At 62.8% G+C, this 50,906-nt stretch carries 48 protein-coding genes; 25 read left to right on the forward strand and 23 right to left on the reverse strand.

The window, feature by feature from the left end; genetic code table 11:
• The first annotated feature begins 39 nt into the window (after positions 1 to 39).
• The 5 genes from QBJ89_RS10945 (at position 40) to arsH (ending at position 3,942) form a co-directional block, all read left to right on the forward strand.
• Positions 40 to 447, forward strand: coding sequence for a MerR family transcriptional regulator (locus QBJ89_RS10945; RefSeq protein ID WP_056454901.1), 408 nt, complete (start codon positions 40 to 42; stop codon positions 445 to 447).
• A gap of 696 nt (positions 448 to 1,143) precedes the next feature.
• Positions 1,144 to 1,476, forward strand: a complete 333-nt coding sequence (locus tag QBJ89_RS10950) for an ArsR/SmtB family transcription factor (RefSeq protein WP_093330653.1) — start codon at positions 1,144 to 1,146, stop codon at positions 1,474 to 1,476.
• An 11-nt stretch (positions 1,477 to 1,487) separates the two neighbouring features.
• Positions 1,488 to 1,916: an arsenate reductase (glutaredoxin) gene (gene arsC / locus QBJ89_RS10955; RefSeq protein WP_093330655.1), complete on the forward strand. Its 429-nt coding sequence runs from the start codon at positions 1,488 to 1,490 to the stop codon at positions 1,914 to 1,916.
• Positions 1,916 to 3,199, forward strand: a complete 1,284-nt coding sequence (locus QBJ89_RS10960; protein WP_093330658.1) for an arsenic transporter — start codon at positions 1,916 to 1,918, stop codon at positions 3,197 to 3,199. The genes arsC and QBJ89_RS10960 overlap by 1 nt, the downstream gene beginning before the upstream one ends.
• Entirely contained in the window at positions 3,199 to 3,942 is a 744-nt protein-coding gene (gene arsH, locus QBJ89_RS10965) for an arsenical resistance protein ArsH (protein WP_093330660.1), read from the forward strand. The genes QBJ89_RS10960 and arsH overlap by 1 nt, the downstream gene beginning before the upstream one ends.
• 340 nt (positions 3,943 to 4,282) lie before the next feature.
• Here the strand turns inward: arsH and QBJ89_RS10970 are convergent, their stop codons facing one another.
• From QBJ89_RS10970 to QBJ89_RS11005, 8 genes are all read right to left on the reverse strand, one after another.
• A complete protein-coding gene (locus tag QBJ89_RS10970; RefSeq protein WP_056454970.1) occupies positions 4,283 to 4,861 on the reverse strand; it encodes a recombinase family protein in 579 nt (192 codons plus the stop codon).
• Positions 4,862 to 5,169: 308 nt separating this feature from the next.
• The gene (locus tag QBJ89_RS10975; RefSeq protein WP_277980536.1) at positions 5,170 to 6,120 is read right to left on the reverse strand and encodes a quinone oxidoreductase family protein; all 951 of its coding nucleotides are present in this window, start codon (positions 6,118 to 6,120) and stop codon (positions 5,170 to 5,172) included.
• Between the two features lie 88 nt (positions 6,121 to 6,208).
• Positions 6,209 to 6,961, reverse strand: a complete 753-nt coding sequence (locus QBJ89_RS10980; protein ID WP_277980537.1) for an SDR family NAD(P)-dependent oxidoreductase — start codon at positions 6,959 to 6,961, stop codon at positions 6,209 to 6,211.
• Positions 6,962 to 7,025: 64 nt separating this feature from the next.
• On the reverse strand, positions 7,026 to 7,907 hold the full coding sequence (locus QBJ89_RS10985) for an aldo/keto reductase (RefSeq protein WP_277980538.1): 882 nt from the start codon (positions 7,905 to 7,907) through the stop codon (positions 7,026 to 7,028).
• Between the two features lie 192 nt (positions 7,908 to 8,099).
• Positions 8,100 to 8,867, reverse strand: a complete 768-nt coding sequence (locus tag QBJ89_RS10990; RefSeq protein WP_277980539.1) for an SDR family NAD(P)-dependent oxidoreductase — start codon at positions 8,865 to 8,867, stop codon at positions 8,100 to 8,102.
• Between the two features lie 219 nt (positions 8,868 to 9,086).
• On the reverse strand, positions 9,087 to 9,407 hold the full coding sequence (locus QBJ89_RS10995) for a carboxymuconolactone decarboxylase family protein (RefSeq protein ID WP_277980540.1): 321 nt from the start codon (positions 9,405 to 9,407) through the stop codon (positions 9,087 to 9,089).
• Positions 9,408 to 9,553: 146 nt separating this feature from the next.
• Complete coding sequence (locus QBJ89_RS20215) at positions 9,554 to 10,054, reverse strand: (R)-mandelonitrile lyase (RefSeq protein ID WP_431522531.1); 501 nt, start codon at positions 10,052 to 10,054, stop codon at positions 9,554 to 9,556.
• A 40-nt stretch (positions 10,055 to 10,094) separates the two neighbouring features.
• Complete coding sequence (locus QBJ89_RS11005; RefSeq protein ID WP_277980542.1) at positions 10,095 to 10,664, reverse strand: isochorismatase family protein; 570 nt, start codon at positions 10,662 to 10,664, stop codon at positions 10,095 to 10,097.
• A gap of 275 nt (positions 10,665 to 10,939) precedes the next feature.
• Between QBJ89_RS11005 and QBJ89_RS11010 the strand changes: the two genes are divergently transcribed.
• Positions 10,940 to 12,028 (forward strand): aldo/keto reductase, encoded by a 1,089-nt coding sequence (locus QBJ89_RS11010; protein ID WP_277980543.1) that lies wholly within the window; start codon positions 10,940 to 10,942, stop codon positions 12,026 to 12,028.
• 35 nt (positions 12,029 to 12,063) lie between these two features.
• Here the strand turns inward: QBJ89_RS11010 and QBJ89_RS11015 are convergent, their stop codons facing one another.
• The 6 genes from QBJ89_RS11015 to QBJ89_RS11040 form a co-directional block, all read right to left on the reverse strand.
• Positions 12,064 to 13,185 carry an FAD-dependent monooxygenase gene (locus tag QBJ89_RS11015; RefSeq protein WP_277980544.1) on the reverse strand — a complete coding sequence of 374 codons (1,122 nt, stop codon included), beginning with the start codon at positions 13,183 to 13,185 and terminating at the stop codon, positions 12,064 to 12,066.
• 85 nt (positions 13,186 to 13,270) lie between these two features.
• On the reverse strand, positions 13,271 to 14,254 hold the full coding sequence (locus tag QBJ89_RS11020; RefSeq protein ID WP_277980545.1) for an aldo/keto reductase: 984 nt from the start codon (positions 14,252 to 14,254) through the stop codon (positions 13,271 to 13,273).
• Positions 14,255 to 14,298: 44 nt separating this feature from the next.
• The gene (locus QBJ89_RS11025) at positions 14,299 to 15,261 is read right to left on the reverse strand and encodes an SDR family NAD(P)-dependent oxidoreductase (RefSeq protein WP_277980546.1); all 963 of its coding nucleotides are present in this window, start codon (positions 15,259 to 15,261) and stop codon (positions 14,299 to 14,301) included.
• A gap of 46 nt (positions 15,262 to 15,307) precedes the next feature.
• Positions 15,308 to 16,900, reverse strand: coding sequence for a carboxylesterase/lipase family protein (locus QBJ89_RS11030; RefSeq protein WP_277980547.1), 1,593 nt, complete (start codon positions 16,898 to 16,900; stop codon positions 15,308 to 15,310).
• 130 nt (positions 16,901 to 17,030) lie between these two features.
• Positions 17,031 to 18,203 carry a multidrug effflux MFS transporter gene (locus tag QBJ89_RS11035; RefSeq protein WP_277980548.1) on the reverse strand — a complete coding sequence of 391 codons (1,173 nt, stop codon included), beginning with the start codon at positions 18,201 to 18,203 and terminating at the stop codon, positions 17,031 to 17,033.
• Positions 18,204 to 18,490: 287 nt separating this feature from the next.
• Positions 18,491 to 19,387: a LysR family transcriptional regulator gene (locus tag QBJ89_RS11040; RefSeq protein WP_277980549.1), complete on the reverse strand. Its 897-nt coding sequence runs from the start codon at positions 19,385 to 19,387 to the stop codon at positions 18,491 to 18,493.
• A gap of 106 nt (positions 19,388 to 19,493) precedes the next feature.
• Between QBJ89_RS11040 and QBJ89_RS11045 the strand changes: the two genes are divergently transcribed.
• The 3 genes from QBJ89_RS11045 (at position 19,494) to QBJ89_RS11055 (ending at position 21,998) form a co-directional block, all read left to right on the forward strand.
• Positions 19,494 to 20,054: a flavodoxin family protein gene (locus tag QBJ89_RS11045; protein WP_277980550.1), complete on the forward strand. Its 561-nt coding sequence runs from the start codon at positions 19,494 to 19,496 to the stop codon at positions 20,052 to 20,054.
• A 110-nt stretch (positions 20,055 to 20,164) separates the two neighbouring features.
• On the forward strand, positions 20,165 to 20,917 hold the full coding sequence (locus QBJ89_RS11050) for a carboxymuconolactone decarboxylase family protein (RefSeq protein ID WP_277980551.1): 753 nt from the start codon (positions 20,165 to 20,167) through the stop codon (positions 20,915 to 20,917).
• A 181-nt stretch (positions 20,918 to 21,098) separates the two neighbouring features.
• Positions 21,099 to 21,998, forward strand: a complete 900-nt coding sequence (locus QBJ89_RS11055; RefSeq protein ID WP_277980581.1) for a LysR family transcriptional regulator — start codon at positions 21,099 to 21,101, stop codon at positions 21,996 to 21,998.
• Positions 21,999 to 22,019: 21 nt separating this feature from the next.
• Here the strand turns inward: QBJ89_RS11055 and QBJ89_RS11060 are convergent, their stop codons facing one another.
• Positions 22,020 to 22,367 carry a cyclophilin-like fold protein gene (locus QBJ89_RS11060; RefSeq protein ID WP_277980552.1) on the reverse strand — a complete coding sequence of 116 codons (348 nt, stop codon included), beginning with the start codon at positions 22,365 to 22,367 and terminating at the stop codon, positions 22,020 to 22,022.
• A 167-nt stretch (positions 22,368 to 22,534) separates the two neighbouring features.
• The gene (locus QBJ89_RS11065; protein WP_277980553.1) at positions 22,535 to 23,293 is read right to left on the reverse strand and encodes an SDR family NAD(P)-dependent oxidoreductase; all 759 of its coding nucleotides are present in this window, start codon (positions 23,291 to 23,293) and stop codon (positions 22,535 to 22,537) included.
• 178 nt (positions 23,294 to 23,471) lie between these two features.
• Between QBJ89_RS11065 and QBJ89_RS11070 the strand changes: the two genes are divergently transcribed.
• The 12 genes from QBJ89_RS11070 (at position 23,472) to QBJ89_RS11125 (ending at position 36,970) form a co-directional block, all read left to right on the forward strand.
• Positions 23,472 to 24,173, forward strand: coding sequence for a RibD family protein (locus tag QBJ89_RS11070; protein ID WP_277980554.1), 702 nt, complete (start codon positions 23,472 to 23,474; stop codon positions 24,171 to 24,173).
• A 200-nt stretch (positions 24,174 to 24,373) separates the two neighbouring features.
• On the forward strand, positions 24,374 to 25,585 hold the full coding sequence (locus QBJ89_RS11075) for an MFS transporter (protein WP_277980555.1): 1,212 nt from the start codon (positions 24,374 to 24,376) through the stop codon (positions 25,583 to 25,585).
• Positions 25,586 to 25,589: 4 nt separating this feature from the next.
• Entirely contained in the window at positions 25,590 to 26,609 is a 1,020-nt protein-coding gene (locus QBJ89_RS11080; protein WP_277980556.1) for an XdhC family protein, read from the forward strand.
• A gap of 87 nt (positions 26,610 to 26,696) precedes the next feature.
• Entirely contained in the window at positions 26,697 to 27,335 is a 639-nt protein-coding gene (gene paoA / locus QBJ89_RS11085) for an aldehyde dehydrogenase iron-sulfur subunit PaoA (RefSeq protein WP_277980557.1), read from the forward strand.
• Positions 27,332 to 28,282 carry an FAD binding domain-containing protein gene (locus QBJ89_RS11090; protein WP_277980558.1) on the forward strand — a complete coding sequence of 317 codons (951 nt, stop codon included), beginning with the start codon at positions 27,332 to 27,334 and terminating at the stop codon, positions 28,280 to 28,282. The genes paoA and QBJ89_RS11090 overlap by 4 nt, the downstream gene beginning before the upstream one ends.
• Positions 28,283 to 28,286: 4 nt before the next feature.
• Positions 28,287 to 30,494, forward strand: a complete 2,208-nt coding sequence (gene paoC, locus QBJ89_RS11095; protein ID WP_277980559.1) for an aldehyde oxidoreductase molybdenum-binding subunit PaoC — start codon at positions 28,287 to 28,289, stop codon at positions 30,492 to 30,494.
• A 34-nt stretch (positions 30,495 to 30,528) separates the two neighbouring features.
• Positions 30,529 to 31,137: a cysteine hydrolase family protein gene (locus QBJ89_RS11100; protein ID WP_277980560.1), complete on the forward strand. Its 609-nt coding sequence runs from the start codon at positions 30,529 to 30,531 to the stop codon at positions 31,135 to 31,137.
• A gap of 107 nt (positions 31,138 to 31,244) precedes the next feature.
• A complete protein-coding gene (locus QBJ89_RS11105) occupies positions 31,245 to 31,655 on the forward strand; it encodes a (R)-mandelonitrile lyase (protein WP_277980561.1) in 411 nt (136 codons plus the stop codon).
• Positions 31,656 to 31,743: 88 nt separating this feature from the next.
• A complete protein-coding gene (gene paoC, locus QBJ89_RS11110) occupies positions 31,744 to 33,954 on the forward strand; it encodes an aldehyde oxidoreductase molybdenum-binding subunit PaoC (protein ID WP_277980562.1) in 2,211 nt (736 codons plus the stop codon).
• Positions 33,954 to 34,922 (forward strand): SMP-30/gluconolactonase/LRE family protein, encoded by a 969-nt coding sequence (locus QBJ89_RS11115; RefSeq protein ID WP_277980563.1) that lies wholly within the window; start codon positions 33,954 to 33,956, stop codon positions 34,920 to 34,922. The genes paoC (QBJ89_RS11110) and QBJ89_RS11115 overlap by 1 nt, the downstream gene beginning before the upstream one ends.
• Before the next feature lie 11 nt (positions 34,923 to 34,933).
• A complete protein-coding gene (locus QBJ89_RS11120; RefSeq protein WP_277980564.1) occupies positions 34,934 to 35,968 on the forward strand; it encodes a zinc-dependent alcohol dehydrogenase family protein in 1,035 nt (344 codons plus the stop codon).
• Positions 35,969 to 36,061: 93 nt separating this feature from the next.
• Positions 36,062 to 36,970: a LysR family transcriptional regulator gene (locus QBJ89_RS11125; RefSeq protein ID WP_277980565.1), complete on the forward strand. Its 909-nt coding sequence runs from the start codon at positions 36,062 to 36,064 to the stop codon at positions 36,968 to 36,970.
• Here QBJ89_RS11125 and QBJ89_RS20115 read toward each other — a convergent pair.
• The 6 genes from QBJ89_RS20115 to QBJ89_RS11150 all read right to left on the reverse strand — a co-directional run bounded on the left by QBJ89_RS20115 (position 36,939) and on the right by QBJ89_RS11150 (position 45,408).
• Positions 36,939 to 37,121, reverse strand: a complete 183-nt coding sequence (locus QBJ89_RS20115) for an SDR family NAD(P)-dependent oxidoreductase (protein ID WP_347342829.1) — start codon at positions 37,119 to 37,121, stop codon at positions 36,939 to 36,941. The genes QBJ89_RS11125 and QBJ89_RS20115 overlap by 32 nt on opposite strands.
• Entirely contained in the window at positions 37,118 to 37,573 is a 456-nt protein-coding gene (locus tag QBJ89_RS11130) for an ester cyclase (RefSeq protein ID WP_277980566.1), read from the reverse strand. The genes QBJ89_RS20115 and QBJ89_RS11130 overlap by 4 nt, the downstream gene beginning before the upstream one ends.
• Before the next feature lie 92 nt (positions 37,574 to 37,665).
• On the reverse strand, positions 37,666 to 37,827 hold the full coding sequence (locus QBJ89_RS11135) for a hypothetical protein (RefSeq protein WP_277980567.1): 162 nt from the start codon (positions 37,825 to 37,827) through the stop codon (positions 37,666 to 37,668).
• A gap of 835 nt (positions 37,828 to 38,662) precedes the next feature.
• Entirely contained in the window at positions 38,663 to 40,786 is a 2,124-nt protein-coding gene (locus tag QBJ89_RS11140) for an SEC-C domain-containing protein (protein WP_277980568.1), read from the reverse strand.
• Between the two features lie 85 nt (positions 40,787 to 40,871).
• Positions 40,872 to 41,255, reverse strand: a complete 384-nt coding sequence (locus QBJ89_RS11145; protein ID WP_277980569.1) for a hypothetical protein — start codon at positions 41,253 to 41,255, stop codon at positions 40,872 to 40,874.
• Between the two features lie 190 nt (positions 41,256 to 41,445).
• Positions 41,446 to 45,408: an NACHT domain-containing protein gene (locus QBJ89_RS11150; RefSeq protein WP_277980570.1), complete on the reverse strand. Its 3,963-nt coding sequence runs from the start codon at positions 45,406 to 45,408 to the stop codon at positions 41,446 to 41,448.
• Positions 45,409 to 46,281: 873 nt separating this feature from the next.
• On the opposite strand from QBJ89_RS11150, the gene QBJ89_RS11155 reads away from it, so the two are divergent.
• The 4 genes from QBJ89_RS11155 (at position 46,282) to QBJ89_RS11170 (ending at position 49,989) form a co-directional block, all read left to right on the forward strand.
• Positions 46,282 to 47,328: a hypothetical protein gene (locus tag QBJ89_RS11155; RefSeq protein ID WP_277980571.1), complete on the forward strand. Its 1,047-nt coding sequence runs from the start codon at positions 46,282 to 46,284 to the stop codon at positions 47,326 to 47,328.
• Entirely contained in the window at positions 47,325 to 47,765 is a 441-nt protein-coding gene (locus tag QBJ89_RS11160; protein WP_277980572.1) for a hypothetical protein, read from the forward strand. Before QBJ89_RS11155 ends, QBJ89_RS11160 begins: the two co-directional genes overlap by 4 nt.
• Positions 47,766 to 48,018: 253 nt before the next feature.
• Complete coding sequence (locus tag QBJ89_RS11165) at positions 48,019 to 48,492, forward strand: hypothetical protein (protein WP_277980573.1); 474 nt, start codon at positions 48,019 to 48,021, stop codon at positions 48,490 to 48,492.
• A 234-nt stretch (positions 48,493 to 48,726) separates the two neighbouring features.
• Positions 48,727 to 49,989: a DUF3800 domain-containing protein gene (locus tag QBJ89_RS11170; RefSeq protein WP_277980574.1), complete on the forward strand. Its 1,263-nt coding sequence runs from the start codon at positions 48,727 to 48,729 to the stop codon at positions 49,987 to 49,989.
• A 620-nt stretch (positions 49,990 to 50,609) separates the two neighbouring features.
• Here the strand turns inward: QBJ89_RS11170 and QBJ89_RS11175 are convergent.
• On the reverse strand, positions 50,610 to 50,906 hold a 297-nt coding region (locus tag QBJ89_RS11175), incomplete at its 5' end, for a hypothetical protein (RefSeq protein WP_277980575.1).

The raw sequence follows: 50,906 nt of genomic DNA on the forward strand, positions 1-50,906 counted from the left end.
AACCTATATAGGGTCCGTACTATAGTACGGAGTCAAGGCATGGCGGCACTGACGATTGCGGGCCTCGCGCGTGAAGGGGACGTCGGTGTCGAGACCGTGCGCTACTATCAGCGCCGAGGTTTGCTCGATACGCCGGACCGACCCGGAGGCTCCGGCGCGAGCGGTGGTATTCGGCGCTACGGTGTCGATGACGTGCGCCGCCTCCGGTTTATCCGCTCGGCGCAGGCAGCCGGATTCACGTTGGAGCAGATCGGCGAACTGCTAGCGCTCGACGCAACCGACGATCGCGCCCGCGCACGCGAGCTTGCCAATGAGCGGATTGCGGCGCTGGACACCAAGATTCAGGAGCTTGAGCGGGTGCGCGCCTCCCTTCGCCATCTCGCGAGAGAGTGCGGAAGCGGCTCGGCCGGGCCGTGTCCGATCCTTCAAGCGTTCGATCACGCTTGAGCGTCAGGCGCGCGCCATGTGGAGCAATGAAAACCCTGTGGACCGCGCTCATTGAACCGGCCGTTCTCTGGACGGCAGCTAGCCACCCACGAGCAGTCGGTCGGCCACCAGCGACGACCTGCCGGTCGGCTCCCGACCTAAAGTCGGTCGTAGCCGAGGCACGTTGCCGATCTCCGGAGCGGGCATTCTGAACCACGGTTCTGACACACGCAAACCCTTGAGAGGCCGTGGTAGGTTCCACAGCGTCACAACCGACCGAGACTGTTGAAAAACTCGGCGAGCAGGCAGTGCGGCCACCTCACGTGTAATATGATTGCTTGCAGTTGGTCTCTTTTACACAAGATGTTGTGACAGTCGGGGCTATACGAAAATAATATTCCTCGAACCAGCGCCCCTTCCAAGCCAAAGCGACTTTTTCAACAGCCTCAACCGGTTTTGGAACCATGTCCTAATCGTCAGTTGGCGGGGTGGGGCGTACTGGTCTTGAAAGGCCACGAAGGCGACGCTGGCGATTTTGGCGCGACGCTTCCTTGACGGCTTGGGGGTCATCCAAATCAATCATGCTGCTGGTCCTCGGGAAAGGCCGGCGCGCGAGTTGCGCCTAATATCCTGTTCCGAGCCGGAAGGCGTTGCGGGTCTAGTTTCGCTGAAATGGTCGGGTTGGCTGCCGCTTCATATATCTGCTAAGCTGGATATATGGAAAACGGTTCGGCTATCTCCACATTGGGCGCGCTTGCGCAAAGCACGCGGCTCGATGTGTTCCGCCTGCTGGTGCGCCATGAACCGGACGGCCTCGCTGCCGGCGATGTCGCCCGCCAGCTCGACGTGCCGCAGAACACCATGTCAGCGCACTTGGGCATTCTCGCCCGCGCCGGCCTAGTCCGTTCCGAACGGCATAGCCGTTCGATTATCTACCGCGCCGATCTGGACGGGCTGCGCGGGCTGATGCTGTTCCTCGTTAAGGATTGCTGCGCCGGTTCGCCTGAACTGTGCGCGCCGCTCCTGGCCGAACTCACCCCCTGCTGCTGAAAGGACGCCCCGTGGCCGTCGATATCGTAATCTATCACAACCCCGAGTGTGGCACGTCCCGCAACACGCTGGCGATGATCCGCAATGCTGGCATCGAGCCGCACGTTGTCGAATATCTGAAGACGCCGCCCTCGCGCGCGTTGCTGGTCGAGCTGATCGATCGCGCCGGGATCACGCCCCGCGATCTGCTGCGCGAGAAGGGGACGCCCTACGAGGAGCTGGGCCTTGGTGACGATGCGCTGTCAGACGACGCGCTGGTGGACGCGATGATGGCGCATCCGGTCCTCATCAACCGGCCTCTGGTCGTCTCGCCGCTCGGCGTGAAGCTGTGCCGTCCGTCCGAAGCAGTCCTCGATCTGTTGCCAGAGCCGCAGCAAGGTGCGTTCGCCAAGGAAGACGGTGAAAAGGTCGTGGACGCGTCGGGTCAGCGCCTCGCCTGATGCTGCTCGCGCTCGCTATCTTCGTTGCCACGATCGCGCTCGTCATATGGCAACCCAAGGGCTTGGGCATTGGCTGGAGCGCGCTGGGCGGGGCGGCTGTAGCGCTACTCGTCGGGGTCGTTTCGCTCTCCGACGTGCCGGTAGTGTGGGGCATCGTCTGGAACGCGACCGCGACGTTCGTCGCGATCATCATCGTTAGCCTGTTGCTCGATGAAGCCGGGTTCTTCGAATGGGCAGCGCTCCACGTCGCACGCTGGGGTCGGGGGCATGGTCGCCAGCTGTTCGTGCTGATCGTCCTGCTCGGCGCGGCGGTGTCGGCGCTGTTCGCCAATGATGGCGCGGCCCTGATCCTGACGCCGATCGTCATCGCGATGCTGCGGGCGCTGGGATACAAGGACAAGGCCACACTGGCGTTCGTCATGGCGGCGGGGTTCATTGCCGATACCGCCAGCCTGCCGCTGGTCGTCTCCAACCTCGTCAACATCGTGTCGGCCGACTTCTTCCGGATCGGCTTTGCCGATTATGCCTCGGTGATGGTGCCGGTCGATCTGGCGTCGATCGCCGCGACGCTGGTCGTGCTGCTGCTGTTCTTCCGGCGCGACATACCGGCGAGCTATGACGTGGCGCAGCTCCGCGCACCCGCTGATGCGATCCGCGATCCTGCCACGTTTAAGGCGGGCTGGGTCGTCCTCGCCTTGCTGCTCGCCGGCTTCTTCCTGCTCGAACCTATCGGCGTGCCGGTCAGCGCCGTCGCTGCTGCCGGTGCCGTTCTCCTGCTCGTCATCGCCGCGCGCGGCCATGTCATCCAGACGCGCAAGGTGCTGGTCGGCGCGCCGTGGCAAGTCGTGATCTTCTCGCTCGGCATGTACCTGGTCGTCTACGGCCTGCGGAATGCTGGCCTGACCGATCATCTTGCCGGTCTGCTCGATCGCACCGCGCAAGGCGGCGTATGGGGGGCGGCATTCGGCACCGGGATTATCGCCGCGCTGCTGTCGTCGGTGATGAACAATATGCCAACCGTCCTGGTGGGGGCGCTGTCGATCGACGCGACGCACGCCACGGGCGCGATCAAGGAAGCGATGATCTACGCCAACGTCATCGGTTGCGACCTTGGGCCGAAGATCACGCCGATCGGCTCGCTCGCGACGCTGCTGTGGCTGCACGTCCTCGGGCAGAAAGGCATCCGGATCGGCTGGGGCTATTACTTCAAGGTCGGCGCAACGCTCACCATCCCGGTGCTGCTGGTGACGCTCGCCGCACTCGCGATAAGGCTTAGTCTGTAATGCCGTTGCGCACGCTCTCGGATCCCGATCATCTGCCTGCCCTTGATCGGCGCTATGCACTCGATCGTCCCGCCCTTGGGTTGGGGGCCGGTAATCCTCCCCCGCGCATCCTGCTGCTCTATGGCTCCTTGCGGGAACGGTCCTATTCGCGCCTGTGCGTTGAGGAAGCGGCCCGCCTGCTGCAATTTTTCGGCTGCGAAACGCGTATTTTTGACCCCGCCACGCTGCCGTTGCCCGATCAGGTGACGGGGGACGATCACCCGGCCGTCCGCGAATTGCGGGAACTGTCGATGTGGTCGGAGGGGCATGTGTGGTGCAGCCCAGAGCGGCACGGCCAGATTACCGGCATCATGAAGCTACAAGTCGATCACCTGCCGCTCTCGATAGGTGGAATGCGACCGACACAGGGCCGCACGCTTGCGGTCATGCAGGTGTCGGCCGGTTCGCAGTCGTTCAACAGCGTCAACACGCTGCGCGTCCTCGGCCGCTGGATGCGAATGGTGACGATCCCGAACCAGTCGAGCGTCGCCAAGGCCTTTCAGGAGTTCGATGAAGCGGGGCGCATGAAGCCATCCAGCTATTACGATCGGATCGTTGATGTGATGGAGGAGCTGGTGCGGTTCACGGTGCTGCTTCGGCCGCACGCGGCCCAGCTCGTTGATCGCTACTCGGAACGAAAGGAAGCCGGGGTGCCGATCGACCCCACAACCGACCTGTCGAGCATCGCCACGGCTCGGGTATAGTGGTCACAACCGAACGAGACTGTTGAAAAACTCGGCGAGCAGGCAGTGCGGCCACCTCACGTGTAATATGATTGCTTGCAGTTGGTCTCTTTTACACAAGATGTTGTGACAGTCGGGGCTATACGAAAATAATATTCCTCGAACCAGCGCCCCTTCCAAGCCAAAGCGACTTTTTCAACAGCCTCGAACGGTTGTGACACCACGTACCGACGGCTTTCGACCGTTTTAATCCTGAAAGCTGACTGACAGGAAAGTCCCAATTTAAGACGTTGCGGGTCACGTGAACGAAGGGTGAGTTCTAGAGCCACGACGGAGGCCGCTACCCTCTCTCGGAATCCCGTTACTGCCCTTCCGCGCTGATGCTTTCTTGCTCCGGCGCTGGAAGGTGGCGGTAGAGTGTTGGAACTGAGACCCCGATCGCGGGGGCGATCTCACGCATCGGCATCCCGGACGCCAAGAGTTTGCGAGCAGCCGCGAGCCGGTTGGGCGTCATCACCGTCTTCCGGCCGCCCACCCTCCCCTCCCGCCGCGCCACCGCGAGGGCGGCTGTCGTGCGTTCGCGGTTAAGGTCGCGCTCCATTTCAGCCATGGCAGCCATAATGTGGAAGACGAGCTTGCCGGCAGTGCCGGCCGTGTCGATGCCGTCGGTCAGCGATCGGAACCCGATGCCGCGCTTCGCCAGATCAGCGGCCAGGTCGACCAACCCCTTCATCGTTCGGCCCAAGCGGTCGAGCTTCCACACGACCAACACGTCGCCGGGTCGGGCATGGGAGAGCGCGTCTGCCAAGCCGACGCGGTTCGCCTTCGCACCGCTCGCCTTGTCGCTGAAGGTCCGTTCGCAACCTGCCTCGCGCAACGCATGGAGCTGCGGTGTCAGATCTTGTTCCGCTGTCGAGACCCGGGCGTAGCCGATCAGCATGAAGCGTTCTCAAAACTCATTTCTTGTGCCTAGCACGGGTCCCCGCAATCGAGAATGTGTTTTGATACGTCCGTGACCGCTGCTAGACGTTCTCATATGATGGCGCGTCAAAATCGATCGTTTGTGAGATCAACCGCCGGAGCAACACCGTCCGATCAGGGTGGTACCGATGCGACATGTTCAATGGTGCAGACGAGCGGCTGAAAACACCGCTGTCAGGCGGGGTATCACCTGCCTGCACAGGGTTGGCCGTTGAACGGTTATCGACCGATCGCTTTTGAGTGCGTGGAACCACAAACCTTAGGCGCCTAACAGAAGCTAAGCACGATCCGCCCGCGCACGCCGCCAGCGAGTTGCGCGCGCTGTGCATCCGCAACTTGCTCGACTGGGAAGGTGGCGGCTACCTTGGGCTTGATCCGCCCGGCTTCGACGGTTTCACGCAGCGTTTCCAGCCAGTCGGTGCGCTCCAGCACCTCGGGCACGAGCACCGGACGAATGTGGATGCGCTGCTCGTCCGGCCTGTCGTTCCACCCGCGCACCGGAATATAAACACCCCCGTCCTTGATCGCCGGGAAGGCCTGCTCTGCCAGTAGCGCGGTGTCGAGCAACGCATCGACGCCGTGTGGCACCGCCTCACGCACGCGATCGGCATAGCCGTCGCCGCGCAGCACCACGATGTCTGCGCCATAGCCGCGCACGGTATCGACATCCTCGGGTTTGGCGTCGGTCACCACGGTTAGGCCACGCTGCTTGGCAAGCACGATTGTCAGATAAGCAAGCCAGCCCGCTCCGCCCGTTACCGCTAAAACCTGCCCCGGAGACAGCGCGGCATGATCAAGGGCATAGAGTGCCGTAAGGCCGTTCATAGGCACCGTTGCGGCTTCGATTGGCGTCGTGCCTGCCGGCTGCGACACCACCGAAGCCTCGGGTACCACGATATACGACGCCTGTGCGCCGCCTTCGTCCCGTCCTGGCTTCACCGCCGCTATCACCTCATCGCCGACGTTAAGGCGCGTCACGCCCACACCAACCGCCTCCACGGTGCCGGCAGCGTCCATGCCCGGCGTCATTGGAAGTTTGAGGCTGCCTTGGCCGGGATCGCGCAGCAAGATGTCGGTCGGATTTACTGTAGCAGCGGCAACACGGATGCGGACCTCGCCAAGCCCCGGCGCGCGCACTGGACGGTCTCCAACGCTCATTACGTCATAGTCGCCGTTGCCGCTGTATAGCACGGCCTTCGCTGTGATCGTATCGGTCATATTCTCTTCTCCGGCGCGTAGCGCCTGACTCATGTAGGATTTACAAGGGCGATGGGTGAAAGCCTATGTCCAAGAAAGTTCCTCAGCCTCACACCAGCGTCCAACCGCCATCTACAACTACCTGAGCGCCATACATGTACGACGCCTCCTCCGAAGCCACGAACAGAACCACTCGCGCTACTTCCTCTGGCTCCGCGTACCGCCCCGCAGCCGTATCGCTTCCCAATTTTTCTGCAACACTCCGATCAGGATACTCGGCTCTCGCCATTGGGGTCATAGTCGTGCCCGGCAGGACCGCATTGCATCTGACTTTGGGCGCAAACTCGACAGCGAGTGCCCGTGTCAGGCCGATGACTGCGTGCTTCGATGTCGTGTAGGCTAAACCACCCGCCCCACCCACCAACCCAGCGGCTGAGGCGACATTAACGAGGGCGGGCTTCTTCGCGTCCTGCAATGCGGGCATCAGTGCCCGAGATAGGAGAAAGGGTGCTTTGACATTGACGCCCATCACACGGTCCCACAGCGCCGCGTCGGTGTCACGAAGGCCCGCGCTACTAAAGATCCCGGCATTGTTGACTAGGATGTCGACACCCCCGAGATCCTCTGCAATTTGAAGGCTGCCACGCTCGATCTCCGAGGCTTGTGCCAGATCGATAGTGAAAGGCTGCCCGTTCCCCCCCGCGTCCTTGATCGAACGCGTGAGATCGGCAAGTGCGGCCTCATCTCTATCAAGCAACGCCACGATCGCACCTTCGGCAGCGAAGCCGGTCGCGATCGCACGTCCCATTCCAGCAGCCGCTCCGGTTACTACAACCTTTTTGCCTGCAAAGCGCGTCGGCATGATGCTTTCCTCAAATACTTAGGAAGAAGGCGGCGGATTAGACTCCGCCGCGCCGGGGCGGCGTTCAGTCCTCGATGACGAGGTCGAATGACTGCTGGTTGACCGTGTCGGGGTCAGGGCCGCTACGTTCGTCCGTGTCGAGGGCGTCGATGGATGCGATATCATCGGCAGTGAGCGCGAAGTCGAAGATACTAATATTTTCTGCAATGCGTTCTGCTCGTACCGATTTCGGAACCGCTGAAGTGCCGCGTTCGACATGCCAGCGCAGAACGATCTGGGCACTTGTCTTACCGTACCTCTTTGCCAGCGCGGTGATCGTCGGGTCTTCGAGGACGTTCGGCCCTTTGGATGCATAGACGTTGATCCCGCCGATGGGGGACCAAGCCTGCGTGACGATACCGAACCGCTGATGGACGGCACGCAGGGCGTGCTGATTGAAGTATGGATGGAGCTCGATCTGGTTCACCGCAGGTACGACGGCCACATTGTCGATCAGTCGTTCGAGATCGGCCTCGCTGAAGTTGCATACTCCGATCGCACGAACGCGCCCGTCTGCTAGCAACCTTTCGGCCGCCTTGTAGGAGGCAATCGTTCGTTCGAAGTCGGCAGGCACCGGCCAGTGCAGGAGATACAGCCCAAGCTGATCGAGCCGAAGCTTCCCCAGGCTTCGATCAAAAGCGTGTAACGCTTCGTCGTAGCCATAGTCGCTCATCCAGAGCTTGGTGGTGACGAAAACGTCTTTGGCGTCAACGCCGCTCGTCCGAATGCCCTCGCCGACCTCAGCTTCGTTGAAATAGCCTGCCGCGGTGTCGATCAGGCGGTAGCCATCGCTTAGCGCAGTGCGAACGGCCGCAACGGCTTCTTGCTTGGCACTTTGGTACACGCCAAGGCCAAGCAATGGCATCTCTACGTCATTGTTCAGGGTGAGGGTCGGCTGGCTAATCATTTTTTCTCCATGAGGGGTGCGGCCGCAACGTTGTCGGAGGCGGCGCCGCTTGACGCGGATCGGGACGCAGGCTCACTGCCCCGCAAGTGGCTGGAGCTGTCGGCGTGGCGGGTTACGGCTATGGGGGATGCTTCATGTTCACCAGCAATCTTTCATCGCGCGGGAGCTGGTGGTCTGGGACGGCTGAGCGGGTCAGTTCGCGCTGAAGCCGCCATCGACGGCAAGGTAGGCACCATGGACGAAGCTTGCGCCCGGGCTCGCGAGCCAGAGCACAGCCGCCGCTACCTCTTCAGGCTTCCCGAGACGGCGTATCACCTGCAATCGGTTGATCTCATCCATGGCTTCCGGCTGCGTTTCCATCATTGCCTGAACCATCGGCGTATCGATCGTGCCGGGGCAGACGGCGTTGATCTGGATGCCGCGAGCTGCGTAGGTCAGCGCCGCGCTACGGGTCATACCGATGACGCCATGCTTGGTCCCATTGTAAGCCGCCAGGTCAGCCGTACCGACGAGCCCGCCCACTGACGCACAGTTGACGATCGCGCCGCTTCCCTGATCGCGCATGTGCTTCAGTTCATGCTTCATGCAGGTCCAGACACCACGAAGATTGATCGCGACGACGCGGTCGAAGTCAGCAGCGGGCTGATCCGCCAAGTCGGAGGCGGGAGCCTGGACACCGGCATTGTTGAAGCCGATGTCGAGCCGGCCATAGGTGGACACCGCCCGTTCTACCGCCGCAGCAACCTGATCCTCCTGCGAGACGTCGCAGGCGGCACCAATCGCTTGCCCGCCAGCGGCGCAGATTTCCGCGGCGGTTCGGCAAACCTCGTCCGCGTCCACGTCGGCCAGGATGACGGAAGCGCCGGACTTTGCAAAGGCACGAGCAGCAGCCAGTCCTATGCCTTTACCTGCGCCGGTCACGAAGGCTACTTTGCCGCTGAAATCGTAACTGGGGTTCATAACTGTTCTCCGTGGATCCGGGTCGAGCGCGAGGAGCGCTCGTGCGCGCACCGGATGCCGCTTCAGGAATGCTACGGCGGACGACGTTGGCGCCTGTCCGAGTTTGGTAGCAACGACGAAAGATGTCTTTCGAGCAGAGCTTGTTGCTAAAAAGGTGCCGTGCTGATTTACCAGCCATGACTTGCGCGCTGGTTACTTGAATCGATCGGCAATTGATCGTCACCGAGACTTAAGAACTTCTCGCAGACCCTGCAGGCCGGTCATCGCGGTGGGCCAACCTGCGTAGAAGGCGACGTGCGTGATAGCCGCGACGATTTCGTCCTTCGTCAGGCCGTTGTCGAGACCACGCTTGATATGGCCTTCCAATTCGTTGTGGCGGTAGAGCGCTACCAAGCTAGTGATCGTGACGAGGCTGCGATCGCGGGGCGAAAGCGCGGGGTCGCGCCATACGTCGCCGAACAGCACCTTGTCGGAAATTTCGGCCAACTTCGGGGCGATATCTCCGAAAGCCTCGCGTGCTTCGGTTGGCTCGTTGGCCATCGTGCTTCTCCAATGCTCGGTATTGTTCTGGTCCGATGTCGCAGGCGAGGCCGCCTGGGCGCCGGTTGCCGGCAGGGCGACGAGGCAAGCGGCGCCTGCCACGACCCGGCGTCGCGAAACCTTTGCGTCCTCGTTCGCATCACCGCTCACCGGCGTGTTTCCGGACCGTGATAGTCGGCAGCGCTGACCGGCCCCTGCCAATCAACCTCACGACCATTCACTTTTTCTGTGATCGAAAGGTGCGACATCGCGGTGTCCCCCGTTGCGCCATGCCAGTGCCGGACACCCGGCGCGACTGTTGCCGTATCGCCAGCGCAGATCCGCGCCGGCGACTGACCCTCTTGCTGGGTCCACCCACACCCTTCCGTCACATACAGCGTCTGTCCGGCCGGGTGCGTATGCCAGAAACTCCGCGCACCCGGACTAAAGGTGACCAGCCCCATGGACGTTCGTCCGGGCGCGACCGGCTTCGCCAGCAGTCGAACACTGACAGTGCCGGTGAAGGTCGTGGCCGGACCTGGTTTCGCAGGCGTCTCGCCCGCGCGAGTGACAGGCGTTTCAGCCCTTGGTCGGGCTTGTCCGAGCGCGCCGGAGGCGAGCGACAGGGTCGCTAACAACCCGATCATTGTCGTTGAGAATCTAATCATTTGCAGCTCCACGAGCAGACGGAAGGGTTCTAAAGTGACATCAGTCCTGCTGACTGAGCGACTGGATCAGCGTCAGCATCGATGCCCCTGGTTCGCTCCGGAAATCGGGCGCCAGCATCGACAGGATGGTCGCCGTAGACATCATCTCGCCGCCCTCCCGTCCGATGTGATCGAGGGCCGCCCGCTCGGCGCGATCCGAGGTGCTGCCGATCGCATCGATCGGCACGATTACGCGGTACTCCGCCTCGATTGCGTCGATAACCGAATGCAGCACCGCCGCCTCCGTCGCGATGCCGCAGACGATCATGATCGGTCGCTTGCACGCATCGACGCGCTGCCGAAGCGCATCGACCAAAAAGGGTGCCGCCACGTCGGCGACGAAGCTGTTCGTTTCATCTGCGAACGTTGCAATTGGATCGATCGGGGACGGGGCACCGTCGCCTCCGGGCACCAGTGCGTACGTCACGGGAATGGACAGCCGCGTCGCAGCCCGCATGAGCGCGTTGGCGGAACTCTCGATACGACCAGGTTCCTCCGTTACGCTCCCCTCAACCAGATGTGGCTGAAGGTGTGCAAAGAGAATTTGCACCTGACCTGGGCCCAGCCTCATATAACGTTCCTTCGATCAGTCCGGCCCGTTCAGCGCCAGTCGCTACATCGAAATACAACGCCTCACCTGCCGATCATCCTCATGCATGGACCTGCATGAGGCTATGTGCCGTGTGCATCGATGCTCTTGCTTGAGTATTGGCTGGCGCGTCCATCATGAGGGCAGTGCATGACCGCATGCCGATCTGTGCATGTGTCGTACCGGTCTTAGCAGCCGTTGTTTGGAAGAGACCGCCGGCCATGTCCGGCCTGTCATCTAGAACGAGGCAAACGACCATGAAATATACGAAGCTCGGTAACTCTGGCACGGTGGTGTCGCGGATGGCGCTTGGCACCATGTATTTCGGTGACGAGACACCGGAAGCTGAGTCGCTGGCTATCCTGGACGCGTTCGTCGAGGCCGGTGGTACACATTTCGACACGTCCGATGTCTATGCGGAAGGTCGCTCGGAGGAGATCATCGGCAAGTGGTTTGCTACCCGCCCGCAGGACATCACCGATCAGGTCGTGCTTGCGAGCAAGGGCCGCATGGGGGACCCGGGTCGAGGCAATGATCTAGGCCTGTCACGGCGCCACCTTCACCGCGCGCTCGAGGGCTCGCTTCGTCGTCTCGGGCGCGAGACGATCGATCTCTATCAGCTTCATGCGTCCGACCTGACGACGCCGATGGAGGAAACAGTTGCCTTCCTCGCCGACGCGGTGCGCGCCGGCAAGATCCATTACGTCGGCTTGTCGAACTTCTCGGGTTGGGAACTCCAGCGCTTCGTATCGACCGCTGAGGCGATGGGTGCACCCGTACCGGTGTCGCATCAGCCGCAGTACAGCCTGCTCTCGCGCTGGGTGGAATGGGAGGTGCTCCCGGCCGCCATCAACAACGGCCTGGCGATCCTGCCCTGGTCGCCGTTGGCATCGGGCTTTCTCACCGGCAAGTACAAGCGGGGTGAAAAGCCCGCGTCCGACACGCGTGCGGGATCGGAGAAGCCGCTCTACCAGTGGACGTCGTCCGACTACGCCAAGTCGGATCAGAATTGGGAGGTAATCGAGGCGGTGGTCCGTATCGCCCGCGGCCTTGGCGTTCCCCCTTCTCATGTTGCCCTTAGCTGGCTGGCCAATCGTCCCGGCGTCACTGCGCCGATCGTTGGCGCACGTACGCTCGCTCATCTGACCGACAACATCGGCTTCGTCGATCTCGAGCTCGACGCCGAGACGACGCGGATGCTGGATCAGCTCAGCGCTCCAATCGCGCCCGGCTATCCTTATGACGACTTCGGACAGGGACAACGGGCGCGGTGCGTGGAAGGCAGCGAGCTACAGCCCCAGCAGCCCTATGAAAACGGCTCCGAGCACCCGACCGGACGCAGCTGACACGCGCCGGCAAATCCCGATCAAGGGTCCCGGCGTCAGGCAACGCGCCGGGACCGTGCCGTACGCATGAAATCACGACTGAAGTTCCGTCCGGCAAGCACGATCTGTTTCGCTATCGTCAGCCTGGCCCTTTCATAGGAGGCGAGCGTCTCGGGCAGCGAGCTATTGCCCCGGTTCGACAGCGAGATGGCGTCGGCAAGCGCAAGGGCATCATCGAACGCCGATCGCAGCCCCATTGCGGTCATCGGCGTCGGAAGATGCGCGGCGTCTCCGACCAAGCAGAGCCTGCCACGGGCAAGTCGTTCGGGCACATATTCGGCCGTCGGAGTCGCGATGATGCTGTGCCGCGCCACGCAGTCGTGGATGGCCTCTCGCCACGGGTCTGGCCAAAGCCGCTCCGCTTTCGCTGCTAACTCCGCGTAGATGTCGTCGGGGATCTCGTCTGCCCTGAGCGTCCGCTGCACGACACGATCGACCACCGCACCGGTGGACCTCAGCAAGGTATCGCACCCGCCGTCGTACCACGCCCAACTAACGCGACGTCGTCCGGACTCGGTTGAGCCGTCTACCCCGGGCAGTGGCGCACCAAGGAAACAGTAGCCTTCAGCCTCATGGTAGGCGAAGCCGCTGGGATACGGCGGTGAGATCGCCGTCTCGTCGCTTATGCCGAGCCAGATCAGGTAGCCAGCGAAGCTCGCGTCTGGTCGATCCGGGGCAACAAAGCGACGCACCACGCTTCGATAGCCGTCGGCTCCGATCACCATGTCCGCGGCGAACACCTGTCCGTCGCAGGCTTCAGCCCATGCATGGTGCTGATTCTGGCCCAGCTCGCGAACCTGGGCATGATGGACGACCTCAATCGCGGGATCGCGGTCGACCGCGGCACGCAGGCAATCGTGTACCGCGACCCATGTCTGTATCCCGCCGCGCATCGCCGGCTGATCCGCTGTCGGCGGTTTCCCCGTCAGCCGCTCCAGCATGCCCTCAACAGCGGATAGGGAGGCTCCGGTGCGACCATTGTCGTCCGAGCGCTCGAGCATCGTGACGCTCATGCCAATACGCGACAGGCTGAGCGCCGTCATCAGACCGGAAAGCGAAGCGCCAACGATGATGGCTGTGCCGGCGAACGTTGCCGGGCGCGTTTGTGGGCTCGTCATGGTATTTCCCAAGCGGTGATCGATGCTGCCATGTGACCGCCCGCAGCTGGACGGCCCGCCACGTGCGGGTTTGCCCACCTTGGAGCTATCGGTCGATGAGCTTCATGGCTTGGTCGGAGTACCGCTCGCCGGTGATCGCGATGTGCTGCAAGGCATCGTTGATCGCCGCCAGATCCCGTGGCGTCAGCTCCACCGTGGAGCTACCGGCGTTCTCCTCGAGACGGGCTCGCTTGGTCGTACCCGGGATAGGCACGATCCAGGGTCGCTGCGCCAGCAACCAGGCGAGCGCGACCTGCGCGAGGGTGACGCTCTTACCCTGTGCAATCCATTCAATCGCCTCAACCAGGCGTTGATTTGCAGCTCTTGCCGCACTTTGGAAGCGCGGCAGGGTGTTGCGGATATCGCCATCGGCAAAGGTCGTGGATTGGTCGATTTTGCCCGTTAAGAAGCCCTTTCCGAGCGGACTGAACGGCACGAAGCCGATGCCAAGCTCGTCCAGCACCGGCAGGATGTCGGCCTCGGGATCGCGGGTGAACATCGAATATTCACTCTGCAATGCCGCGACGGGTAGAACCGCGTGCGCACGGCGAATGGTGCCGACACCTGCCTCGGAGAGGCCGAAGTGCTTCACCTTGCCCTCGGCAATGAGGTCCTTCACCGTGCCAGCGACTTCCTCGATCGGTACGTTCGGATCAACCCGGTGCTGATAAAAGAGATCGATCCTGTCGGTGCGCAGCCGCCTGAGCGACTGCTCGGCCACGAAGCGGATGCGTGCGGGGCTGCTATCCAGATCACCGGTACGGGCATTGCCGTCCTTCCACCCGAACTTGGTCGCGTAGACCACCTGGTCGCGAACCGGCGCCAGCGCCACGCCCACCAACTCCTCGTTTTCCGTGCCATAAGCCTCGGCGGTATCGAAGAAGGTGATGCCAAGGTCGTACGCCGCCTGAAGCAACGTCACCGCTTCGCTGCGATCGATCGAAGGCCCATAGCCGTATGACAGACCCATCGCACCGAAACCGAGTTCGGAGACTGCCGGGCCGTTTTTGCCAAGAATGCGCGTCTTCATGTCGCTAATCCCTTAGTCGATTCTCGCAGGGCGGACGCCGCCAGTCAGAACCGCTCGCCGACGAGTTCCTCGGCCTTTTCCCAAAGCGCCTGCGCACGTTTCGGGTCGACGGCGTAAGGGCGTACGCCACCAGCAATGCCCTCGCCGTCGCTGACCGGCGCCACATGGCAATCCTCGCAATACTGGCCTCCGATCATGTCAGCATCGGCAACGGCTGCCGCCCATAGCGTGGTCGCGGCGCCCTGCTCGACGGTCTTCCACTGAAAAGGCGGCAGGCCGGCCGCGGCGTTGGTGCGATTGATCGAGGCGACGAGTGCCTCATCCTCCTCTCGGCTATAGTGGCGCTGCAGCTCTGTCCTGATGCCGCCGGGATGAACAGCGGCCGCTCGTATGCCGCGATCTCGGTGGCGGCGGTCGAACTCGACAGCAATTAGCGCATCGCCAGTCTTGGAGCGGCCGTAAGCCGTCCAGCGTTCGTAGTCCGCACGCTCAAAGTTGGGATCCTCCAGATCCACATCAGCGATGCCGTGTGCCGCGGACGAAAGCATAACAAGGCGGCCGCCGGCCCGCATCAATGGCGCGAGGCGGTTGGCCAGAACGAAGTGGCCAAGGACGTTGGTGCCAAACTGCGTTTCAAAGCCATCCTTGGTCAGCCCATAGGGCGTAGCCATGACACCTGCATTGGCGATCACGAGGTCGAGCGATCTACCCGTCGCAATTAGTAGGTCTGCACAGGTGCGGACGCTAACCAAGTTGGCGAGATCGACTTCGACCAGCTCCAGCCGTCCACCGCCGCTCTCGGCGGCCTCCCGGACCGATGCCGTGGCGGCATCGGCTTTGGCCAGATTGCGGACGGCACCGATGACCTCCGCCCCGTGGGCCACGAGCGCGCGCGCGGTTTCGACGCCTAGGCCGGAAGATGCTCCTGTGACGAGCGCCAAAGTCCCAGTCAGATCGATGCCGCGCAGCACCTCGTCAGTCGTCGTATTAAAGCCAAAGTTCGTCATCGAATGTATCCAGGTGCCTGGGAGGGGATCGGAGAGAAGTGCGAACTCAGTAGAGGCCGGACTTGTCCCAAAAGTCGCAATGATGTGCGGTGGCAAATCGGCCCGACACCATCCGAGCGTTCGGCAGCAAGAAGGTCTGAAAGTTGTCCTTCTTCGCGTCATACCGCGGCCACGTGCTTTCGCGTGATGTGATCTGGCTGAGGTGAGCGAAGTAGCCGACCATCTCGTCTGAGAGCTTCGTTTGCAGCGGGTTGAGCGTAATGGTGACATCGGCACCACCGCGGAACCCGGGAAACAGATAGGCCAGTTCGTAGGTATGAGCGGCCAGCATTGGGAACGACATCGGGCCGACGTAAGACGGTGCCGTCCGATCGCCGAACTCGTAAGCGTAGACGGGGATCTTGTCGGAAAGCGACCGGTTCAGCGCCCGCGCGGTGCAGGCGAACATGCTGTCGGTGCTTGCTGCCGCGTAGGCCTCGCTCGGCGAGACATATTCCGTCAGTGGGTACTCACGCAGGACCTGCGGCAGCATCTTCGTGCCATACAGGCCGGTGAGTGCCGTCGCGTACCCCCCCTCGGTGAGCGGCTTCCCGGTCAACAGCTCGGGCAGTGCGATGAAGAAGCGACCTTCGTCGCGTGTGGTCCCGTTGACCAGCGTGACCTTGTTGACCCGACCGGTTCTGAACGCGTCGGCCGGGTGGATCGGCAAGGTCTGGCCGTCGATAACGAACTCGTTAAGCGTATACGGGCTCTGAGCATCGAGAATGCGCTTGGTGGGCAAGCTCCGCAGGCATGCGACATCGTCAGGTCCGCATCCGACTGCTTTCGCGAGCCCCGCACCAGCCTGTTCTGCTACGGGGAGCGGGCGCGGCGCGCCAAAGCCGGGATGGCGCGTCATTACGCCGGCGCCGCTCATCGCGATGGCGTGCTGAAACAGCCCGGCGGATGTGGGTGACGCAACGTGCGCCATCACGCTGTTCCCACCGGAAGACTCCCCGGCGATCGTGACGTTGGCGGGGTCTCCGCCGAAGGCGGCAATGTTCTGCTGCACCCAGCGAAGCGCGGCCTGCTGATCCATCAGCCCGTAATTGCCAAAAGCATGCCCCTCGCGATCGATCGCGGGGTGTGCAAAGAAGCCGAAGGCGCCCAGTCGGTAATTGATGGTGACGACGATTGCCTTCCCGTCGACGGCAAGCTTGGCCGGGTCGTAATCCGCTCCCTGGCCGACCCAAAGGGACCCGCCGTGGATCCACACGAACACCGGCAGTTTCTGCCCCGTGTTGGCGACCTCAGAGCCCCTGTAGACATTCAAGTACAGGCAGTCTTCGCTGCCGCCGGCGCGGGCGAATACGCCGAGGTCTGAATTCTGCGAGCAGCTGCTAGGAAGCGTGTTTGCCTTCCTCAGAACCGTCCACGGTTCGCTCGCCTCGGGCGGCTGCCAACGCAGCGGTCCCACAGGCGGCTTGGCGTAAGGAAGGCCAAGCCAGCTATCCAAGCCTTTTGCCGAGACGCCGACGATAGGACCTGACGCCGTTTGAACCGCCAGGGGATCGAGCGTTTGTGCTGAACCAGCGACGACAGGGTTGAGCACGGCTAGGAAGGCAGCCAGGGCTATGCGTGTTTTGAGGAGGCTTTTCATCGGAGTTCCTTGTTCGTCCTCCTCGAAATAGTCTGTTCGCGGCTAATCGATTAGCCATGGCGAACAGCATGTTATCATGTGCTCGGTGCATAGATCGTGGCGGCAAACGGCCATGCTACTAGACGAGCAGTCAGCCGCGGACCTTGCTCAGATTCCGCGCCCACATGGCACATACGAGCGAACCGGCCCCTGCAACCGCAACAACCGCCCCGAGCGGCCAGGCCGTCCCGTCAGCGAATGCGCCGACCAGTGCAGATCCGATCATGCCGCTGCCATATTGGATGGCGCCGACCAGCGCCGACGCGCTGCCGGCCATCTCTGAGAAGTCGGCCAGAGCGCCCGCAAAGGAGTTGGCGATGACCAAGCCGGTCATGGACACGAACACGAAGAGCGGCACAACGAGGCCTATCAGACCGCCCATGTCAGAAGAGGCTGTGACAGCGAGTGCGCAGCCCGCCAGGGCGGCGAGCCCGGCGCCAATGGAGAGCATCCGCGACGCGCCAAAGCGCGTCACCAGCCTCGCATTCACCAGGTTGCCGATCATGACGCCGACGATGCCAGCCCCAAACAGAAGGCCGTAAAGGCTTGCCGGGACATGGTGATAGCTGATGTAGGCAAAGGGAGAGCCGGCAACGTAAGCAAATGTGCCGGCGAAGAAGAAACCGCCAGCACAGCTAAAAGCCATGAACCGACTGTTGCGAAGCAGGACGCCGTAGCCTTTGAGCGACCGGCTAAACGACAACTCGCTTCGCCGATCCGCGCCGAGCGTTTCTGGCAGAGCGGTCAGTGCACACAGCGTCGCGACGCCCACGCCGACCAGTGTCCAGAAGATCGCTCGCCATCCTGCAATGGCAAGTATCTGTCCCCCGATGATCGGACCAATAAGCGGTGCGATGCCCATGGCGATCATCAAGGTCGATAGCATGCTGGCCGCTCGGTCGCCTTCATAGAGATCCCGCACCATCGCACGAGATAGAACAACCCCTGCACAGGCGCCGAACGCTTGTACGAGGCGCCAGCCGACGATTGCTGCTGGTCCGTCGGCGGTGGCACAACCAGCGGATCCTATCGCGAAGATTATGATCCCGATCGCCGTTGGTATGCGACGACCGAACCGGTCACTAATCGGTCCCCATGCTAGCTGGCCGAGACTAAATCCTACGAGATAGCCAGAAATCGTCCACTCGAGCACGCCCGAAGATGTCTGGAGGGCGGCAGCCATTGCTGGCATCGCCGGAAGATAGATGTCGGTCGATATCGACGCGAACGCCATCAAAAGGCTGAGAATGGCCAGGACCATCATCGGTTGACGGCCGTCCGCGTGCTGCATCGAAGGGTGCGGCACTCTAGCGCTATTCGAGCGCACTTCAACTAAGACCTGGGCTGTGTTTATCGGTTGAGATCTGCATGCCAAACGCTCCGCTTCGCCTGACGGATTCAGGCCTGCTACCTCCACGATGTGGCATCCCTGGTTTTGGGGATAAGGTACCGTGATCGGCATGAGATTATGCAAATCGTTCATAGATCGCGATTGGCTGCGTGTTGTGAGCAGGAGCCAAGCTAATACGCAGTGCACGATGGCAGCCTTCGTCAGCTGCCCATCAGGTTATTCGCAAGATGGTCCAGTGCTACACGCAGCCGCGGCGGCATGTGCAGCATCGTCGGCCAGACGGCATAGGTCTGCAAAGGGGGTGCGATCGCATCGGGAAGAAGCCTGACCAGCGACCCGTCAAGGATGTGATCTTCGACGAGCCAGTCTGGCATCAGTGCGACCCCGAGGCCGCGCAGAGCGGCGTCTACGATCGCATCCTGACTATCAAATTGGAGCCGCCATTTCAGAGTGGCGACCTGCGGCTGCCCACTGGCATCGTTGAATGCCCATGCATACAGCTGGTCACCGCGCCAGTACACAAGTGCATCGTGCTCGGCGAGATCATCGATCGTCTGGGGCGTTCCTCGTTGTTGAAGGTAAGCGGGAGAGGCGCAGGCAATCTTGGTCTGAGTTGCTATCCGGCGGGTACTGAGCCCAGCACCAGCACTTGTCCCACCGTTGCGGATGGCGATGTCGAAGCGACCACCCACAATATCGACAACTGTGTCGCTAAATCGAAGGTCAAGCTCGAGCGCTGGATACCGCTCCGCCAGGTCAAGGAGCAGCGGCGCGATCTTCTTTCGTCCGAAAATGATTGGAGCAGAGACCTTAAGGCGACCGACCACCTCGTGACGTCCGCTTTCGAGCATGACTTCAGCCGCGCGTAATTCGTTGATCGCACGCTGGCACCGTTCGTAATAGAGCTGACCCTCCTCGGTCAGGATGCTCGATCGGGTCGACCGCAGGAATAAGCGAACCCCGAGCCGGTCCTCCAGACGTGCGATCGCCTTTCCTACCGCGGAGCGGGTTAACGACAGCCGCTCCGCCGCTCGAGCGAAGCTGCCCGCCTCAACCGCCGCGACGAAAACCGGCACATCATCGAAGCTCTGACGCATCGTCCACTCTGTATCCTGGCAGGCTACACTGAATAGCCCAAATGTCGCCTCTGTAAAAGTAGGGGACCCACTATCTGGTGAGGCGTACTCTCACAAGGATAGCAAAATGAAGGTTGCCATCGTTTATGACAGCGGCTTTGGCCACACCGCCAAACTTGCTGCGCATGTCGCCAAGGGCGTGGAAGAGGTGGAGGGAGCGACGGCAACCCTCATGGCGGTGCGCGACGGCGCGGTTGATTGGAAGGCGCTCGAGGAAAGCGACGCCATCATCTTCGGATCACCCACCTACAATGGTCTTGTCAGTGCGCAGCTAAAAACCTTTATGGAGGAGTCGACCCGCACCGCCTGGATCCCGCAGAAGTGGCGCAACAAGATCGCGGCCGGCTTCACCAACTCGGGTTCTATGCATGGCGACAAGCTGAACTCGCTCGTTTCCATGGCGCTGTTCGCCGCTCAGCACGGCATGATCTGGGTTGGGCTCGATCTATTTCCAGGCAAGAGCGACGGCGATCTCAATCGGGTCGGCAGTTGGCTGGGTGCAATGGCCTTTTCCGACGACGCGCCCGCCGATGTTACCCCGCCTGACAGCGATCTGCGAACGGCTGCGTACCTCGGCAAGCGCGTTGCAGAGGTTGCGGCGAAATTTGCCGGGACCGCTACTAACTAGGCGTACGCCGTCCAAGGTGTGCGCGGGCGCTTGCAGCGTAAGTCGCTGCTCCGCCCGCTCATCACACCTTCGGAAGACCGCACGATCCGCGATAAGGACGGACAGAGGCGATGACGGAATCCAACGATGTGAACTCGGCGATGTTCGCCATGCTGGACGCTGTTGCTCCACCGCTCGCCCCCTACACCCGCGATCGGATAATTGACGAGCTTTGGCACCGCCCTGGTCTGTCGACACGAGATCGTGCGATCGTGACACTCGCGACCCTCATCGCTCGTAACGCGGCGCAAGCCTATCCGTACTATACCAACAAGGCTCTCGACAGCGGCGTGGCGCCCGTCGAAGTTTCGGAGCTTGTGGTGCATCTCGCTTTCTACGCGGGCTGGCCGTCCGCCGTCGGGGCGTTGGCAGTGATTAAGGACGTGTTTGCGTCACGAGGTATCGGCCGCGACGCTCTCGCACCGTGCGAGCTGGATCTGCTGCCTTCAACAGCCATCCCGGACGGCGTTGGCCAAGATGCGTACATTGGAAGCGAAGTGGCAAGCGTATCCCCCGCCCTTGCACATTTTAGCCGCGACCTCCTTGATCAGGAGATTTGGCGGCGGCCGGACCTTGCACCTCGAGATCGAAGCCTAGCCACCGTAACTGCGCTCGCAGCTCTGGGGCAAACCGAGCGTTTCCCCCTCTACGTTAGCCGCGCCATCGCGCTGGGCGTTACGACCGAGCAGCTCGGCGAAGCGCTGGCTCATACCGCATTCTACGGCGGATGGGGACTGGCCCATCAGGCGGCGCTTGCGTTGGGGAGGTCGCTGCAGCTTGAAACAGGGGCAACCCAGCAGCTGCGCGACCCAACGACGCTGTAACGAACGGCTGGCTTGGCATGGTCTGATCGCCCTCCACGCCTGAAAGGAGCCTGAGGACGAAGTACGGGTGCGCTCGATCTTTGCTCAGCGGCGCCTCTCTGTGCTAATGCACGGTAATCATAGATTGATGACGCTTTTGCGGCCGCAGTTCACAAGATTGATCAAAGGGGCAGCGCGGAACGTGCAACGGGACGACTTGAACGATCTCCACGCGTTTTCAGTTATCGCCGAGGAATGCAACTTCACGAAGGCGGCAGCGCGTTTGGGCATGTCGCAGTCGGCTTTGAGCCATGCGCTTCGCCGTCTCGAGACGAGGCTCGGCATCCGCTTGCTCATTCGAACGACCCGCAACGTCGCGCCCAGCGAAGCAGGGATGCGTCTTCTGGCGCGGCTTGCGCCGGCTCTGGAGAATATCGAGGAGGGGCTAAGGGCCGTCGGAAACCTCCGGGAGACACCATCGGGCACAATCCGGATCACGGCGTCGGAGCACGCTTGCGACACCGTGCTGTGGCCGGTCCTGAAAGATTGGCTTCCGCAGTACCCTGAGATCGAGGTCGAGCTTAGCATCGATCAGCGCATGACCGATATCGTCGACCACCGGTTCGATGCCGGCGTCAGGATCGGCGAAGCGGTGGCCAAGGATATGATCGCAGTGCGGATCGGTCCAGATCTGCGTCTAATAATCGTCGGGGCACCCTCTTACCTGGATCGACACGGGGTCCCAAAAACACCGCAGGACCTAATATCCCACCGGGGCGTCAATCTGCGACTCCTAAGCGCCAATACGATCTATTCGTGGGAGCTTGAGAAGGACGGGCATGAGGTCAGGATCAAACTCGAGGGTTCGCTGATTTTCGACAGCCCCCGGATGGTCTTACGCGGCGCTATGGACGGCTTCGGTCTGGCGTTCGTCAACGAGAACGAAGCCGTGCCCCATCTTGCAAGCGGCGCACTTCGCCAAGTCCTCTCCGACTGGACACCGCCGTTTGCCGGCTATTATCTTTATTACCCGAGCAGGCGGCAGCAGTCCGCCGCGTTCTCACTCCTTGTAGAGCGATTGCGAGCGAACGTGCGGGGCTGATGCGTCAACAAATGGCCTGCGCTACGGCAGTTCGTGTATCGTCACCTCTAGCGTTCCCGACCCGCTAAGTCCAGTTATCTCCCCCTCGATGCGCCCAAGACGCACCAAGCCCGGAGAATGATGGCCTTCTTTATAGAAGATCGCGAGATTGCCCCAGGGCGCGTAGAACGTGACGTCTCCCCTGACGGGCGTGATTGCCGCGGCCGCCCCGTCCGGCGTAAGCTTGCGCGGCAAGTCACCGACCTTCTCCGTGCTGGCATAATCCTTCAGCGTCAGCTTCAGAGGCAATTGGGCACGAAAGTCTCGCGCCGATGGGCTATTGGCCAAGCGAACCTGCCAGCGTTGTGCCCCGCTTACGATCTCAATCATCGGCGTGCTCTGCGTACTCGTAATCCCTGGAGTATGGGATGGGGCTGTCGCGGTGGGTTGCCGCGACGACCCTGCCTGCCCGCAACTCGCCAGCGCGACCGATGCCACCGCCAAGGCGGTCGGCATCAACTCAATGTTCCCGGTCGACACCGATCGCGCTCGCATGATCAGAGGGACCAACCGCCGTCGACGACGATCGCCGAGCCGGTGACGAACCCGCCCATATCCGATGACATCCAAAGGACCGCCTCGGCGATCTCCTCGGGCTTGCCGAGCCGGCCGACCGGCTCAAGATCGATCGCCTTCTGGATGTCGCCATCCGTGAAGCGGTCCATCATGGGCGTCTCGATATTGCCCGGCAGGACCGCATTCACCCGGATGTTCTGCTTGGCGTAATCGAGCGCGGCCGACTTGGTGAGGCCGATGATCGCGTGCTTTGACGCCGCGTAGGCGGCGCCACCAGGAACACCCTTGATCCCGGCGCCTGAGGACGTGTTGACCACCACGCCGCTGCCCTGCGCCACCATCTGCGCGAGCTCATGCTTCATGCAGACGAACGTGCCGCGCAGGTTGATGTCGAGGATGCGATCCCACTCCTCCAGCGGGATCTCCGCGACCGGGAACGCCTTGTTCTCGACACCCGCGTTATTGAAGGCCACATCGAGGCGGCCGAATGTGTCGACGACCTTCTTGACCGCCGCTTCGACGTCTTCCGGCTTCGAGATGTCGGCTGCGATCGTCAGCACCTCGCCGCTCCCGGCGTTGCGCACGGCAGCTTCGACCTCCTGGAGAGCATCGACGGTGCGATCGAGAATCGCGACCTTCGCACCTTCCGCCGCGAAAGCGACTGCCGCGGCGCGACCGATGCCGCTCGCGGCGCCGGTGACGAAAGCAACTTTATTAGTGAAGCGTGCAGCGTTCGGCATGAGTTGTCCTTTGGATGAATGGACCGGCGTCCGCCTGTTGCGGTGCCGAGAGGAGCAAAGAACGGCTGCCTCTCGCCATGCTTCCATGACTCGTTCTCAACGTAGCGTTGCGAATGCATCATGCCGCGAGAGCTCGGATGGTGAGTTATCTGGTCAAGCGAAGACGCGAGGATTATCAATGCGACCACGGATTACCTGCCACATGGCGAGCAGCCTTGATGGCCGTATCTTGCCCGAACGCTGGTCGCCTCGCGATGCCCATTCCCACGAAGCCTATGATCGGATTCACGACCGGCTTGGCGGCGGGTCATGGATCGTCGGGCGCGTCACGGCGCAGGAGTTTGCCACAGGCGAAGCCTATCCCCCACAAACGGACCTGAGTTTTCCGCGCGAGGCGTGGCTGCCTCAACCTGACGCATCCGCCTACGCCGTTGTCGCAGACGCCCACGGCAAGATCGCCTGGGGTCGCGCCGATATAGGCGGCGATCCGATAGTCGTTCTGCTGACGGAGCAGGTATCCGACGCTCACCTTGCGGGCCTGCGCGGCGATGGCGTCGGCTATCTTTTCGCCGGGGTCGACGAGTTGATGTTCGAGCAGGCGATCGCGACGCTCGGCGATCTGCTTGGTATCGACCACCTTCTCCTGGAGGGCGGCGGACATATCAATGGCGCGTTCCTACAAGCCGGGCTGATCGATGCGATCAGCCTGATGATCGTCCCGGCTGTAGACGGCAGCGCGGGTGCGCCGGCGGTCTTCGATGGTCCCGAGCGGCCTGGCTCAGACCTCCTTCCGCTCACCCGTCTGACGCTCGAAGAGCAGGTAATTCTTGACGGCGGTATCGTGTGGCTGCGCTACCGGGTCCATTACCCGGAAAGCTGACGTGACGCTGCTGTGTTGAGCAACGCTCACTGCTGCATGGACCTGCGACCGGATTGTTGCTGCAGCGGCCGGGGCATAGATCCACCGAGTACGCGGCCCGTCCTCCCCCGACACCGGGCCGCGCGCGCCCGAACCTCGCGCTTGTGTTCCCCCTCACATGCCAGGTTCGGGCGCCCCCGAGACAACAGGAAAAGACGATCATGGTGAGCCTCGCCGCCACGGCATCGACCGGTCTAGCCGGCCACGACGACAAACCGGCACGCTGGGGTGCTGTCTACGCGATGGCGCTATGCACGTTCGTGCTGATCGCATCCGAGTTCATGCCCGTCAGTCTGCTGAGCCCGATTGCCCAGACCCTGGCGCTGACCGAGGGGCAAGCCGGTCAGGCCATCGCCATCTCGGGTGTGTTCGCGGTCGTCACCAGCCTGTCGCTCACCACTGTCCTGGGCACGCTGGATCGACGTCTGGCCCTTCTCGGATTGACCGCGTTGCTGGTCGTCTCCGGCGCGATCGTGGCCTTCGCACCGAACTACGCCATCCTGATGGGCGGGCGGGCGCTACTTGGGGTCGCGATCGGCGGTTTCTGGTCGATGTCGACGTCGGTGGTCATGCGGCTGGTCCCGGAGCAGTCGGTTGCCAAGGCGCTTGCGATCGTGAACGGCGGCAATGCTCTCGCGACGGTGATCGCGGCGCCGCTAGGCAGTTTTATGGGGGGGCTGATCGGGTGGCGTGGCGCCTTCTTCTGCGTCGTGCCCGTCGCCGTTGCCGCGATCGTCTGGCAGGCAATAAGCCTGCCCGCCCTTGTGGTGACGACCAAGGGTAGCGCCCGCGGCATGTTCGCGCTTCTTAAGCGTCCTGCGGTCCTTCTCGGGCTTATTACCGTGGCCTTACTCTTCGTCGGCCAGTTCGCGCTCTTCACCTATCTTCGTCCCTTCCTCGAGCAGGTGACGCATGTCAGCGTCTCGATGCTTTCTGGGCTGCTGCTGGTAATCGGCGTCGCTGGCTTCATTGGCACCCTGGTGATCGGGCGTGTCATCGAAACGGGCCTCAACCGTACGCTGATCGCTATCCCTGCGATCATGGCGGCGGTCGCCGTCTCGTTGGCACTTTTCGGCGGTTCGACGGCTACGGTTGCCCTGCTACTCGGCATTTGGGGTTTCGTGGGTACTGCGGCACCGGTGGCTTGGTGGACCTGGCTTGCCCGCACCGTTCCGGGTGACGCGGAAGCTGGTGGCGGGCTGATGGTCGCTATCGTGCAGCTCGCGATCACGCTTGGAGCCACAGGGGGCGGCATCGTGTTCGATGCTGCGGGCCCCGCGCCTGAGTTCCTGGCGAGTGCCGGGCTCCTCGTACTTGCCACCCTGTCGGCCTTGGCGGTCGCGCGGCTCGACAAACGGATGGGGATCATCTGAGCCCATGAAGCAGGCACTGCCTATCCTTCGCTTTCTAGCGGATCGATCCGCTCGCGGCGAAGGCACCGTGCTGGTGACGCTGACCGACGTCACCGGTAGCGCCGCCCGGGCACCCGGTGAGCATATGGCAGTTGCGGAAGACGGCACTGCGGTCGGCTCCTTTTCAGGCGGGTGCGTCGAGGCAGCGGTTATCGCCGAGGCGCTGGATGTGCTTTCCGCTCGACAGGGACGGCTAGTGCGCTTCGGTGCCGGTTCGCGCTACATCGACATCCGGCTGCCCTGCGGGGGCGGCATCGACCTTCTGTTCACCCCCGTGCCCACCATCGACCAGCTAACAGCGGCTATCGCGATGCTGGAGACGCGCCGGCCGGTGACGCTTCGATTGACCGAGAGCGGCGCCTTCGTCGCTGCGCCGGCAGCTCGAATGGACGAGGCTGGATGGATCGGTGGTGAATTCCGTATCCGGCATGACCCGGACCTGCGTGTCGCCATCCTCGGGCACGGTGCCGAGCCGATGGCGCTTCACGACGCCGCGGCGGCCTATGGCGCACAAACCCTCATTCTGACCCCACAGAGCAGTCTCGTCGATGAAGCGAGCAGCCGTGGCATTGAAGCGCACCTTTTGCGCACTCTCGGCCGCTCCGAGCATCTGACGATCGATCGTTGGACGGCAGTCGTGACGCTGTTTCACGACCATGATTGGGAGACCGCACTGCTTCTTCAGGCGATCGACGGCGAACCCTTCTTTATCGGCGCCATGGGAAGCCGAAAGACCCATGAGGAGCGTCAACGGCGTTTGCTGGCGGCGGGCGGCGAGCGATCAGCTGTCGAGCATATCGTTGGCCCTGTAGGTCTTCTTGCAGCGTCACGTGACCCCCGCACACTTGCTCTCTCGGTCATGGCGCAAGTTGTCCAAGCCTATGAGCAGGCTGCTGCAACCCGGCAAGTCGGGTGGTCAGTGAGTGGAGTGCACCGTTTCATTGAGCGTCAGTCAGCGCGCGATTGCGAACCGCGCGCGTTATAACAGCTGCGCGGCGTTGCCGCTGGCCGAACGACGGCCGCTGGCTGAACAATAGTCCGGGGATGCTCCGGGCAGGAAGGACACATACCCATGCCGGAGACCTCCGAACTGGAGCTATCGCGCCGCGGCGTGCTGACCGCTGGCGCTGCCACCGCAGCGCTTGTCGCCGCTCCTGTATCCGCTGCGCCAATGGCCATCGCCCCCTCCCCGCCCACGCCCGCAATGCAGGTTCGTTTCAAGGTGAACGGCGAGCGGCGCGAGCTGTCGCTGGATCCGCGCACGACACTCTTGGATGCGCTGCGCGAGCATCTGCATCTCACCGGCACCAAGAAGGGGTGCGACCATGGCCAGTGCGGTGCCTGCACCGTCATGGTGGACGGTGTTCGCATCAATTCGTGCCTCAGCCTGGCGGTGATGCATGAGGGCGACGAGATCACGACGATCGAGGGCCTGGGCACGCCGGACAAGCTGCATCCGATGCAGGCGGCGTTCGTGAAGCATGACGGGTATCAGTGCGGCTACTGCACGCCCGGTCAGATCTGCTCCGCAGTCGCGGTGCTCGACGAGATCAAGCGCGGTGTCCCCAGCCACGTCCAGGGCGACCTGACCGCGAAGCCGACCGCGACGAACGTCGAAATGCGCGAGCGCATGAGCGGCAACATCTGCCGCTGCGGTGCCTATTCGAACATCGCTGAAGCCATGGCCGAAGTCGCGGGAGCAAAGGCATGAGAGCTTTCACCTACGAGCGCGCCAAGGATGCGAGCGCAGCGGCACGCGCCGTCACCGCGAATCCGGCCGCCAAGTTCATCGCGGGCGGCACGAACCTGCTCGATCTCATGAAGATCGAGGTGGAAACGCCAACGCATCTGGTCGACGTACAGGATCTCGGCTTCGACAAGATCGAGGCAACGCGGGAAGGCGGCCTGCGCATCGGTGCGCTGGTCACCAATACCAATCTGGCGGCCGAGGAGCGCGTCCGCCGCGATTATGGCGTGCTGACCCGTGCGATCGTCGCGGGCGCGTCAGGCCAGCTGCGCAACAAGGCGTCGACCGCGGGCAACCTGCTCCAGCGGACGCGCTGCCCGTATTTTTACGACACCAACATGGCGTGCAACAAGCGCAAGCCGGGGTCGGGTTGTGCCGCTATCGGCGGATATTCACGCCAGCTCGGCGTCATTGGCGTCAGCGACAGCTGCATCGCAACGTTCCCGGGCGACATGGCCGTCGCCATGCGTGTGCTGGACGCGGTCGTCGAGACCGTCGATGCAACCGGTCAGCGCCGTTCGATCCCGATTGCCGATTTCCATCGGCTGTGGGGTGACAAGCCTGAGCAGGACACCGTGCTGAAGCAGGGTGAGCTGATCACCGCGGTTACGTTGCCGAAGCCGCTGGGCGGCAAGCATTTCTACGAGAAGGTGCGCGATCGCGCCTCGTACGCCTATGCACTCGTATCCGTCGCCGCGGTGATCCAGCCCGACGGCACCGGACGCGTCGCCTTTGGTGGCGTCGCCCCCCGCCCCTGGCGTGTCGAAGCGGCCGATGCCCTACTACCGCGCGGCGCCGCTGCGGTGACGGCGCGCGCGTTCCAGGGCGCAACGCCGACAAAGGACAACGCATTCAAGCTGCCGCTCGCCACACGCGCGCTCGCCTCCGTCCTCGCCGAAGCGAAGGCATAATCCCATGAAGTTTGAAACGCCCGCTACAACCAACCCGGTCGATCGCATGAAGGTCGTCGGACAGGCCAGAAGCCGGATTGATGGCCCGCTCAAGACAACCGGCACGGCGCCGTATGCCTATGAGCATCATCGTGAGATCGAGAACGTTGCCTATGGCTATGTCGTGGGCGCCGCGATCGCCAAAGGGCGCATAAACGCCGTCGACACAGCAAGCGCCAAGGCAGCGCCCGGTGTCGTCGCGGTCGTGACTTCGGGCGACGTGGGCAAGCTCGGCAAGGGTAAGTACAACACCGTCAAGCTGCTGGCCGGCCCGGATGTCGACCATTACCATCAGGCGGTCGCCGTCGTCGTCGCAGAGACGTTCGAGCAGGCACGGGCCGCTGCCGCACTGGTGCGGGTCGACTATGTGCGGACCAACGGCCGGTTCGATCTCGATGCGGCCCTGAAGACAGCGCCCCTGACCGATGCGGACAAACCCGGCAAGGGTGAGGACCGCGTCGGCAAGTTCGAAACGGCTTTCGCATCGGCAGCGGTGAAGCTCGACGCCGAATATACGACGCCGGATCACAGCCATGCGATGATGGAACCGTTCGCATCGATCGCGGCATGGGATGGCGATGCGCTGACGGTTTGGACGTCGAACCAGATGATCGACTGGGGCCGCACCGATCTTGCCACGACGCTCAACATGCCCAAGGAGAAGGTCACCTTCCTGTCGCCGTACATCGGCGGTGGCTTTGGCGGGAAGCTCTTCCTGCGAAGCGATGCGGTGCTGGCAGCACTCGGTGCAAAGGCAGCCGGTCGTCCGGTCAAGGTCGCCATGAGCCGGCCTTTCATGGCGAACAACACGACGCACCGTCCTGCCACCCGTCAGCGTATCCGGATTGGTACGACCAAGGATGGCACGATTACCGCGATCGCCCACCAGAGCGGTTCGGGTGACCAACCCAATGGCAGCCCGGAGGCTGCCGTTCTTCAGACGAACCTGCTCTACGCCGGTGCCAATCGCCTGACGTCGATGCGGTTGGCAGTGCTCGATTTGCCGGAAGGCAATGCGATGCGAGCACCGGGCGAGGCCCCGGGCCTGATGGCGCTCGAGGTTGCGATGGACGAGATGGCGGAGAAGCTCGGCATGGATCCGATCGCCTTCCGCGTGAAGAACGACACGCAGGTCGATCCGAAGGACCCCAAGCGGCGCTTCTCGCAGCGACAGCTGGTTCGATGCCTGAGCGAGGGCGCGCAGCGTTTCGGCTGGTCGCAGCGCAACGCGACCCCGGCACAGGTGCGTGACGGACGTTGGCTCGTCGGGATGGGGGTCGCCTCGGCATTCCGCAACCACATGAACATGCCGTCGGGCGCGCGCGTGCGGCTGGGCACGGATGGCGTTGTGACGGTGGAGACCGACATGACCGACATCGGAACCGGCAGCTACACCATCATAGCGCAGACAGCCGCGGAAATGATGGGGGTGCCGGCCGATAGCGTGATCGTGAAGCTCGGCAACTCCACGTTCCCGGTGTCCGCCGGTTCGGGCGGCCAGTTCGGTGCCGCGAACTCCACCGCAGGCGTCTATGCCGCCTGCGTGAAGCTGCGCGACGCAGTGGCACAACGGCTTGGCTACAATTCGGCAGATGCCGTGTTCGACAGCGGCAGGGTCACCAGCGGCAACCGGTCGGCCGCATTGCGACAGGCGGCGTCTGCGGGCGAACTGGCCGCGGAAGACAAAGTGGAGTTCGGCGACCTCGACAAGACCTGGCAGCTGTCCACGTTCGGCGCCCATTTCGTGGAGGTCGGGGTCAACATGTACACCGGCGCTACGCGCCTGCGCCGCATGCTGGCGGTCTGTGCGGCCGGGCGCATCATCAATCCGACGACCGCGCGCAGCCAGGTGATTGGTGCGATGACGATGGGCGTCGGCAGTGCGTTGATGGAGGAACTGGCCGTCGACAAGCGCTTCGGCTTCTTCGTGAACCACGACCTCGCCAGCTACGAGGTGCCGGTCCACGCCGATATCCCGCACCAGGAAGTGATCTTCCTCGACGAAGCCGACGACAAGGCCAATCCGATGAAGGCCAAGGGTATCGGCGAACTCGGCCTGTGCGGCGTCGGCGCAGCAGTGGCGAACGCCGTCTACAACGCAACCGGCGTTCGTATCCGCGACTACCCCCTCACCCTCGACAAGCATCTAGACCGGCTGCCGGCGGTGGCGTGAGCCACGCCGCGCCCGGGGCGAATGGAGAATGACGATGACACCCGACACCACCGCCCTGTTGCTGATCGAGTACCAGAATGACTTCGTGAGCGAAGGCGGCGCCCAGCATGACGCGGTGAAGGCCGTGATGGCCGATACCGGCATGCTGGCGCACAGCCGCGCCGTCGTGGAACAGGCGCGCGCCCGCGGTGTGACAGTGATGCACGCGCCAATCAGCTTTGCCGCAGGCTACCCCGAAATGCCGGCGGATCCTTATGGGATTCTCGCCGGCATCAAGCAGGCGCAGGCCTTTCAGAAAGGGAGCTGGGGCGCAGCGATCGCCGATGCCATGGCGCCGGTCGATGGCGACATCGTGATCGAGGGCAAACGCGGTCTCGATTGCTTCGCCAGCACCAATATCGATTTTATCCTGCGTCAGCGCGGCATGACCGATCTCGCCATCGCAGGTTTCCTGACCAACTGCTGCGTCGAGTCGACCATGCGCTCCGCGTATGAGCGTGGGTTCGGCGTCGTGACGCTAACCGACTGCACCGCGACCCTCAGCGCTGCAGAGCAGCAAGCGGCGGTCACGCAGAACTTCCCGATGTTCTCCCGTCCGATGACCCACGACGCTTTCCTTGCCGCGCTGGAGGGCGGCGCATGACGTGCGACACGTCGACGGTTCAGCTCAGGCGGGGCTCGGCTGCCCGGCTGTAAATCCTCCTCGCTTGCGGCGACCATTCTGCGGCCAAGAACAACAAGGAACCTAGAATGACCGAGATCAATCGCAAGGCCGACCAGAAGACGGTCGATGGACCCGCCGAGAACTTCACGGGCAAAACCACGGTGACGATGCTCTTCCAGCGCGAAGAACCCTCGCGCGTCTCGGGTGCCCGCGTTCATTTCGAGCCAGGGGCCCGCACCGCATGGCACACGCATCCGCTCGGCCAGACGCTGATCGTCACCGAGGGCGTGGGCTGGACGCAGGTGGAGGGTGGCCCCGTTCTCGAGTTCCATGCCGGCGACGTCCTGCTCTGCCCTGCCAAGGAGAAGCACTGGCACGGCGCCACGCCGACCCAGGGGATGACCCACATCGCCGTTCAGGAAAGTGAAAATGGGTCGCCGGTGACGTGGATGGAGAAGGTCTCCGACGACGATTACCTGAAGGGTCCGGGTCGCTGATCGAGCGTGTTTACGTGCTTCGTGCCCCGCGGCGCGACGGCAACGATGCCCCGCTTGCTAGCCAGGCGGCTGCGCGGAGGGAGAAGCCATGAAATTCGAGACGCCTGCGGGCGAGACACCAATCGACCGGCTCGCAGTCGTCGGTCGCGCCCATCCCCGCGTCGAGGGGAAGCTCAAGACGACCGGTTTCGCGCGTTATGCTGCCGAGCATCACGACGTCGCGCCGGGTGCCGCCTACGGCTACATTCTTGGCGCTGCGATCGGCAAGGGTCGAATCGAGCGCATCGATACCGCCGCAGCTCGCGCCGCGCCGGGGGTACGCGCGATCGTCACGCATGAGAATGCCGGCCCGATCGGCAAGGGCGAGTTCTACGTCCAGCGCGTCCTCGCCGGTCCGATGGTCGATCATTATCATCAGGCGGTCGCCGTCGTCGTCGCCGATACCTTCGAACAGGCGCGCGCTGCCGCATCCCTGATCAACATCAGCTACGCTCGTGGGAATGGACGCTTCGATCTGGCCGCCGAAAAGCCGTCGACGCCAATCGCGCCGAAAGAGGCGTTCGGTGGCCCGACCGAGGTCTCGGTCGGGGCGTTCGCGACCGCATTCGCCCGCGCACCAGTCCAGGTGGATGGGACCTACACCGTTCCCGATCACGCACACGCGATGATGGAGCCGCATGCGACCATCGCGCGATGGGACGGCGACCAGCTGACCTGCTGGACGTCGATCCAGGCGATGAACTGGGGCTGCCGCGACCTCGGGCTTATCATCGGTACGCCCAAAGAGAATATCCGCCTGCATTCCGCGTTCATCGGCGGTGGTTTTGGCGGCAAGGGCACGACGCAGAGCGATCTGGCGCTTGCGGCCCTCGCCGCGCGGGTATCGGGCCGTCCGGTCAAGCTCGTGCTGCAGCGGGCCTTGATGTTCAACAACACCATCCACCGGCCCAAGACCATCCAGCGGGTGCGGCTCGGGGCCGCAAAAGACGGCCGGTTGCTTGCCGTGGGTCATGACAGCTGGTCGGGCAATCTGCCCGGCGGTCGAACCGAGCCATCGACCCTGCCGACCCGGCTGATGTACGCCGGTGAGAACCGGTTGCTGCGTCGCTATCTGGCGCAGCTTGATCTGGCGGAAGGCAACGCCATGCGCGCGCCGGGTGAGGCCCCGGGCATGATGGCGCTGGAAGTTGCCATGGACGAACTCGCCGAGAAGCTCGGCATGGACCCTGTGGCGCTCCGGATCGCCAACGACACGCAGGTGGATCCCGAGAAGCCCGAACGTCGCTTCTCCACGCGCCCGTTCGTGCAATGTCTGAGAGAGGGCGCAGACCGGTTCGGCTGGGATGCGCGCGCTGCAAAGCCTGCCAGTCGTCGTGAGGGAAAGTGGCTGATCGGCATGGGCATGGCGAGTGCGATCCGCGGTGCGCCGATCTCCAAGGCCAGTGCCCGCGTGCGCCTGGACAAGAACGGGCACGTCACTATCGAGACCGACATGACCGATATCGGCACCGGCAGCTACACGATCGTGGCCCAGACCGCGGCCGAGATGATGGGCGTGCCCCTGGAGCGCGTGACCGCAAAACTCGGCGATTCTTCTTTCCCCGAAACGCCAGGCTCAGGTGGCCAGGCTGGCGCGGCATCGGCAACCGCGGGTGTCTATGCGGCATGCGCGAAGCTACGTGATCTGATCACGCAGCGGATGGGCTTCAACACGACCGACGTGATTTTTGCGAACGGCATGGTGTCATCCGACGGACGGTCGGTGGCACTGGCTGATGTGACGAAGGACGGTGAACTCGTCGCGGAAGACTCCATGGAATATGGCGACCTGAAGGACCGTTTCGCGCAACAGACGGTCGGCGCGCACTTCGCCGAGGTTGCGGTGGACGCCTATACTGGCGCGGTTCGAGTCCGTCGGATGCTGGCTGTGTGCGCAGCCGGACGCGTCCTCAATCCAACTACCGCCCGCAGCCAGGTCATCGGCGGCATGACGATGGGCATCGGCGCCGCGCTGATGGAGGAAATGGCGGTCGACACCCGCTTTGGCTTCTTCGTCAATCACGACCTTGCCGGCTACGAAGTGCCTGTCCACGCCGACGTACCGCATCTCCAGGCCCATTTCATCGACGAGGTCGATCCGACGATGTCGCCGTTGAAAGCCAAGGGCGTCGGCGAGCTGGGTTTGACCGGCGTTGCGCCGGCGATTGCGAATGCGGTCTATAACGCGACCGGTGTGCGGGTGCGCTCCTACCCGCTGACGCTCGACAAGCACCTCGCCAACCTGCCGGCGATCGCCTGATGCTCGCGCTTCGCATCGTGTCACTCCTGTCGCTCACGCTCGCCTCCGCGAGCGTGGCCAGACAGGCTCCGCAAAAGCTTTCGTCCAGCGCTGTGCCGATCCCACCAGGCGAGCGCGACTTGCCCATGATCATGGCCGATCAACCGATCGTGGTTTCCGGAGCGACCAAGGATCTGGAAGGTCCGGTTTTCCTTCCGGACGGTACGCTGCTCTTCTCCGACACCCAGGGTGGCCGTGTGATGCGGCTCGATCGCTCGAGGCGGATCGCGTCCGTCGTCAAACTTCCCGGCTTGATGCCGGGTGGCATGGCGCTGGGACCTGACCGCCGCCTCTACATCGCGGCAGCAAACACGTCGGGCGGTGGCGCCGTCGTGTCGATGGCGCTCGATGGATCCGATCAGCAGGTCATCGTGCCCGAAGCGGAGGGATTTGCGCCCAATGACCTCGTATTCGATCACGGCGGCGGCTTCTATTTCACCGATGCGCGTGGCGGCATCGGGGCGCCGGAGGGAGGCGTCTGGTACGTCAAGGGCAACGCCAAGCCGGTGCCGGTCCTACAGCACGTCTCGGTGGCCAACGGCATAGCCCTGAGCCCGGACGACAAGACGTTATGGGTCGGCGGGTTCGCCCTTGGGCAGCTGCACCGCCTGAACCTGACAGATGCCACGACGATCGCGCCGTTTGGCGCGACTACTGCCTACCATTTCAACGGGTCTGCACCGGACTCGATGCGCTCTGATGCGACTGGGCGGGTGTATGTGTCGCTATATGGTCAGGGCCGCATCCTTGTCTTTACGCCGACAGGCCTGCCGCTAGCTCAGATCGTCCTACCCGGACGTGACGCTGGCCGAAACCTGAACCTCACGAGCTTGGCCCTGCGGTCTGGCTCTTCCGATCTTGCGATCGTCGCCAGCGATGGCCGCCCCGGTGGCAATGCGACGATCTTCCACGCACAAATGCCGAACTGAAGGACCCTATTATGCGCGCAACCATCCTTTACCCCAATCAGGATGTCCGCATCGAAAACGTGCCTGATGCGACCATCAGGCAGCCCACCGACGCGGTGATCCGTGTGACGAGTGCCTGCATCTGCGGGAGCGATCTATGGCCCTACAATGGCGGCCCGAATGACGGACGTCAGCCGATGGGTCACGAGGCGATCGGCGTCGTCGAGGCAATCGGCAGCGAGGTTCGTACGGTCAAGCCTGGCCAGCTCGTCGTCATGCCGTTTGCTTTCTCTGACGGTAGCTGCCTCTTCTGCGAAGAGGGTCTGCAAACAGCCTGCCTGCATGGCGGCTTCTTCGGCCAGAGCGACGATCCGGGCGGCGCGCAGGCTGAGGCGCTGCGCATCCCCCATGCAGATGGCACGCTCTATCCCCTTCCCGTTGGGGAAGACGATGCGCTTATGGCATCGCTCCTATCCCTCTCCGACGTCATGGGCACTGGCCATCACGCTGCGGTCGCAGCGAAAGTGCGTCGGGGCGGCAGCGTCGCCATCGTGGGTGACGGTGCCGTCGGCCTGTGCGGCGTGATCGCCGCCAAGCGGCTCGGCGCCGAGCAGATCATCATCATGGGTCGACACTCGGCGCGGCTCGACCTGGCCCGGAATTTCGGCGCGACCGATGTCGTATCCGAGCGCGGCGAAGAGGCCGTCGAGCGTGTGCGTCAGCTGACCCAAGGCCTCGGCGTCCAGTCCGTGCTGGAATGCGTCGGCACCGGTCAGTCGGCCGAAACCTCGATGGGGATCGTCCGCAAAGGCGGTGCGGTCGGCCGCGTCGGTGTGCCGCATTACGAGGTAATCCCAGGAGCGCAGCCGATGTTCTACGGCAATGTAACGGTGGCTGGCGGGCCCGCCCCCGTCCGCGCGTATATCGACGAGCTGCTGCCCGACGTCATGGAAGGCCGGATCCAACCTGGCCTGGTCTTCGACCGCACTGTTGATTTGGACGGCGTGAGCGATGGTTACCGGGCAATGAATAATCGCGGGGCCTTGAAGGTCATGATACGTCCCTAAAGCACTGTTCCGCGCGGTAGTCGTGGGTCTGCGCTTCAGAAATAATGTAGACTAGCATCTTGCGAACAATAACACTGGCGAGCAGGATTGATTATGCCGACCAATCGATCTGATTTTGCCGATCTGACCTACTTTCTAGCAATCGCCCGGCATCGCAACTTTCGCCTTGCCGGGCTTGAGCTCGGAGTCAGCGCATCGGGACTGAGCCACGCGCTCAAAGGTCTCGAGACCCGATTGGGCGTGCGACTGCTGAACCGCACCAATCGGAGTGTCACACTTACAGCGGCGGGAGAGGGATTGCGGGATTCCATAAGCGATCCCTTCAGCCATATCGCGGAAGCCCTTGAAGGACTGAACCGCTATCGCACGGCACCCACCGGCCGCATCAGGCTGAACGTCGTCGCGGAAGCCGCATCTTTGCTGTTAGCTCCGGTCGTGCCCGTCTTCATCGAACGATACCCGGATATTGAACTGCACATCGCCGCCCGCGATCAGATGATGGACATAACTGAGGGCGGTTTCGATGCAGGCATCCGTTATGGAGGCACCGTTCCCGAAGATATGATCACGCAGCGGCTCTCCGGCGATCTGCGCTGGATCGTTGCGGGCGCTCCATCCTACCTCGAGCGTTTGGGCACGCCTGAACGTCCCGAAGACCTCCAGCACCATCAATGCCTCGGCGTGAGGTTGGGCGACGATCGTATCTATCGGTGGGAGTTCGAAGGTCCTGAAGGCGAGTTCGCGGTCACCGTGCCGGACCGGATCGTTCTCGATGACGGCCGAGCCATGTTGTCGATGGCACGGTCAGGAGCAGGTTTAACTTACGGCCTAGAACCATCGTTCAAGCCTTTTGTCGAACGTAATGAGCTACGTTATGTGCTGGAGGACTGGGCGACCATCGGTCCAGGCTATCATATATATTACTCAAGCCGGCGTCAGATGCCGACCGGTCTCAAACTGCTGATTGATCTCATCCGCGAGCTACGTCCACTCGGCCTTTAGCGCTCTCGGCCAAGAGAGCCTGAGCCTCCTCCTCCGACGACGGATAACTTGCCACGACATCATGGCCACTCGCGGCGAGCCGCAGCACGGTCTCGCGGCCGATGCCGCCCGACCCGCCCGTCACGATCGCGATCTTGCCTGCGCCGCTCATTGCGCGTCTCCCGCAGGGGTGACGGGCCAGACGCCAATTTGGTTCAGGAAGCCGAACCAGTCCTCCATATGCCAGGTATAGGCAATGCGCGCGTCCACGAACGCATGGAACTCGTGCAGGCGGATCGCATATGGCTTGCCGGTCGCGGCGACGCCTAAAAAGTCCTGCGAATGCGTGCCGCGCATCTCGGCCCGGACTGCGGCCTTCTCGTCGCCGAACACGACCTCCTTGATCTCGATCGTCAGGTCGGGGAGCGCCTGGCGTACAGCTGCGATGAACCGCTTCATCGCTTCGCGGCCGGGCTCCTGGCCCTCGTTACGAGGATCTTCGTCCCAGTCGGCGGTGAGCGCATGGTTGAGCCGCGTCGTTTCGCCGGTCGAGAAAGCCCGGTAGCTGGTGTAGTGCTTCGAGGCGGGCTGCTTGCAACGCGTCCTTCGTATCAATCTTGGCATTCACGGAAGAATGATCCTTTGTGAAATGATGTGATGGTGCGAGCAGGCGTGGCGGACTCGCATGCTGGGCCCTGTGTTTCCGGCCGCCCGGGTCAGCCCTGCGGCGTGAAGATGATCTTGCCCTTGGCGTTGCCGCCCGCCTGACGGGCGAAGGCGTCCCCACCTTCTTCCAGGCCGACCATCCGATCGACACGCACCTTGATGCCGTGGTCGGCGCGCTCAGCGACGTGGCCGAGCTTGGCGGCGTCGGACACGTGGAACAGGTGTTGTCAAAGCAACCGCACCTGGCCCAACAGCGGCGAGTTTCCACCCAGTTCGCTTGCTCGATAGCAGACGAACGAAGGCGATCTCGAAACCAACTCGAGAGAGTTCGCGGCACTGACAGCCTTAGGATAGTAGCTGAAGCACCCAGCGATGCGCAAGCCTTCGGGCGCTCGGAGAGCAAGTGCGCTTGGTTTGACAGAGCCCCCGCGTTTCCTTGCTTCCCGCCATAGTAAGTGGCGTCAACATGAAGGTCGGCCCCAGGCAAATGGTTGAACGCGAAGCTGGTCAAAGCCCCCTCCGTCCACCAACTAAGGCACGAGGTGAAGGTGCATGATGCATGCGGATAGGTATCCATGGGGAGCCAAAGAGTCGAACCTTTTGTCATCCTGGTGCCGCTTAGAGTAGAGCCACCTCCTCATCGGCACACCAGCGTCGCTGAACGCCGACCGGCTTCATTAAAGCCGAGATCTGTGTCACCGATGATCGTCACGCCCCAGGCGCCTACGCTGATGCTTTCCGTAGCGTCGTCGCCCAAGCATGGATGTCGTCGCCCGCAAGCGGACAGGCCGCTATTCACCCACTTTCGCTCGCCGCTCTCGAGTAAACCGCAACACGACATCTAGCGGTCGTTCCGCGCTCCTCTACTTCGGACATCCATTCATTTTCGCCCGGCGCCTCGACCAGCGATGGCGAAAATGGCGGGAAGCGGGACGAAGCCGTCGTTTCCGCTTGACTACTCAGATTGCGGCCTTCGGCGAAAGCAGACGCTCCACTTCTTACAGATGCCGTGCTCGAATGACTCAATCCTGAGCCGGCTGGCGGCTTTCACCCGAGTTGATCAAGATTCAGGTGGCATTTCTTATATTTTATGCCGCTGCCGCAATGACAGGGGTCGTTCCGCCCGGCTAACGCGGGCCGCGGTGCGGCGAGCGTCGCGACCGGGCGCTTGATAAGCCTATCCGCGGCGCGCTCGGCTCTGCTGTCGTGCTTCCAGGGAAACACGACCTTGTGCCCGAAGCGCAGCGTTCCTCCGGGTGCGATGACGATGCCATACCAGCTGTCCGCACGACCGCGGTATTTCCGCGCGCGCATGTGGTCGTCGATCCTGGCCAGACTGTTGGCGTCGGTGTCAGCGTTGCAGTGGATGGCGATGCCAGTTCCGCCAAAGCCGAGCACGAAGTCCGACGACCCCCGCCACCCGGCCTTTGCGATCACCGCGTTCAGGTTGTCGCGCAAGGCCGCCATGCCCTCTTCGGCGAGCTGATAGGCGAGCATGACCGTGTCGGTCAGCGTGCCGGTCGGTTTCGACTCTATCGCCCGGATGAGCCTGTCCAGCCGCGATCCGGCGATGACGGTGAGCACGCCACTAGGCGTTCGCACGCCGGGCTGGCCCATCCTCCGCACGCCCATCGCGATCTCTATCTCGGCCGCGAAGTCGTCCTCGAACACGACCATGTCGTGCTCCTTTTCCAGCCACAGATTGTATTTAAGGTGGTAGGACAGCAGCGTGATCTCGTGATGGATGAGGACCTTTGGCCCGTGGATCGCGCGCAGCTCGAGATAGCTCAGAAAGCGGATCGGCCGCTCGAGCATCTCAACCATCACGTCCAACGTGAAGACGTCGATGACGAGCGGGGCTAGGACCTTGGGCACCTCCCGCCGCACTAGGAACTGTGCCGTCTGGAAGGCGAGCGCCGGGTAATGGTCCGACACCAGGCAGACCGGGAATACCTGCGAGATCTCGGGTGGGATCTCGACCGTCGTGCCGTCGGCGGTGCTGAAGCGCAGCGAGCGGTCGGCCAGCGCGGCGGAGCAGTCCATGGCTTGGTCGTAGGCGTCCTGGACCGCGCCCTTAAAGTCGCCGCGCAACTGGAGGTCGTTGCCCTTGCGCGCGGCGAGGGTGAGGCGCTTTGACTTAGCCTGCAGCACGATCGCCCGATCGGCAAACAGCACGAGCACGTCGATCTCGCCGACGCGGTCGCCCTTCGCGCGGTCGATGTTCACTCCGCGGTGCACACGAGCCGGACCGAACACGCGCGACAGGCGATCGATCGCGAGAGCCTCAGTAAAATCGCCGCGATGGTCGGATAGCGTCGGCCTGTAGGGCTTGTCGTCCCACATCCAGTAGAAGGGCGACTCGTAGACGGCCTCCGCCAGCGCGTTGAAGTGGAAGAGCAGGTGTCGCCCTTCACCCGTCTCCAGCACCGGTGACCCGTTGACGGCGTTGAAGTCGCTGATCGTGGCGAAGGTCGGATTGCCGCGGCCCACCGGCAGCGTGAATGCGTCGATGCAGGCGCTCGCGGTATCCTCGCCGAGGCCCACAACAGTTGCGATCTCGGCGGCGGTCAGCGTGAACGCCTCGAGCAGGCGCGAATCGCCTGGCGTGTTTGCGCCCGCCGCCATCGCGGCAGAAACCTTGCGGTTCTGGATGTCGGCGGCGGCCTTGGCGAAGGCGACCATGTCGGCGATCCCGGCCTTCCGATGCTCCTTCAGCCAAGGGTCGTCGGCCGCATACTTCTCGACCGCGAAGTCGCAGTTCTGGAACGAGAAGGCGCCTTCGCCGCCATAGAAGATCGGCTCGCGCATCGCGCCACCGCTTCCCCAGGGGTTGGGCGGGGTCTCGCCGGCCTCGAATGCCTTGAACATGCCGTCGAGCGTCGGCGCGCCCATGCTCCCGTGCAGTTCCTCCATCAGGGCGTCGGTCCGCCTGACGAGCGAGTCTACGTCGGCGGGTGGCGGACCGGCCAGATCGCCACCGGCGCGCATCATTAGTCCGATGAGCGTAGACATCTCGGTCCGGATCAGCCGCGACCTCGAATAAAGGTGCCGCATGTCCTCGGCCTTCATGCCGTCGCGGCGATACCAAACGAAGTTGTCGCGCACGCACAGGAACGCGATCACGTGCGCGTAGCCGGGGGTGGCGGTCAGTTCCGCGATCTCGTCGAACACCCTCTGCTCGGGCCTTCGACTTAGGGTCGGGTGCCGCGCTTCATCCCCCGCCGAACCGTTAACTTGGGTCGCGGGTGGCACCGATTTAGTCATGGCGTTCCTCCCAGCGGGTGACGCCGTTCACGACCATTTTGCGGGCGGATACCGGTCCGTCGCCGGTGAGATGTCCGCCATCCTCGCGCTGCTTGCCGTCATCGACATGGAACGTGACCGGGATCGAAATGCTCAAGATGATCACCTGTGGAGTCCCCCGCTTGATGCAGTCACCGCTGCCGCTAGGACGGTCGGAATATATGTTGGTGACCACGAAGTGACCTTCGTAAGGGCGATCCAAGCCTTCGATGTGCCTTAAGGTGATGCGGCCGATCAAGTCAGGAGGGGCCGCGGCGTTCCCGACAATCGCCTCGTCGGCGATCAATCCGATCTGGAGGTTGCCTTTGTTCTTTGTCGTGGAAATCCAATTGCTCATGAAGCCACTATATCAGTGACCGCAGTTCACGCACCATATTGGCGTGCATCGTCGGCGGAAAATCTGCAATGCAAGCGACGCTGGCGGACTGAGCGCTAAAGCGGACATTCGTCCGAGTAAGCGAGCTCTGGCGTGCTCGGATAGTCCGTCGTCCGCACCACTTCGCGCGTCGGGTTGGCCGGGGTATAGCTCACGGAGTCGCCGCCTTTGGTCGCGTCAAATCCAGCACGAAGACGCGCACAAGCCCGGTTTTTGCCGCTTGGCTGGTGGCGGAGAGCGCAGTGCGGAGTTCGTCTGCGGTCGTTGGCTTCTTGATGCCGGCCGGCGCCTTGGCGAGCGTAGTCGTCGGACCGAACCAGAGCGCGAGGTAGATTCCGCGTCGTTCGGCGCGCCAGTCGTTCGAATAAAGCAGGTCGAGTTGTCCGTCCGGGGACGTCCATAGGTCCTTGTGCCACTGCCCTTTCACCTCGATCGGCACCATCAGCGTTGGGGACGCGCTGCACTCGATGTCGACGCGCTTGTCGCCGGAAAGGTGCGCCTCGGGTCGCATTTCGACTCCAACCACCTTGCCGTCGAGCATCTTCATCAGCTCGTCGCGACAGCTCTCTTCGTCCTTGTGCGCCCCCCCGGGCAAGAAGAAGCCTTTGTGCCAGTCGAGTGGGTCGCCCTTGAGCCGTGCCTGCGCGACCGCCAGCTCCTCAAGCAGGACGGCCTGCAGGTCGGCCGCCGTCTGCGGAACCCCGCCGGTCAGCGCCGCGGCGACTTCAGCCAGAGACGGCGGCCGATGCCGCCCCTCTACGATCTTGCGGCGCTGCTCGGCGGCGACGATGCGAACGTATTTCGTGTAGCCGTCGTCGACATCCTTCAAGTCGGTCAGGACCGCGACGGCTTCGTCGCCCACATCGTCGCCGATCCTTGCAATTGCCCAGTTGATGAAATCCGTTGCGTCCCAGGGATTTGACTCGCCTTCCGACGATCTCGGCGATCCCACTGCCGGCCATGAGCCGCGGAAGGTGCGGACGATCCAGCTAAGCTGCTTCGGCGAGAGCGGCGCTCGCGAAACGCCGCCGGTGCTGCGGCGAGAGCCGGTCTGCGTTCGAATGTGCCAGAGAAGCGCCTTCGGTACCGTGCCCGCGGCGGAGCAGGCAATAGCGCCATCGAAATTGACAATCAGTTCGACGGCAAGCCACGTCAGGTACCTGTCTTTGTCGGGCGGGATGGATGCGAGCCGCGTCGCGGCGATGGCGGAGAGCTCATCCCTTCGCGGCGAGCCGAGCACCCGCGCCAGCATCTCGTGCTCCGGCTCGTTGGGCATTGCCGCGAACCGCGCCAGCCAGCCGAGCGCGAGGTCGGTAGCGAGTGTCGCGTCCTGCTCCCCTCGCATCAGTTCGTAGAGGAACGGGATGTGGGCGCGCTTGGCCCGCAGCTGCGGCTCGACCAGCAGGACGAGCGCGCTGCGAAGCTTCCTGCGCCGTCTGAGTTCGTCGCTTAGAGCGCCCGCCAACCCCTTCGCCCCGGCGTGCTCGTCGACCTTTTGCCTCAGCTCGAACCAGCCCGCCATGACGCGCTCAGCCGGCAGGTCGGCAAAGCCGCGCTCCTTGCGATGTCGCTCGGCCAGTGCCGCGACGATGATACTGCCAGCCGTCCACTCGCGGCTTTCCGCGAGGCTCCGGGCGATCTGGATCGCGTTCGGTTCAGGCTGACGCTTGGTCAGGAACGCCTCGAAGCCGTCGTGCGCGGCAGTGGCCAGCTGACCGCCCAGCCAGTTCTCCACCCGGTCTTGCGGAGCCAGGCCCTCCTCTAGGTCGCGTAATAAATTGAGGTAGCATTTTGCCGGGTTCAGGATGGCGGCGAACTCGCCGGCGCGCATCCGGGCTTCTTGCCCCGAGTAGTGCGCGCGCTGGTCCGCCCGCTCCATGGCTTTGCGGGCCTCGCGCTTCCTGCGGTCTTGGGCCTGCTTCCGCTCCCAGTCGGCAACGCGTGGCTTGGGGAGCCGGTCGAGCCAATCGAGAAGGTCGGGTCGGTGGGCGGCGAACGGCCTCGCCGCGGCGCGCAGGGCCGCCCCTTCAACTCCGTCGTGCCTAGTCATCGAGAGGACGTCGCGCCAGCGCTCGTCCGACCGGTCCGCGGGGTTCAGGTGGCCGAGCAGGTCGACTAGGTCGCCCTCGTCAGGGGTCAGCGCCGGCGAGCGGCGTCCGAGGCGGTAGCCGCGCTGCCACAGTTTCTTCTCCAATTTATCGTCCAGCAGCACCCGCCTTTGCACTCCCCTGCGCAGGACCGGGTAGCATCCGATCGCATCGGCCAGCGCCTCGCGCGCCTTCCGATCGTAGCCGTTTTCCTGCCGGACAGTTTGAAGCCAACCCCAGAGGCGCTCGGGGGTCGGCCGCTCGACCGCGACCGCCCGCGCGATGAGCGCGATGGTGAGGTCAGTCAGGTCGTCAGGTCCGGAAGCGTGCCGGTCGATGAGCGCGGTGAGGTATTCCGCCATAACGTCGAGCACGGCTCCAACCCGGTCGTCGGGAAGGCCGCGCTGCATTTGACGAAAGGTGCCAACCATGCGGTCGCGCGGCGACTTGTCGACACTGCTGACGGCAACGCCGGCGTGCGCCAGCACGGTCACGACGATCGACGTGTCGCTGAACTCGTCGAAACCGACCTCGTCAAGCAGTCGCATCGCGAGCCGCGTGGAGGACGGGTCGGCCTGCCGGCGGAGTTGCTCCACCATGTCCGGCCAATCGATCGGCCCGCCGCTCGCCGCCAGCGCGTCGGCGGCGGAGGCGCGCTCAGCGAAGCTCAGGCTCGGGTCCAGCGCCATCCTCTTCAGATCGTCCGCCAGCGCGGTCGAGACGTCGGCCCGTTCGAGCTGCTGGAGGAGCAGTAGCTTCAACGTTAAAGGCATAGCGCCATCCGCGATGGCGGTCCGCACCTCCGGCATCAGAGCCGGCTGCACCAGCGAGAGGGCGCGGAATAGGCCTTCGCCCAGCCTGGGATCCTCCCGAGCGTCGCGGCGCAGGGTCCGCAGCATTAACTGCGCGCGATCCTCGTCTAGCACGTCGGCGTCGCCATAGGTTACGACGCCCATGGCATCGGCGTCGATGACGTCGGCCGCGAGCGCGGTGTTGAGCGCGAGCCAGGCGTGCATACCGCGCAGACTTGCGGGGACTAGCCCGTCCGCCTGGAAGAGTGCGAGCAGCCGCGCCCTCTTGCGGCGGTCGGTTGCACGGGCCGCTAGCCAGCGCGCGCCGACGTATTCGCCGATGCGCCGATGCCAATAGGAGAAGCGGTCGGTGCCGATCGAGCGGAACAGGCGGGTGCCGAACGTCCGTGCGACCTGTCCGCCGTCGAACGCCTCAACGTCGCCCAGTGCCAGTTCCCCTTCGGCGACGTTCGCCACGGCCTTGCGCGAGATCGCCTCCCCGCCCGTTAGGACGAGTGCGGCGAACGCGGCGCCCGCCGCCTCAAGCGCCTCCTCTCGCGAGACAGCGTCGGCGGCCTTCTCGTCGCGATGCTCCTTCCAGACAATCTCTACCGTTCGTTCGAATAGTTCGGAGCTGGTTCGCGGCAGGTCACCCGCCGGAGCCACGCGCTCAATCATCTCCAGTGTCTGTGGGTTGCCAAGGAAGCCGCGCAGGCCGTGGCCTGCGAAATGTGCGACGACCTCGTCTGCTCGCTCGGCGCCAAGCCGCTCTGCCAGGAACGTCTGGGCGTCCTCCTCGCTGAATGGCTCGAGGTGCAGCTCCCGCGGCGGATCGGGATACTGCTCGGCGATCGCGGCGGTCGACGTCGCGCTCTGCCAGTCAGCGACGCGGCACGACAGGATGAAGCGAGGTTGGCCAAGGTGATCGAGTCGTTGGAGGACAAGGTCGACGGCATCGCCCTCCCGCCTGGCCGACACTTCGTCGAGAGCGTCGATCACCAGCGTCTCCGCGCCGCCGAGCAGTGTGCGCGGATCGGCGCGGTTGATGAGCTGGCGCGCGGTGCACCACGCGTGGCCGGGCGCCTCCGCAAGCCATTGCAGCAGGTGCGTTTTGCCCATTCCGGCCTCGCCCAAAATGACGGTTGGACCGGTGATCGCTGTGATGTCGTCCTGAGTAACAATCCGCACGTCGCGGCCTTCGCGGTAGTAGAGCGTGCGGGCGATGTTCGTCGTCATGAGTTTAGGCTAGCATCAGTGTCCGGCACGGTTCCAGCCCGGCAACCCCCGCGCGGAGCGGGCCTGCGGCGTTGGCTGCGATAATGAAGTGCGCTACCGTCGATTTGGCAGCGGTAGTCACAATCTTAATGACGCCTTCGACGCCTGCGGAGCGTGAATGACGCTTGCGGGCCCCTACTCTCTCGTGCCGAGAGACCCAGAAGCGGTCACTCCCGGCGCTCTGGCAGGCTCCCAACTTCGGACGCGCACTCATCTCCGCGGCCGACACGCGTGTCGCGCCGCAAAACCGCTCGCTTGGTCGGGTCTAGGGGGGATAGCTTACGCCCAACTCTCGCCAGAGCTGGCTACTGCCTAAACCATCGCCGAGCGACGCGGCGCGTAACAACGAATCCAATTGCGGCAACAGCCAGGCACGTAAGGGCAACTGCAAGCACCACCGCGGCCATTAGCAGGTCTGAGCAGGATTCAAGATCAGGGTGAAGGCGGTGGGACGGATTACAGCCCTAGAAAAGCGCGAAAAGGACCCACGCTCCCGCCGTGCAAAACACTAGCAGGCCAGCCATGAGTCCGCAGGTCATGCCAATGACATTGGACCATAGGATTGATGCCGCCTTCATCCCAGCAGTATGGCGCGATCAGCCGTATCCGCAACAGGGAGGCAATTCAATGTCGAACGCTCATGATCTTAGAAATGCGGCCCCGTCGCTTTTGATCGGCTTGACTCCCTCGCCTCTCGTGCCGAGGACCCACATTCGGCCGTTCAAGCATCTTGTTCGCTTCCTGATGTCGTTCGTTCGTTCATCTCTATTGAAGCGCATCTCAGGCTTAATAAGCTAACGGCCGCGTTAGGAACGGCGCCTTGGACCGCGGACGATGGCTCGTGCCATCCTCGTTGCTAACTGTGGGACGCAAAATCGCCGGAGATTTGATATTGTCGAAGACGTCGTAGAGTGTGACGACGCCCTTCGATCCAGCCACGGGAACGCCAAGCCGCTTGCAAGAGCGGTGCGTGGCAGTCATGAAGCACGTGTGACCGCAGACCAGATCAGCGCCGGAAGGCAAATCCTCGTCAATATCGGCAATCGGTTCGTCGTATTCGGCCCGCCTACCGGATTACCCGTCGCAGCTGCCTTTGACCCTGAAGAGCTCGAGGTTCTTCCGCGCGTACATGATGAGGCAGATGCGTCTGAGCGTAGAGTAGTAGAAACTATCAAAGTTGCAGGACTTCTCAAAGTTGATACCGACCCTGCTGAACGCGGTTGGGATATCGAGTTTCAAGATGAACTAGGCCGCTCCTTGTTTGTTGAAGTTAAAACCCGCGACGGCCCGGCTAGAAGCGCGGACTATCAGCAGGCTTTCGATCGTGCATCTAAGGCTGAGGCTGAGGGAAGAGAGTTCGAGACTTGGTTCTTCAACATTGACCGATTGTCGCTCACTGTAATCGGTTCTCCCGATCCGCTTCACGAGACGAACTGGGAACCAGTCGAGGTTTGGGAGAAAACAAAGGATAGCCTATTCGGCCGAGCCGACGTGGTTAGTTCAGTTGACAGCTGGCAAAACGCGATTGACAACCTTTTCGCGTTCTGCCGCACGACCCTTCAGTCAGACACCTCGCTCCAATTCGATACCAGCCGTCGATACACAATGTCTGAGGAGTTGATGCAGAAATTTGCGGTGCCTGATCGCGAACTACCGATCCTTGACGTTGTGCGCGGCGACGACGTGCTCGCAAGCTTCATTCCGAGGGCGCTATGGGTGCTCGGGTCTTTCGGGCGTGTCGACTTAGTGACCCGCTCAGGAACGACGCTTCTGGTACGTGTTTCTCGGGGGGATGAGTTTAGCTGGCAGGTGGTAAACAAGTCGGACCGGCGACAAGTTAGATCACTTGACGCTGAGGTTCTCCGCGGCCTTCTAGCATGAGCAAGCTTGAGCAAACCCGTCGGGCCTATGATAAGATCACAGAGCTTTTGGATCAAGAAATCCGGGGCCGTCGTGGAGCTACAAGGGAACTAGAGGAGTTCCGCCGGCTTTTGGATACAGCTTTCTACCTGTTAGGCTGGGGCCAGTTTGAATTCTTAGTTCGTCGTGCTTCGAGAGACGCCGTCGAAGAGCACGCTCGAACAAACACAGTGCACGGCCACGCATGGCGTCAAATTCAAGTAAACATCAAGGCACTCACAGTGCGCCAGCAACTTGATATAATCTTCCATGCTGATCCGCGGACTCGAGCGGAACTCAACAAAGACTATACTGTCCGGAATGAAGTGGCGCACGACAATCAACTCCCGCGCGAAGCCAAAGATTTATCGGCATGGTTCGATAGTTTGGAGGAGGCGGTTGACAAATTCCAGCGATAAATGGCATGAGGCGGCGCCACCCCTTTTTTTAAAGCCTCGAAAACCAAGAAAATTGGTCATCTGCAAGCCTTTGTGCAGCGCCCGAAACCGATGATACATCAAGCTTGGTGGAGCTTGGCAACGACGCCTCATCAAGCCTTAAGTTGGCCGATCTGGGTGAAGATGGCTAATGTGCTATCCGTCGAGTCGGCTGTGAAGGGGGGCTAGGTGAGGAGGAAAAGGAGAAACCGCGGCCGCTTAGGCTGGCCTCCAGATGCTCTTTTTACGCCGAAGCAATTTTTTGGTGCTGATTAACGGGATGACTCAGCTCAGAAAGACATACTGGCGGCGCCAGCTTGAACCCGAACGCTCGGCGTTGCGAAGTGGCGCAGCGGGCGTTTCTTTTCCATGCGCGGCAGAACGCTTCGCGACGAAGCGACTCAACTTACGTCCAACCATGATCTGGGAAGACGCGGTAGATGCGACGCGCGGTGAGCGCCGCTACGAAATCCGCCAACGTCGAAAGGGGGATAGCAAAGCCTTCGAGCGTTTAGACACGACTAAATTCGACTTATTGGTCGTCTGCGTGTGGACCATTGGGCAGGGACGAGGTGGCGTGTATCTTAAATTTCAGTGCAAAATCATAACGGCGCAAGCCATTGCAAATGCCGGAACGGCCAAACTGAACGCGTTGTTGTCAGCTGCGCCTACACGGTTTAGCGGTAAGGCAATGCAGTTGCGCAGATAGCGCCTTAATGGGCGCGATCAAACTTGTTGCTTCTCGACCGAGGCTTCAGTGTCGGCCATTCGGAGCCTCCTGCTTACTTCCCAGCTTCGGACGTCCGTTCAGCTTGGACGGAAAACTACCTCTGAGACGTTGGCGTAGGTCGGCAAACCCGCAGTTTGACGAGAACCAGTCTATGCGGTTTCGGGCATCTGTTGGCGAAAGCGGGCCTCGCTCAAGTAGCGAACCGGAGATTTGATGAACGCGGACGGCACCACGAGAGCGAGACCGAAGCTTCCGTTACTGGTGCTAATGCGGACGGCCGCGGAAGATCTTATCTGGAGAAGAGGGAAGGCGATGCACGCGTACGTGGACGAGACCGGCAACACGGGGGCCGCTATCTTCGATGCCGCGCAGCCGCTCTTCATTACCGCCGCGATGATGACCCGCAACGACTTCGATGCGCGGTTCTCCGCCGAGGTCGCCGCCGTCGCCGCGCGCCTCGGTGTCGAGGAGCTTCATGCTGCCGATCTTGGCGTCGGGCGCATCGAGGAGGTCGCGGCCGACCTTCTGGCGATCCTACGCCGAGCCGGCCCTGCGTTCGCGCTAAGCCGCGTAGAGAAGGGCTACCATCTTGCGGGCAAGGTGGTCGACACACTCTTCGACCCATCCGACAACAGGGCGGTGGCGTGGCAATTCTACAACCTCAGGCCTTTGCGCATGCTGCTGGTGTTCCAGGTAGCTGAGCTTCTCGACGAGCCGCTCGCCCGCCTGTTCTGGCCGGCACTTATGGAGAAGCGAAGGGATCGGGCGGAGGCGGCCCTCGTCGCCTTCTGCCGCGGCCTTGCCGAGCGGTTGGTTCGCATCGACGACTCCCGATTGCGGAAGGTCGTGGGCGACGCTCTGCAGTGGGCGGCCGACAATCCCGAGTCCTTCTTCCTTGTCTCCGACGATAGGAGGCAGCGGAACGGACACATGCCGAACATGGTTGGCTTCGGAAACCTCATTGGGGCGATAGAAAGCCAATCGAACAGGTGGAACCGTCGAGTGGACACGATCGTGCACGACAGGCAGAGCGAGTTCGAGCAGAGCCTCAAGTTTTGGCACCAGATGTTCGCGAACGCGAAGGCGGACGTGGCTACGCTGCCGCTAGGCGAGAAGTTGGTGCTCAGGAAGGTGTTCGGCAGCACCCTGCGGATGTCGGCTGGCGCCGATAGCGCTGGCATCCAGATGACGGACGTGGTACTATGGCTATTCGCACGGTCCCTGAAGGGCCCTGAGCTCCCGCCACGATGTGGGCGGCTGCTCACCTACGTCCAGTCGCGCGCCTACCAGAACGACTTCTCCTTCATCGGCGTCGGCACGGATCTCGTCCGCACGCTGGATGAGGCCTATGCGAGAGATCCATCCATCAGGGCCTACGAACGAGCGGTCGGGGTCGGCCGGGAGAGCGAGGCGCGCCGTTTGCAGGCGATGCGGGAATACGCCGAGGCGAAGGCCGCTCGCGAGATGGATGGATGAGCCGTCGAGGACGCAGATCGCGTCGCTCGCGAGCGGCAAGATTCACGCATCTCGAGATGCGGCAGTCGCTTGCATAGCCTTTGAGTTCCAGCCATTGAACTGATTGTCCTTTGCGGGCTACGGCGTTCTCGTTTGCGGCTCTGTTTTTGCGAGAAACGCGGATGTGGCTGCGTGCAGAAGTGTCCATAGTGCGGTATGTCGATGTGATGGCAATTATCGACTTCGAGAACGCCGACTCGGAACACGGCATGTGCACTGTACAAGCGCCTCGAGCGCGCGAAAGCGGTTTGGACCCGATCCGTGATCTCCATTCAGGCCAGCAGCCGTGATGAAGGCTGCATCAACAAGCCGGACACACGGAAGCATCTAAACCCGCGCGCCAAAATCTCTGCAACACCCCCTTGCATCCAGAGAGGCGTCCACACCCGGACAGGCAGATCACGGCCCCTTTTCAGCCGTTCGGCGCTAGCAATGCCAGGATGGCAGCTACTGGGCCGCTTGCGGAGCGACAGCTTTTCCTCAGTCGCGTGTGAAAGCGGACCTCCGCAAAGTGGCAGGACGCCTCTAGTGCGCTTTGTTCAAAATCTTCGCCATCGCAGATGTCCCCTTGCGAGTGGTGTCTATAGCGTTTGGCAGCGCGGCGGACGACGACCGACTTGCCCGACTGCCGGGCGAACAATCGCGACGGTCTTAGTCATGGCGCAGTCGACCAGCGTGTCCACCAGGGGATCGAAGCGCCAGCCGCCGCGGCACCAGCGTGGACTCGCGGTTCCGGCCGGCGCTCGCGGCACGTCGCAAAATCGCGAGGTCCGGCTTCGAGGCGGCGTGCGGCCGCTGCCGTTGCCGTCGCCGTCGCCGTTGCCGTTGCCGTTGCCGTTGCCGTTGCCGTTGCCGTTGCCGTTGCCGTTGCCGTTGCC

It is taken from the genome of Sphingomonas phyllosphaerae (assembly GCF_029623345.1).
Lineage (GTDB): Bacteria > Pseudomonadota > Alphaproteobacteria > Sphingomonadales > Sphingomonadaceae > Sphingomonas > Sphingomonas phyllosphaerae_C.

Coding starts and splice junctions, on each gene's coding strand:
- QBJ89_RS20215 (WP_431522531.1), bottom strand. CDS start 10,054: ATGATTAGATTCTCAACGACAATGATCGGGTTGTTAGCGACCCTGTCG.
- QBJ89_RS11160 (WP_277980572.1), top strand. CDS start 47,325: ATGAGCAAGCTTGAGCAAACCCGTCGGGCCTATGATAAGATCACAGAG.
- QBJ89_RS11090 (WP_277980558.1), top strand. CDS start 27,332: ATGAGAGCTTTCACCTACGAGCGCGCCAAGGATGCGAGCGCAGCGGCA.
- QBJ89_RS11145 (WP_277980569.1), bottom strand. CDS start 41,255: ATGAGCAATTGGATTTCCACGACAAAGAACAAAGGCAACCTCCAGATC.
- QBJ89_RS11155 (WP_277980571.1), top strand. CDS start 46,282: ATGGCTCGTGCCATCCTCGTTGCTAACTGTGGGACGCAAAATCGCCGG.
- QBJ89_RS10995 (WP_277980540.1), bottom strand. CDS start 9,407: ATGGCCAACGAGCCAACCGAAGCACGCGAGGCTTTCGGAGATATCGCC.
- QBJ89_RS11130 (WP_277980566.1), bottom strand. CDS start 37,573: ATGCCAAGATTGATACGAAGGACGCGTTGCAAGCAGCCCGCCTCGAAG.
- paoA (WP_277980557.1), top strand. CDS start 26,697: ATGCCGGAGACCTCCGAACTGGAGCTATCGCGCCGCGGCGTGCTGACC.
- QBJ89_RS11100 (WP_277980560.1), top strand. CDS start 30,529: ATGACACCCGACACCACCGCCCTGTTGCTGATCGAGTACCAGAATGAC.
- QBJ89_RS11030 (WP_277980547.1), bottom strand. CDS start 16,900: ATGAAAAGCCTCCTCAAAACACGCATAGCCCTGGCTGCCTTCCTAGCC.
- QBJ89_RS10970 (WP_056454970.1), bottom strand. CDS start 4,861: ATGCTGATCGGCTACGCCCGGGTCTCGACAGCGGAACAAGATCTGACA.
- arsH (WP_093330660.1), top strand. CDS start 3,199: ATGCCGTTGCGCACGCTCTCGGATCCCGATCATCTGCCTGCCCTTGAT.
- QBJ89_RS11045 (WP_277980550.1), top strand. CDS start 19,494: ATGAAGGTTGCCATCGTTTATGACAGCGGCTTTGGCCACACCGCCAAA.
- QBJ89_RS11070 (WP_277980554.1), top strand. CDS start 23,472: ATGCGACCACGGATTACCTGCCACATGGCGAGCAGCCTTGATGGCCGT.
- QBJ89_RS10975 (WP_277980536.1), bottom strand. CDS start 6,120: ATGACCGATACGATCACAGCGAAGGCCGTGCTATACAGCGGCAACGGC.
- QBJ89_RS11150 (WP_277980570.1), bottom strand. CDS start 45,408: ATGACGACGAACATCGCCCGCACGCTCTACTACCGCGAAGGCCGCGAC.
- QBJ89_RS10990 (WP_277980539.1), bottom strand. CDS start 8,867: ATGAACCCCAGTTACGATTTCAGCGGCAAAGTAGCCTTCGTGACCGGC.
- QBJ89_RS10945 (WP_056454901.1), top strand. CDS start 40: ATGGCGGCACTGACGATTGCGGGCCTCGCGCGTGAAGGGGACGTCGGT.
- QBJ89_RS11025 (WP_277980546.1), bottom strand. CDS start 15,261: ATGACGAACTTTGGCTTTAATACGACGACTGACGAGGTGCTGCGCGGC.
- QBJ89_RS11015 (WP_277980544.1), bottom strand. CDS start 13,185: ATGACGAGCCCACAAACGCGCCCGGCAACGTTCGCCGGCACAGCCATC.
- QBJ89_RS10980 (WP_277980537.1), bottom strand. CDS start 6,961: ATGCCGACGCGCTTTGCAGGCAAAAAGGTTGTAGTAACCGGAGCGGCT.
- QBJ89_RS10950 (WP_093330653.1), top strand. CDS start 1,144: ATGGAAAACGGTTCGGCTATCTCCACATTGGGCGCGCTTGCGCAAAGC.
- QBJ89_RS11010 (WP_277980543.1), top strand. CDS start 10,940: ATGAAATATACGAAGCTCGGTAACTCTGGCACGGTGGTGTCGCGGATG.
- QBJ89_RS11035 (WP_277980548.1), bottom strand. CDS start 18,203: ATGATGGTCCTGGCCATTCTCAGCCTTTTGATGGCGTTCGCGTCGATA.
- QBJ89_RS11105 (WP_277980561.1), top strand. CDS start 31,245: ATGACCGAGATCAATCGCAAGGCCGACCAGAAGACGGTCGATGGACCC.
- QBJ89_RS11065 (WP_277980553.1), bottom strand. CDS start 23,293: ATGCCGAACGCTGCACGCTTCACTAATAAAGTTGCTTTCGTCACCGGC.
- QBJ89_RS10960 (WP_093330658.1), top strand. CDS start 1,916: ATGCTGCTCGCGCTCGCTATCTTCGTTGCCACGATCGCGCTCGTCATA.
- QBJ89_RS11170 (WP_277980574.1), top strand. CDS start 48,727: ATGAACGCGGACGGCACCACGAGAGCGAGACCGAAGCTTCCGTTACTG.
- QBJ89_RS11005 (WP_277980542.1), bottom strand. CDS start 10,664: ATGAGGCTGGGCCCAGGTCAGGTGCAAATTCTCTTTGCACACCTTCAG.
- QBJ89_RS20115 (WP_347342829.1), bottom strand. CDS start 37,121: ATGAGCGGCGCAGGCAAGATCGCGATCGTGACGGGCGGGTCGGGCGGC.
- QBJ89_RS11060 (WP_277980552.1), bottom strand. CDS start 22,367: ATGATTGAGATCGTAAGCGGGGCACAACGCTGGCAGGTTCGCTTGGCC.
- QBJ89_RS11020 (WP_277980545.1), bottom strand. CDS start 14,254: ATGAAGACGCGCATTCTTGGCAAAAACGGCCCGGCAGTCTCCGAACTC.
- QBJ89_RS11165 (WP_277980573.1), top strand. CDS start 48,019: ATGCTCTTTTTACGCCGAAGCAATTTTTTGGTGCTGATTAACGGGATG.
- QBJ89_RS11120 (WP_277980564.1), top strand. CDS start 34,934: ATGCGCGCAACCATCCTTTACCCCAATCAGGATGTCCGCATCGAAAAC.
- QBJ89_RS11040 (WP_277980549.1), bottom strand. CDS start 19,387: ATGCGTCAGAGCTTCGATGATGTGCCGGTTTTCGTCGCGGCGGTTGAG.
- paoC (WP_277980559.1), top strand. CDS start 28,287: ATGAAGTTTGAAACGCCCGCTACAACCAACCCGGTCGATCGCATGAAG.
- QBJ89_RS11080 (WP_277980556.1), top strand. CDS start 25,590: ATGAAGCAGGCACTGCCTATCCTTCGCTTTCTAGCGGATCGATCCGCT.
- QBJ89_RS11125 (WP_277980565.1), top strand. CDS start 36,062: ATGCCGACCAATCGATCTGATTTTGCCGATCTGACCTACTTTCTAGCA.
- QBJ89_RS11075 (WP_277980555.1), top strand. CDS start 24,374: ATGGTGAGCCTCGCCGCCACGGCATCGACCGGTCTAGCCGGCCACGAC.
- QBJ89_RS11050 (WP_277980551.1), top strand. CDS start 20,165: ATGACGGAATCCAACGATGTGAACTCGGCGATGTTCGCCATGCTGGAC.
- paoC (WP_277980562.1), top strand. CDS start 31,744: ATGAAATTCGAGACGCCTGCGGGCGAGACACCAATCGACCGGCTCGCA.
- QBJ89_RS10985 (WP_277980538.1), bottom strand. CDS start 7,907: ATGATTAGCCAGCCGACCCTCACCCTGAACAATGACGTAGAGATGCCA.
- QBJ89_RS11115 (WP_277980563.1), top strand. CDS start 33,954: ATGCTCGCGCTTCGCATCGTGTCACTCCTGTCGCTCACGCTCGCCTCC.